Origin of the sequence: Pseudomonas sp. PDM27 (assembly GCF_019219205.1) — a bacterium.
In the GTDB taxonomy this organism is placed as follows: domain Bacteria; phylum Pseudomonadota; class Gammaproteobacteria; order Pseudomonadales; family Pseudomonadaceae; genus Aquipseudomonas; species Aquipseudomonas laurylsulfatiphila.
This window is the reverse complement of record NZ_JAHUWF010000009.1, coordinates 56,480-113,235: the sequence shown is the minus strand read 5'-3', so window position 1 is coordinate 113,235 and position 56,756 is coordinate 56,480. Positions and strand designations below refer to the sequence as shown.

The 56,756-nt window shown below is 59.4% G+C and carries 54 protein-coding genes (1 of these 54 cut by a window edge); 33 read left to right on the top strand and 21 right to left on the bottom strand.

What is annotated here, in order from left to right; genetic code table 11:
* Positions 1–416 precede the first annotated feature (416 nt).
* The 3 genes from KW838_RS19080 to KW838_RS19070 all read left to right on the top strand — a co-directional run bounded on the left by KW838_RS19080 (position 417) and on the right by KW838_RS19070 (position 3,105).
* A complete protein-coding gene (locus tag KW838_RS19080; RefSeq protein ID WP_007975777.1) occupies positions 417–1,853 on the top strand; it encodes a cytochrome ubiquinol oxidase subunit I in 1,437 nt (478 codons plus the stop codon).
* A 3-nt stretch (positions 1,854–1,856) separates the two neighbouring features.
* Entirely contained in the window at positions 1,857–2,864 is a 1,008-nt protein-coding gene (gene cydB, locus KW838_RS19075) for a cytochrome d ubiquinol oxidase subunit II (protein ID WP_056728750.1), read from the top strand.
* 73 nt (positions 2,865–2,937) lie between these two features.
* Positions 2,938–3,105 carry a DUF2474 domain-containing protein gene (locus tag KW838_RS19070; RefSeq protein WP_007975773.1) on the top strand — a complete coding sequence of 56 codons (168 nt, stop codon included), beginning with the start codon at positions 2,938–2,940 and terminating at the stop codon, positions 3,103–3,105.
* 64 nt (positions 3,106–3,169) lie between these two features.
* Here the strand turns inward: KW838_RS19070 and KW838_RS19065 are convergent, their stop codons facing one another.
* The gene (locus KW838_RS19065; RefSeq protein WP_218502507.1) at positions 3,170–4,294 is read right to left on the bottom strand and encodes a methyltransferase; all 1,125 of its coding nucleotides are present in this window, start codon (positions 4,292–4,294) and stop codon (positions 3,170–3,172) included.
* Between the two features lie 175 nt (positions 4,295–4,469).
* Entirely contained in the window at positions 4,470–5,183 is a 714-nt protein-coding gene (locus KW838_RS19060; RefSeq protein ID WP_102702065.1) for a LuxR C-terminal-related transcriptional regulator, read from the bottom strand.
* 307 nt (positions 5,184–5,490) lie between these two features.
* Between KW838_RS19060 and KW838_RS19055 the strand changes: the two genes are divergently transcribed.
* A complete protein-coding gene (locus KW838_RS19055) occupies positions 5,491–6,267 on the top strand; it encodes a ferredoxin--NADP reductase (protein ID WP_102702064.1) in 777 nt (258 codons plus the stop codon).
* A gap of 42 nt (positions 6,268–6,309) precedes the next feature.
* On the opposite strand, the gene mscL is transcribed toward KW838_RS19055, so the two are convergent.
* Positions 6,310–6,723, bottom strand: coding sequence for a large-conductance mechanosensitive channel protein MscL (gene mscL / locus KW838_RS19050; RefSeq protein ID WP_102702063.1), 414 nt, complete (start codon positions 6,721–6,723; stop codon positions 6,310–6,312).
* Between the two features lie 606 nt (positions 6,724–7,329).
* On the opposite strand from mscL, the gene radA reads away from it, so the two are divergent.
* Entirely contained in the window at positions 7,330–8,697 is a 1,368-nt protein-coding gene (radA, locus tag KW838_RS19045; protein ID WP_007981045.1) for a DNA repair protein RadA, read from the top strand.
* Between the two features lie 128 nt (positions 8,698–8,825).
* On the opposite strand, the gene KW838_RS19040 is transcribed toward radA, so the two are convergent.
* Positions 8,826–9,194 carry a PilZ domain-containing protein gene (locus KW838_RS19040; RefSeq protein WP_218502505.1) on the bottom strand — a complete coding sequence of 123 codons (369 nt, stop codon included), beginning with the start codon at positions 9,192–9,194 and terminating at the stop codon, positions 8,826–8,828.
* A gap of 160 nt (positions 9,195–9,354) precedes the next feature.
* Here KW838_RS19040 and KW838_RS19035 point away from each other — a divergent pair, with 160 nt between their 5' ends.
* The 3 genes from KW838_RS19035 (at position 9,355) to yjiA (ending at position 12,767) form a co-directional block, all read left to right on the top strand.
* Positions 9,355–11,421, top strand: a complete 2,067-nt coding sequence (locus KW838_RS19035; RefSeq protein WP_218480286.1) for a carbon starvation CstA family protein — start codon at positions 9,355–9,357, stop codon at positions 11,419–11,421.
* 15 nt (positions 11,422–11,436) lie between these two features.
* On the top strand, positions 11,437–11,634 hold the full coding sequence (locus tag KW838_RS19030; protein ID WP_007895266.1) for a YbdD/YjiX family protein: 198 nt from the start codon (positions 11,437–11,439) through the stop codon (positions 11,632–11,634).
* A 161-nt stretch (positions 11,635–11,795) separates the two neighbouring features.
* On the top strand, positions 11,796–12,767 hold the full coding sequence (gene yjiA / locus KW838_RS19025; RefSeq protein WP_218502502.1) for a GTPase: 972 nt from the start codon (positions 11,796–11,798) through the stop codon (positions 12,765–12,767).
* A 104-nt stretch (positions 12,768–12,871) separates the two neighbouring features.
* On the opposite strand, the gene KW838_RS19020 is transcribed toward yjiA, so the two are convergent.
* From KW838_RS19020 to KW838_RS19000, 5 genes are all read right to left on the bottom strand, one after another.
* A complete protein-coding gene (locus tag KW838_RS19020; protein ID WP_218502500.1) occupies positions 12,872–13,561 on the bottom strand; it encodes a GntR family transcriptional regulator in 690 nt (229 codons plus the stop codon).
* 25 nt (positions 13,562–13,586) lie between these two features.
* Positions 13,587–14,291, bottom strand: a complete 705-nt coding sequence (locus tag KW838_RS19015; RefSeq protein WP_218502498.1) for a FadR/GntR family transcriptional regulator — start codon at positions 14,289–14,291, stop codon at positions 13,587–13,589.
* A 48-nt stretch (positions 14,292–14,339) separates the two neighbouring features.
* On the bottom strand, positions 14,340–15,653 hold the full coding sequence (locus tag KW838_RS19010) for a C4-dicarboxylate transporter DctA (protein ID WP_102702058.1): 1,314 nt from the start codon (positions 15,651–15,653) through the stop codon (positions 14,340–14,342).
* Between the two features lie 259 nt (positions 15,654–15,912).
* Positions 15,913–17,166 (bottom strand): serine hydroxymethyltransferase, encoded by a 1,254-nt coding sequence (gene glyA / locus KW838_RS19005; protein ID WP_102701738.1) that lies wholly within the window; start codon positions 17,164–17,166, stop codon positions 15,913–15,915.
* 249 nt (positions 17,167–17,415) lie between these two features.
* Positions 17,416–21,264 carry an EAL domain-containing protein gene (locus KW838_RS19000; RefSeq protein ID WP_102701737.1) on the bottom strand — a complete coding sequence of 1,283 codons (3,849 nt, stop codon included), beginning with the start codon at positions 21,262–21,264 and terminating at the stop codon, positions 17,416–17,418.
* A 289-nt stretch (positions 21,265–21,553) separates the two neighbouring features.
* On the opposite strand from KW838_RS19000, the gene ettA reads away from it, so the two are divergent.
* Together ettA and gdhA are read left to right on the top strand one after the other, a co-directional pair.
* The gene (ettA, locus tag KW838_RS18995) at positions 21,554–23,218 is read left to right on the top strand and encodes an energy-dependent translational throttle protein EttA (protein WP_007970893.1); all 1,665 of its coding nucleotides are present in this window, start codon (positions 21,554–21,556) and stop codon (positions 23,216–23,218) included.
* A 346-nt stretch (positions 23,219–23,564) separates the two neighbouring features.
* Positions 23,565–24,902, top strand: a complete 1,338-nt coding sequence (gene gdhA / locus KW838_RS18990; protein WP_102701736.1) for an NADP-specific glutamate dehydrogenase — start codon at positions 23,565–23,567, stop codon at positions 24,900–24,902.
* Here gdhA and KW838_RS18985 read toward each other — a convergent pair.
* The 3 genes from KW838_RS18985 to KW838_RS18975 all read right to left on the bottom strand — a co-directional run bounded on the left by KW838_RS18985 (position 24,899) and on the right by KW838_RS18975 (position 28,307).
* Positions 24,899–25,393 (bottom strand): GreA/GreB family elongation factor, encoded by a 495-nt coding sequence (locus tag KW838_RS18985; RefSeq protein WP_102701735.1) that lies wholly within the window; start codon positions 25,391–25,393, stop codon positions 24,899–24,901. The two genes, gdhA and KW838_RS18985, sit on opposite strands and share 4 nt — an antisense overlap.
* Positions 25,394–25,716: 323 nt before the next feature.
* Complete coding sequence (locus KW838_RS18980; protein ID WP_218502496.1) at positions 25,717–27,570, bottom strand: DUF4105 domain-containing protein; 1,854 nt, start codon at positions 27,568–27,570, stop codon at positions 25,717–25,719.
* A gap of 248 nt (positions 27,571–27,818) precedes the next feature.
* A complete protein-coding gene (locus tag KW838_RS18975) occupies positions 27,819–28,307 on the bottom strand; it encodes a DUF3015 domain-containing protein (RefSeq protein ID WP_007970900.1) in 489 nt (162 codons plus the stop codon).
* A 280-nt stretch (positions 28,308–28,587) separates the two neighbouring features.
* On the opposite strand from KW838_RS18975, the gene KW838_RS18970 reads away from it, so the two are divergent.
* Together KW838_RS18970 and KW838_RS18965 are read left to right on the top strand one after the other, a co-directional pair.
* Positions 28,588–31,026 (top strand): Lon protease family protein, encoded by a 2,439-nt coding sequence (locus KW838_RS18970; RefSeq protein WP_007970901.1) that lies wholly within the window; start codon positions 28,588–28,590, stop codon positions 31,024–31,026.
* 324 nt (positions 31,027–31,350) lie between these two features.
* Positions 31,351–31,692 (top strand): hypothetical protein, encoded by a 342-nt coding sequence (locus tag KW838_RS18965; RefSeq protein WP_007970902.1) that lies wholly within the window; start codon positions 31,351–31,353, stop codon positions 31,690–31,692.
* A 6-nt stretch (positions 31,693–31,698) separates the two neighbouring features.
* On the opposite strand, the gene KW838_RS18960 is transcribed toward KW838_RS18965, so the two are convergent.
* A complete protein-coding gene (locus tag KW838_RS18960) occupies positions 31,699–33,528 on the bottom strand; it encodes a hypothetical protein (protein WP_218502494.1) in 1,830 nt (609 codons plus the stop codon).
* Positions 33,529–33,698: 170 nt separating this feature from the next.
* Between KW838_RS18960 and KW838_RS18955 the strand changes: the two genes are divergently transcribed.
* From KW838_RS18955 to KW838_RS18945, 3 genes are all read left to right on the top strand, one after another.
* The gene (locus tag KW838_RS18955) at positions 33,699–34,187 is read left to right on the top strand and encodes a TIGR00645 family protein (protein WP_007970904.1); all 489 of its coding nucleotides are present in this window, start codon (positions 33,699–33,701) and stop codon (positions 34,185–34,187) included.
* A 203-nt stretch (positions 34,188–34,390) separates the two neighbouring features.
* Positions 34,391–34,681, top strand: coding sequence for a DUF6482 family protein (locus KW838_RS18950; protein WP_015096896.1), 291 nt, complete (start codon positions 34,391–34,393; stop codon positions 34,679–34,681).
* Positions 34,682–34,801: 120 nt separating this feature from the next.
* On the top strand, positions 34,802–35,419 hold the full coding sequence (locus KW838_RS18945) for an FKBP-type peptidyl-prolyl cis-trans isomerase (RefSeq protein WP_007970907.1): 618 nt from the start codon (positions 34,802–34,804) through the stop codon (positions 35,417–35,419).
* Between the two features lie 136 nt (positions 35,420–35,555).
* Here the strand turns inward: KW838_RS18945 and KW838_RS18940 are convergent, their stop codons facing one another.
* From KW838_RS18940 to KW838_RS18930, 3 genes are all read right to left on the bottom strand, one after another.
* Entirely contained in the window at positions 35,556–35,813 is a 258-nt protein-coding gene (locus KW838_RS18940) for a hypothetical protein (protein ID WP_095965651.1), read from the bottom strand.
* 199 nt (positions 35,814–36,012) lie between these two features.
* Positions 36,013–36,354, bottom strand: a complete 342-nt coding sequence (locus KW838_RS18935) for a zinc ribbon domain-containing protein YjdM (RefSeq protein WP_218502486.1) — start codon at positions 36,352–36,354, stop codon at positions 36,013–36,015.
* Between the two features lie 203 nt (positions 36,355–36,557).
* Positions 36,558–37,526: a polyprenyl synthetase family protein gene (locus tag KW838_RS18930; RefSeq protein ID WP_007970914.1), complete on the bottom strand. Its 969-nt coding sequence runs from the start codon at positions 37,524–37,526 to the stop codon at positions 36,558–36,560.
* 240 nt (positions 37,527–37,766) lie between these two features.
* Here KW838_RS18930 and rplU point away from each other — a divergent pair, with 240 nt between their 5' ends.
* From rplU to KW838_RS18905, 5 genes are all read left to right on the top strand, one after another.
* Positions 37,767–38,081, top strand: a complete 315-nt coding sequence (gene rplU, locus KW838_RS18925; RefSeq protein WP_003176051.1) for a 50S ribosomal protein L21 — start codon at positions 37,767–37,769, stop codon at positions 38,079–38,081.
* A 35-nt stretch (positions 38,082–38,116) separates the two neighbouring features.
* Positions 38,117–38,374, top strand: a complete 258-nt coding sequence (gene rpmA, locus KW838_RS18920; protein ID WP_003281574.1) for a 50S ribosomal protein L27 — start codon at positions 38,117–38,119, stop codon at positions 38,372–38,374.
* 195 nt (positions 38,375–38,569) lie between these two features.
* Positions 38,570–39,793, top strand: a complete 1,224-nt coding sequence (gene cgtA / locus KW838_RS18915; protein WP_008052064.1) for an Obg family GTPase CgtA — start codon at positions 38,570–38,572, stop codon at positions 39,791–39,793.
* A gap of 133 nt (positions 39,794–39,926) precedes the next feature.
* On the top strand, positions 39,927–41,045 hold the full coding sequence (gene proB / locus KW838_RS18910; RefSeq protein ID WP_033047437.1) for a glutamate 5-kinase: 1,119 nt from the start codon (positions 39,927–39,929) through the stop codon (positions 41,043–41,045).
* A gap of 12 nt (positions 41,046–41,057) precedes the next feature.
* Entirely contained in the window at positions 41,058–41,522 is a 465-nt protein-coding gene (locus KW838_RS18905; protein WP_015096894.1) for a CreA family protein, read from the top strand.
* A 182-nt stretch (positions 41,523–41,704) separates the two neighbouring features.
* Here the strand turns inward: KW838_RS18905 and rpsT are convergent, their stop codons facing one another.
* Complete coding sequence (gene rpsT / locus KW838_RS18900; RefSeq protein WP_007970922.1) at positions 41,705–41,983, bottom strand: 30S ribosomal protein S20; 279 nt, start codon at positions 41,981–41,983, stop codon at positions 41,705–41,707.
* 252 nt (positions 41,984–42,235) lie between these two features.
* Between rpsT and murJ the strand changes: the two genes are divergently transcribed.
* The 6 genes from murJ to ispH all read left to right on the top strand — a co-directional run bounded on the left by murJ (position 42,236) and on the right by ispH (position 49,736).
* A complete protein-coding gene (murJ, locus tag KW838_RS18895) occupies positions 42,236–43,774 on the top strand; it encodes a murein biosynthesis integral membrane protein MurJ (protein WP_218502483.1) in 1,539 nt (512 codons plus the stop codon).
* 129 nt (positions 43,775–43,903) lie between these two features.
* Complete coding sequence (gene ribF / locus KW838_RS18890; RefSeq protein ID WP_104451400.1) at positions 43,904–44,842, top strand: bifunctional riboflavin kinase/FAD synthetase; 939 nt, start codon at positions 43,904–43,906, stop codon at positions 44,840–44,842.
* A gap of 13 nt (positions 44,843–44,855) precedes the next feature.
* Positions 44,856–47,687, top strand: a complete 2,832-nt coding sequence (ileS, locus tag KW838_RS18885; protein WP_218502481.1) for an isoleucine--tRNA ligase — start codon at positions 44,856–44,858, stop codon at positions 47,685–47,687.
* Positions 47,680–48,192 (top strand): signal peptidase II, encoded by a 513-nt coding sequence (lspA, locus tag KW838_RS18880; RefSeq protein WP_007970932.1) that lies wholly within the window; start codon positions 47,680–47,682, stop codon positions 48,190–48,192. The genes ileS and lspA overlap by 8 nt, the downstream gene beginning before the upstream one ends.
* A 7-nt stretch (positions 48,193–48,199) precedes the next feature.
* The gene (fkpB, locus tag KW838_RS18875) at positions 48,200–48,637 is read left to right on the top strand and encodes an FKBP-type peptidyl-prolyl cis-trans isomerase (RefSeq protein ID WP_172435717.1); all 438 of its coding nucleotides are present in this window, start codon (positions 48,200–48,202) and stop codon (positions 48,635–48,637) included.
* A 151-nt stretch (positions 48,638–48,788) separates the two neighbouring features.
* On the top strand, positions 48,789–49,736 hold the full coding sequence (gene ispH / locus KW838_RS18870) for a 4-hydroxy-3-methylbut-2-enyl diphosphate reductase (protein ID WP_102701727.1): 948 nt from the start codon (positions 48,789–48,791) through the stop codon (positions 49,734–49,736).
* Here the strand turns inward: ispH and KW838_RS18865 are convergent.
* On the bottom strand, positions 49,705–50,244 hold the full coding sequence (locus KW838_RS18865; protein ID WP_218502464.1) for a GspH/FimT family protein: 540 nt from the start codon (positions 50,242–50,244) through the stop codon (positions 49,705–49,707). The two genes, ispH and KW838_RS18865, sit on opposite strands and share 32 nt — an antisense overlap.
* Before the next feature lie 124 nt (positions 50,245–50,368).
* Here KW838_RS18865 and KW838_RS18860 point away from each other — a divergent pair, with 124 nt between their 5' ends.
* From KW838_RS18860 to thiO, 7 genes are read left to right on the top strand one after another with little or no spacing between them, the layout of a single operon-like run.
* Complete coding sequence (locus tag KW838_RS18860) at positions 50,369–50,842, top strand: GspH/FimT family protein (RefSeq protein ID WP_218502462.1); 474 nt, start codon at positions 50,369–50,371, stop codon at positions 50,840–50,842.
* Complete coding sequence (pilV, locus tag KW838_RS18855) at positions 50,839–51,288, top strand: type IV pilus modification protein PilV (RefSeq protein WP_218502460.1); 450 nt, start codon at positions 50,839–50,841, stop codon at positions 51,286–51,288. Before KW838_RS18860 ends, pilV begins: the two co-directional genes overlap by 4 nt.
* Entirely contained in the window at positions 51,285–51,992 is a 708-nt protein-coding gene (locus tag KW838_RS18850) for a PilW family protein (RefSeq protein WP_218502442.1), read from the top strand. Before pilV ends, KW838_RS18850 begins: the two co-directional genes overlap by 4 nt.
* Before the next feature lie 25 nt (positions 51,993–52,017).
* Positions 52,018–52,482 (top strand): PilX N-terminal domain-containing pilus assembly protein, encoded by a 465-nt coding sequence (locus KW838_RS18845; RefSeq protein ID WP_371317864.1) that lies wholly within the window; start codon positions 52,018–52,020, stop codon positions 52,480–52,482.
* Positions 52,483–52,540: 58 nt separating this feature from the next.
* Positions 52,541–52,882, top strand: coding sequence for a hypothetical protein (locus tag KW838_RS18840; protein ID WP_256358903.1), 342 nt, complete (start codon positions 52,541–52,543; stop codon positions 52,880–52,882).
* Between the two features lie 14 nt (positions 52,883–52,896).
* Entirely contained in the window at positions 52,897–53,298 is a 402-nt protein-coding gene (locus KW838_RS18835) for a type IV pilin protein (RefSeq protein WP_218502428.1), read from the top strand.
* A gap of 56 nt (positions 53,299–53,354) precedes the next feature.
* A complete protein-coding gene (gene thiO / locus KW838_RS18830; RefSeq protein WP_218502427.1) occupies positions 53,355–54,455 on the top strand; it encodes a glycine oxidase ThiO in 1,101 nt (366 codons plus the stop codon).
* Between the two features lie 92 nt (positions 54,456–54,547).
* Here the strand turns inward: thiO and KW838_RS18825 are convergent, their stop codons facing one another.
* From KW838_RS18825 to KW838_RS18815, 3 genes are all read right to left on the bottom strand, one after another.
* Entirely contained in the window at positions 54,548–55,885 is a 1,338-nt protein-coding gene (locus KW838_RS18825; RefSeq protein ID WP_218502417.1) for a sigma-54 dependent transcriptional regulator, read from the bottom strand.
* Positions 55,886–56,229: 344 nt separating this feature from the next.
* A complete protein-coding gene (locus tag KW838_RS18820) occupies positions 56,230–56,463 on the bottom strand; it encodes a PP0621 family protein (protein WP_218502414.1) in 234 nt (77 codons plus the stop codon).
* A gap of 124 nt (positions 56,464–56,587) precedes the next feature.
* A protein-coding gene (locus KW838_RS18815) for an outer membrane protein assembly factor BamD (protein ID WP_015096879.1) crosses the window boundary here: on the bottom strand, positions 56,588–56,756 show its 3' end. 854 nt of this gene lie beyond the right edge of the window; only the last 169 of its 1,023 coding nucleotides appear in the window; the start codon falls outside the window, past its right edge — the gene reads right to left on this strand; it ends in the stop codon at positions 56,588–56,590.

The window sequence follows — 56,756 nt, the reverse complement described above, 5'->3', positions numbered from 1 at the left end:
AAAAAATTTAGTTAGCCAGACATCGATATCGAGAACACTGCCATTAACTGTGGGAGCGAGCCTGCTCGCGATAGCGGTGTGACATTCAGCGTTGATGTTGACTGACAGGTTGCTATCGCGAGCAGGCTCGCTCCCACAGGAAATGTATTGCAGCTCATGACAGAGCCCATGAGGCAACTTGTCACGCGGCAATAGACCACGCGGTTCATCCCCGAAATTGGGACTACTCTTTCAACGTTGATTGATCCAGATCAAAACCCACAAAAGGAATTGATCCGGCGGCCGCAAGGCCAGACTCCCTGCGTTGTGATGCGTGCAGAAAAAGAACAAACAGAGATTCGCCACACTCCATATCCGTGGGGGCCGTGGGTGCAGGCTTCCGGCCAGCAGCCGTACTACCTGACAGAGGAAGACTTATGTTCGGTTTAGAGGCACTTGATCTCGCCCGAATTCAGTTCGCGTTCACCATCTCGTTCCACATCCTGTTTCCGGCCATCACCATCGGCCTGGCGAGTTACCTGGCGGTACTCGAAGGCCTGTGGTTGAAAACCCATAACGACACCTACCGTGACCTCTACCATTTCTGGTCGAAGATCTTTGCCGTCAACTTCGGCATGGGCGTGGTGTCCGGCCTGGTCATGGCCTATCAGTTCGGCACCAACTGGAGCCGCTTCTCGGACTTCGCCGGATCGGTGACCGGGCCGTTGCTGACCTATGAAGTGCTCACGGCGTTCTTCCTCGAGGCGGGGTTCCTGGGGGTCATGCTGTTTGGCTGGAACAAGGTCGGGCGTGGCCTGCACTTCTTCGCCACCGTGATGGTCGCCATCGGTACGTTGATCTCGACCTTCTGGATTCTCGCGTCCAACAGCTGGATGCAGACCCCGCAGGGCTTCGAGATCGTCAACGGGCAGGTCATCCCCACCGACTGGTTGGCAGTGATCTTCAACCCGTCGTTCCCGTATCGCCTGATGCACATGGCCACGGCGGCGTTCGTGGCCACGGCCTTCTTCGTGGGGGCCTCTGCGGCCTGGCATTTGCTGCGCGGCAAGGACAACCCGGCGATCCGCAAAATGCTCTCGATGGCCATGTGGATGGCGTTGATCGTTGCGCCGATCCAGGCGGTCATCGGTGACTTCCACGGCCTCAATACACTTGAGCATCAGCCGGCGAAAATCGCCGCGATCGAGGGCCACTGGGAAAACAAGGGTAACGAAGCGACTCCGCTGATCCTGTTCGGCTGGCCGGACATGAAGGAGGAGAAAACCAAGTTCGCTGTCGAGATCCCGTACCTGGGCAGCCTGATCCTGACTCACTCACTGGACAAGCAAGTCCCGGCGCTCAAGGAGTTCCCGCCTGAAGACCGGCCAAATTCGACCATTGTGTTCTGGTCGTTCCGGATCATGGTGGGCCTGGGCATGCTGATGATCTTCACCGGTTTGTGGAGCCTGTGGCTGCGCAAGCGCGACACCCTCTACACCTCGCGGCCGTTCCTGTACCTGGCGTTGTGGATGGGGCCGTCAGGCCTGATCGCGATCCTCGCCGGCTGGTTCACCACCGAAATCGGCCGTCAGCCGTGGGTGGTCTACGGTCTGATGCGCACGGCGGATGCGTCGTCCAACCATAGCGTCATGCAGATGAGCATCACCCTGATCCTGTTCGTCGTGGTGTATTTCGCGCTGTTTGGCGCCGGTCTTGGCTACATGATGCGCCTGGTGCGCAAGGGGCCGAAGATCGACGAAGGCAAGGAAACCAACGACGGTGGCCCCGGGCAGAAACGCACACCGGCCCGTCCGCTGTCCGCCGCCGACGACGATCACGCCGATGCCGGCCACAGCCTGACCAAGGAGATTTGAATCATGGGTATTGATCTTCCGCTGATCTGGGCCGTGATCATCATCTTCGGCATCATGATGTACGTGGTCATGGACGGCTTCGACCTGGGCATCGGCATTCTCTTCCCGTTCATTCCGGGCAAGACCGATCGCGATGTGATGATGAACACCGTCGCCCCGGTCTGGGACGGCAACGAGACCTGGCTGGTGTTGGGGGGCGCGGCGTTGTTCGGCGCGTTTCCACTGGCCTATTCGGTGGTGCTCTCGGCGTTGTACCTGCCGCTGATCCTGATGTTGATCGGGCTGATCTTCCGCGGCGTAGCCTTCGAGTTCCGCTTCAAGGCCAGGGACGACAAGCGCCACCTGTGGGACAAGGCGTTCATCGGCGGCTCGGTCACCGCGACGTTCTTCCAGGGCGTTGCGCTCGGCGCCTTCATCGATGGGCTGCCGGTGGTCAACCGGCAGTTCGCCGGTGGTTCACTGGACTGGCTGACACCGTTCACGATGTTCTGTGGCGCGGCGCTGGTGGTGGCCTATGCGTTGCTCGGTTGCACCTGGCTGATCATGAAGACCGAAGGCAAGTTGCAGGAGCAGATGCATGACCTGGCACGGCCCTTGGCCTTCGTACTGCTGGCGGTGATCGGCATCGTCAGCATCTGGACCCCGTTGGCCCACACGGATATCGCCGCACGCTGGTTCACCATGCCGAATCTGTTCTGGTTCATGCCGGTGCCGATTCTGGTGCTGGTGACGATGTACGGCCTGATCCGCGCGGTGGCCCGCAACGCGCACTACACGCCGTTCCTGTTGACCCTGGTATTGATCTTCCTCGGTTACAGCGGTTTGGGCATCAGCCTGTGGCCGAACATCATCCCGCCGTCGATCTCGATCTGGGACGCCGCCGCGCCGCCGCAAAGCCAGGGTTTCATGCTGGTGGGCACGCTGTTCATCATCCCGTTCATCCTGGGCTACACCTTCTGGAGCTACTACGTGTTCCGCGGCAAGGTCACCCATGAAGACGGTTACCACTAGCCCTGTTGTGGGAGCGAGCTTGCTCGCGATGGCGTCGGATGCGACGCCATCAATCTTGAAGAGGATTGACGTTATGGCTGCCAAACATTCCCTGCACGACATTGAAGAAGCCGAAAAAAAACCGCTGTGGCAGCGGCTCGGCTGGTTGGCCCTGATCTGGGTCGGCAGCGTGGGCGCCTTGTTCATCGTCGCCAGCCTGATGCGCCTGTTCATGAACGCGGCCGGCCTGACGACCCACTGACATCTCCCCCGCAGCCTCAAGGCGCGGATTTACAACCCTCCGACCGGAGGGTTTTTTTTGCCTGTTACTTACGCGCCTTGAGGATCACGAATTTCGGATTGGCTGCCACTTGCTCGACGCCACGGAACAATCGCGCCAGCTTGCTGTGGTAACCCAGGTGACGATTGCCGACGATGTACAGCGCGCCGCCCACAACCAGCGCTTCGCGCGCTTGCTGGAACATCCGCCAGGCCAGGAAGTCGCCCACGACCTGTTGCTGGTGAAACGGCGGATTGCACAGCACCACGTCAAGCGATTGCGGTTCCTGGCCGGCCAGGCCATCGCCGGCACGTACGGTCACTTCCCGTTCACCCAACGCTGCGCGCCAGTTTTCGGCGGCCGATTGCACGGCCATGAACGATTCGTCCACCAGCGTGTAGTGGGCCTCGGGGTTTTGCAGGGCGCTGGCGATGGCCAGGACGCCGTTGCCGCAGCCGAGGTCGGCGACCCGCGCCGAGCCAAGGTTTTTCGGCAGGTGTGGCAAAAACGCCCGGGTGCCGATGTCCAGGCCTTCGCGGCAAAACACATTGGCGTGGTTGAGCAGTTCGATAGCGGGTTCGTCGAGCCTGTACCGCGTCGGGTAAGGCGACACGACCGGGGTTTTGTCTTCTGCCGTGGCAATCAATAACCGCGCCTTCTTCACCGCCAGCGAGGCTTGCACGGGGCCGATGTAACGCTCCAGCAAGTCGCCCGCCGCCCGGGGCAGGTGCTTGATCATGGCCGCGGCGACCACTTGGGCGCCGGGTGCCAGTTGGCCTTGCAGGCGGATCAGTTGCTCTTCCAGCAATGCCAGGGTTTTCGGTACGCGGATCAGCACGCAGTCGAATGGCCCGACGGGGGCCTCGCTGGCGGGGACGCTCGGTACCGCATCAAACGCCAGGCCGTTGCGCACCAGGTTCTTTTCCAGGCCCTGCAAGGCCAGGAACGAATCACCGCTGCTGACCACCCGCACCTTGCCCGCCAGGCTGGCCGCCAACGCGCCGAAACTGTCGTTGAGCACCAATACCCGGGTGTCGGCCGTCGGATGCTGTTCGGCCAGATGGTTAAGCAGGTATTCATCAGCCGCATCGAAAGCTTGCAACGGTTCATTCTGCTGTTCAGGCTGGCGGATCAGGTCGAGGCTGGCGAAGGGTGTTTCGAGCAAAGGCATGGGGCGGGGCTCTGGGTAATCAACGGATGTCCCGCTGCCCTAAGGCGTTGGTGCGGGCGGAGCCGTCCGAGTGTACTGCGTCGTGAAGGTCTACACGCCATCACTCAGGAGGGACCGCAAATGGTACGTTTTTTTTGTCTGGATTGCCCGCAGGTTTTCCCGCAGTCGGGCGCTTTCAGATGGATCCGGACCGGGCCAAGGCCATGACTGCCGCCATCTTGTTGTTGACGCCGAGCTTTTCGATAGCCCTGTGCACATGAAAGTTGACCGTGCGTTCACTCAAATTGAGGATCCTGGCAATTTCATAGGCCGTCTTGCCATCGGCCGACAGTTTCAGGACTTCGAGCTCCCGCCGTGACAAGGAGGTAGCCTGAAGGTGAGTCGGTTTTTTCGGTTGCATTCCGATCGCCAACGCGTGCAGATGGCGACTGATGAACACCGAGAATCCAAGATTCTCGTACAGCTCATAGGCTGAAATCGGGCAATGACTTCGGGCCAGGCTGAGAATGCTGCGCAGGCCGCTTTCTTCATCGTGGATTGCTTGCGACCAGCCATGCGCCAAGCCTTGCTGTTGCAGCAGTTGCCATAACCACGGAGTTGCACAGAAGAGCTCTTTGCTCCAGAGCACGGGTAGCATGGAGTGATTGCAATAGGCCGCTACTGGGTCAATCTCGCTGGCCTTGCTTAGTTCATACTGTGTGTTCCAGTCGTGTGGATAGTTGTTCAGGTTGATGGGGCAGCAATCAGCGCGACTGTTGGCTGAAATGGTTGAAAAGGCACAAAATTTATATCCAAGGTTCCTGACGAAGTTCAGTGATATTCGATAGGCCGTATTAATGTCCTGTGTTTGGGAAAGCAGTTGAAGCTGTGACTCCTTCCAGATTTCCATATACGGGGTCTCCAACAGTATGTTTCCGGAGGGTGCTGACTTTGGATCCGAGATCCGGCACGTGACGCAGTGTAGGACAAATCCGATAACTGTAGTTCGACGATTTTGCTCTTTTAACAGCTGAGAAAGTGTATGCCAGGTTCTTAAGCCGCGTGTGAAAGATTAGATGCCATATGGCATTTTAAGTGGGTTGGTGTTTCTCGCGTCGAATAATCAATAAGTTGCAAATTCAATAACACTACAAAATGTCTGTGGTTACGCTGCCGTCTTTGCGGGACACTGGGGTATCTTTTGATTGGAGCCTTCCATGTCCGTCAGCGAAGAAAAATTTACCCGTCAGACCTTGCTCGAGGTTCATCCGTTGACCCCGAACCTGTTTACCCTGCGTGCCACGCGGGATGCGGGGTTTCGTTTTCGGGCGGGGCAGTTTGCCCGGTTGGGCGTCACCAGGGCTGATGGCAGCACGGTATGGCGCGCCTACTCCATGGTGTCCTCGCCCTATGACGAGTTCCTCGAGTTCTTTTCCATTGTCGTGCCGGGCGGTGAGTTCACCAGCGAGCTCAGCCGGCTGGTCGTTGGCGACAAATTGCTGGTCGACCGCCAGGCCTTTGGCTACCTGACGCCGGACCGTTTTGTCGATGGGCGCGATCTATGGCTGTTATCCACCGGGACCGGCGTGGCGCCGTTCCTGTCGATACTGCAGGACTTCGAAGTCTGGGAGCGATTCGAGCGGATTATCCTGGTCTACAGCGTTCGTGAAGCCCGGGAACTGGCTTATCAGGAACTGATCGCGGGGCTGACGCAACGTGACTATCTGGCCGAGTATGCGCACAAACTGCAATTCATCACTACGGTCACTCGTGAACAGCATCCTGGCTCATTGAACGGGCGGATCACCACACTGATTGAAAGCGGCGAACTGGAGCGCACCTCAGGTGTTGCGCTGACGCCTGAGCACTCACGGGTCATGTTGTGCGGCAATCCGCAGATGATCGATGACACGCGCAAGCTGCTTAAACAGCGGGACATGCACTTGAGCCTCAGCCGGCGACCCGGTCAGGTGGCGGTGGAAAACTTCTGGTAAAAAAAACGGCGCCTCGAAGGCGCCGTTTTTATGCTAGTGCGGTCAAGGCCGGTTGTTCTGGACCTTGAGCAAGTCGCGGATCTCGCCCAGCAACTCCTCTTCCTTGGTTGGAACCGGTGGCAGGCTAGGGGCCACGGCCTCTTCGCGCTTCAGGCGGTTGATGGCCTTGACGCCCACGAAGATCGCGAGGGCGACGATGATGAAGTCGATGATGGTCTGGATGAATTTGCCGTAGGCCAGCACCACCGGCGGAGTAGCGCCCTCGGCTGCCTTGAGCGTAATGGCCAGATCACTGAAGTCCACGCCACCGATCAGCATACCGATTGGCGGCATGACCAGATCACCGACAAACGATGTGACGATCTTGCCGAAGGCCGCACCGATGATGATGCCGACGGCCATGTCGACCACGTTACCTTTGACCGCGAAGGCCTTGAACTCGTTTAGCACGCCCATAGGTTATTTCCTTGTTACAGATGAGGTTGATGAACGCAGTGTAAATCAGCCAATCGCATTCTGCTCGAATCAACGGCCTGCCGTGCTTGCCAGCAATCGATCCGGGTGGTCATGGAGAACTCGCCGATTGATCTCATTTGTGGGCCGGCCAGCCCTTCTGCGGCGGTTCGCTTTCGGCTTTTTTTCAGCGATATGACTTCACTGTGTGAGCGAACCAGGTTGAAGGGCCATCCTTGAGTTTGGATGTTGAAATTGTTCGAGTTGTTGTTAAACAAAAAGCCGGTATTGAAAATTGTTTGCGGCTGTAGTGCTGTTAACTGTTTCGTTAGTTTGGAATTGGCTATGTTTGAGTGTTTTTGACGTTATGCATCAGGTGTGTAAATGAATAAAGCTTGTATAAGTTTTTAAGGCGGTAGTCAGACGCGTATCAAAAGTTTGTTGAGTGTGTCGGGTTAAAACTTATACAAGGGTTTTGTATAGCGGTCGTATTTTAAAAAAGCACGAATGTAACAAGGCAATTTGACATCATTCAGGGGATTACAAAATATCTGGCCGCACTCGCGTGCCTCAGCTGAGCTATCATCGCGTTTTTTTCCGGGAGTTCCGATGGCCAAGGCCAAGCGCATGTACGGCTGCACCGAGTGCGGCTCAACCTTCCCAAAATGGGCTGGCCAGTGTGGTGAATGCGGGGCCTGGAACACGCTCACCGAAACCATGGTGGAAAGCGGCGGGGCAGCCGCTCCCAGCGGTCGTACCGGCTGGGCCGGCCAGCAGGCGCAGATCAAGACGCTGGCTGAAGTCAGTGTCGAAGAAGTTCCGCGCTTCTCCACCGCTTCCAGCGAGCTCGACAGGGTTCTGGGTGGTGGTTTGGTGGATGGCTCCGTGGTACTGATCGGTGGCGATCCGGGCATCGGCAAGTCGACCATTCTGTTGCAAACGTTGTGCAACCTCGCCAAGAGCATGCCGGCGCTGTACGTCACCGGTGAAGAATCCCAGCAGCAAGTGGCCATGCGTGCGCGCCGCCTGGGTTTGCCTCAGGATCAACTGCGGGTCATGACCGAAACCTGCATCGAAGCCATCATCGCCACGGCCCGTCAGGAAAAGCCCAGGGTGATGGTGATCGACTCGATCCAGACGATCTTTACCGAGCAACTGCAATCGGCACCGGGGGGTGTATCCCAGGTGCGTGAGAGTGCGGCGTTGCTGGTGCGCTATGCCAAACAAAGCGGTACGGCGATTTTCCTGGTGGGCCACGTCACCAAGGAAGGCGCGCTGGCGGGCCCTCGGGTTCTGGAGCACATGGTCGACACTGTGCTGTATTTCGAAGGCGAGTCCGACGGGCGCCTGCGTCTGTTGCGAGCGGTGAAGAACCGTTTCGGTGCAGTCAATGAACTGGGCGTGTTCGGCATGACCGACAAGGGCCTGAAAGAAGTCTCCAACCCTTCGGCGATTTTTCTGACCCGCGCCCAGGAAGAAGTCCCGGGCAGTGTGGTCATGGCGACGTGGGAAGGTACGAGGCCGATGTTGGTTGAGGTACAGGCACTGGTGGACGACAGTCATTTGGCCAACCCGCGGCGGGTCACGCTGGGGCTGGATCAAAACCGGCTGGCGATGTTGCTGGCGGTGCTGCACCGTCATGGTGGCATTCCGACCCACGATCAGGACGTGTTTCTCAACGTGGTCGGCGGGGTCAAGGTGCTCGAAACGGCGTCCGATCTGGCGTTGATGGCAGCGGTGATGTCCAGTTTGCGCAATCGGCCGCTGCCTCACGATCTGCTGGTGTTCGGTGAAGTGGGGCTTTCCGGTGAGGTGCGACCGGTGCCGAGCGGTCAGGAGCGTTTGAAAGAGGCCGCCAAGCACGGCTTCAAGCGGGCCATCGTGCCCAAGGGCAATGCGCCAAAGGAGGCGCCACCAGGGTTGCAGATTATTGCAGTAACCCGTCTGGAGCAGGCCCTCGACGCCCTGTTCGAGTGACTTGCAGGTGGAACACAAACCTGTGGGAGCGAGCTTGCTCGCGAAAGCATTGGTTCAGACAATCTCTTTATTGACTGAACAGCCGCCATCGCGAGCAAGCTCGCTCCCACAATGATTTTCGCTGATGGCTAGATCTCGATCAGCGCCCCCAATTCTCGTTCCAGCTCCTGTGGATCAGCGAGGTTGAGTTCGATCAGCCGTCGCAGCCGTTCGATGGACTCCAGACTGATGTGCAGGCAGACAAAGCCGAGTTGGCCATGGTCATCGTGGGCCAGTTGCGCATCCATGGTGATATCGGCGTCTTCACTCAGATGAATGTCGACCAGAAAATCCTGCTGCGGATTGCCCAACCACGGATCGGGCCGCTCAATGAGCAACCCCTTGAGCGACAGATCAATCAACTTCACCGGCCAGGTGGACTCGCCCTGGCTCAGCTCGGTTCGGGCATCGAACGCAATACGTTTGAAGCGGCGACGTTCGGCAGGGTGCTCGCTCATGGCACGATCCTCGTAGATGTACGCTGACTATAGACCTGCATTCTTCAAGGCTGCCAGCGCTGGCAAGTGTCCAGACCTATGTCGGGGTATGGCCTTTGTCGTCAGGAGCGCTAAACTCGGGGTGGCTGTCTTTCTTGTCCACTCTGGCTGGAATAATAAAATGAAAAATAATAATAGCCCGCTACGCCATCTGCCCTGGCTGGTGCTGGCAATCGTAGGTGCATGCGCCCTGGGTGTCGTGGCATTGCGCCGAGGGGAGGCAATCAATGCCTTGTGGATTGTGGTCGCTGCCGTGGCCATCTATCTGGTCGCCTACCGCTACTACAGTCTGTTCATCGCCAACAGCGTCATGCAACTCGATGCGCGACGGGCCACTCCCGCTGTGATCAACAATGACGGTCTGGATTACGTTCCGACCAATAAACACATTCTCTTCGGTCACCACTTCGCGGCCATCGCTGGCGCGGGGCCGTTGGTCGGTCCGGTGCTGGCGGCGCAGATGGGCTACCTGCCCGGCACCCTGTGGCTGATCGCCGGCGTGGTGCTGGCCGGTTCGGTGCAGGACTTCATGGTCCTGTTCATGTCCACCCGCCGAAACGGCCGCTCCCTGGGCGATATGGTCCGCGAGGAAATGGGCCGCATCCCCGGCACCATCGCGCTGTTCGGCTGCTTCCTGATCATGATCATCATCCTCGCGGTGCTGGCGCTGATCGTGGTGAAAGCTTTGGCCGAGAGCCCCTGGGGCATTTTCACGGTGATGGCGACCATCCCGATCGCGATGTTCATGGGCATCTACATGCGCTACATCCGCCCGGGCCGCATCGGCGAGATCTCGGTGATCGGCGTGCTGTTGCTGCTGGGCTCGATCTGGCTCGGCGGGCAGATTGCCGCGGATCCGGTGTGGGCCAAGGCGTTCAGCTTTACTGGCGTACAAATCACCTGGATGCTGATCGGTTACGGTTTTGTCGCGGCGGTGTTGCCGGTGTGGCTGATCCTGGCGCCGCGTGACTACCTGTCGACCTTCCTCAAAATCGGCACCATCGTCGCCCTGGCCATTGGCATCCTGGTGACCATGCCCGAGCTGAAAATGCCGGCCCTGACCCAATTCATCGACGGCACCGGCCCGGTCTGGAAGGGCGGTCTGTTCCCGTTCCTGTTCATCACCATCGCCTGTGGCGCGGTCTCGGGTTTCCACGCGCTGATCTCTTCCGGTACCACGCCGAAGCTGCTGGATAACGAAACCAATGCCCGCTACATCGGTTACGGCGGCATGCTGATGGAATCGTTCGTAGCCATCATGGCGATGGTCGCCGCCTCGGTAATCGAGCCTGGCGTGTATTTCGCCATGAACAGCCCGCCGGCCGTGGTCGGCGGTGATGTGGTGGCCGTTGCGACAGCCGTCAGTAACTGGGGCTTTGCGATCACGCCGGAAGCCCTGCAAGCAGTGGCCCATGACATTGGTGAAACCACCATCCTGGCCCGTGCCGGTGGTGCGCCGACCCTGGCGGTGGGGATCGCGCAGATCCTGCACAGTGTTCTGCCGGGCGAGAACACCATGGCATTCTGGTACCACTTCGCGATCCTGTTCGAAGCATTGTTCATCCTGACCGCAGTCGACGCCGGTACCCGTGCCGGGCGCTTCATGCTCCAGGACCTGCTCGGCTCGTTCGTGCCGGCCCTGCGCCGCACCGAGTCCTGGACCGCCAACCTGATCGCCACCGCCGGTTGCGTGGCCATGTGGGGTTATCTGCTGTACCAGGGCGTGATCGACCCACTGGGCGGCATCAACACCTTGTGGCCGCTGTTCGGTATCTCCAACCAGATGCTGGCCGGTATTGCGCTGATGCTCGGCACCGTGGTGCTGATCAAGATGAAACGCCAGCGCTACATTTGGGTGACCCTGGTGCCAGCCATGTGGTTGCTGGTTTGCACCACCACCGCCGGCTTCATCAAGCTGTTCGACGCCAACCCGGCGATCGGCTTCCTGTCCCTGGCGAAAAAATACAGCGATGCATTGGCTAACGGCCAGATCCTCGCCCCGGCCAAGGACATCACGCAGATGCAGCACGTGATCTTCAACGCCTATACCAACGCGACGCTGACCGCGCTGTTCCTGTGCGTGGTGTTCAGTATCCTGTTCTATGCGCTCAAGATCGGTATTTCCGCCTGGGGCAGCAAAGAGCGTACGGATAAAGAAGCACCATTCCAGGCTCTGCCGGAAGCGTGATCGAGGATTTGCATCATGTTCAATGACCTGAGTCGCCTCGGTAAATACCTCGGTCAGGCCGCTCGCCTGATGGTCGGCATGCCCGACTACGACAACTACGTCGAGCACATGCAGACCAAGCACCCGGACAAACCGGTGATGAGCTACGAGATGTTCTTCCGCGAACGTCAGGAAGCCCGTTACGGTGGCAAGGGCGGGCCGAAGTGCTGTTGATTCGGCTTTTGGATTAACGGCAATCCCTGTGGGAGCGGGCTTGCTCGCGAAAGCGGTGTGTCATTCAACATTCATGTCGACTGACACGACCCGTTCGCGAGCAAGCCCGCTCCCACATTTGTTCTGTGTTGTGTTTTCATCTTGTGAAAAGGAGATCCAGTTTGTCCTCCCCCATCCCGGTCACGATCCTCAGCGGCTTCCTCGGCGCCGGCAAGACCACCCTGTTGCGCCACCTGCTCAAGGCCGAGCACGGCCTGAAAATCGCCGTGATCGAGAACGAATTCAGCGACGCCGGTATCGATACCCAATTGTTGGGTGATGAACCGGTCCAGGTGATGACACTCTCCAACGGCTGCGTCTGCTGCACCATCCATACCGACCTGACCAAAGCGCTTTATCTGCTGCTCGAACGTCTGGACCAGGGCGACATTGCCTTCGACCGCCTGGTAATCGAATGCACCGGACTGGCCGATCCTGCACCCGTGGCGCAAACCTTCTTCATCGATGAAGAACTGCGTGAGCGCTACATCCTCGACGGCATCATCACGCTGGTCGACGCGGCACATGCCGACTCGCACCTGACCCAGACCATCGCCCAGGCGCAGATCGGTTTCGCCGACCGCTTGCTGGTGAGCAAGCGCGATCTGGTAGACGAGCCGACCTTCAGCGCGTTGAGCGAGCGCCTGACCCGCATCAACCGTCGTGCCCCGATCCGCGTGGTCGACCACGGCAAGATCGACCTGGCCGAATTGCTGGATGTGCGCGGTTTCAATCTCAACGCCGACCTCGGTGGCGGTGTGAGTTTGCGACCGGTCAGCCAGGCACCGTCCATCGATCGCATTTCCAGCCTGGTCCTGCGCACTGAAAAGCCGCTGGATATCGACAAGCTCAGCGAGTTCATGAACGAACTGCTGGAGGCGCATGGCAAGCAGTTACTGCGCTACAAAGGCGTATTGAGCATCCTCGGTGAACCACGGCGCATGGTGTTTCAGGGAGTGCTGAAGCTTTATGGTTTCGACTGGGATACCGAGTGGGCTGAAGACGAAGTGCGCGAGAGCGTGATCGTGTTCATTGCCGATGATTTGCCGGAGGAAAAGATTCGTGAGGGTTTTGCGCGTGTGGCGGCGCAGTAAAGTCAGAAATTGCAGCGAGCCTTGAGCCGCCATCGCGAGCAGGCTCGCTCCCACATTTAGAGTGCAGTGGCCTGTGGGGGAGTGAGCCTGTTCGCGAACGCGATCTAGCCTGCGGCACAGTTTTGACCCAGTGCCGATGCAGGACTCAGCAACAAATCTTCCAGATAATCCAGATGCCGGTTGAGCGCGATTTGCGCCGTCGCAGCATCTCCTCGCTCCAGCGCATCCAGAATCTCGAGGTGCGCTTGCCCTGCGCAATAATCCTTCTGCTGCAGGTCAAAATGAGCAATCGCCAACGAAGTCAGTGGCACAAGGCTCTCAAGAAAATGCGCTAGCGGTGCATTTCCCGCCATTTGTGCCAACTGCAAATGAAACTCGCCCGACAAACGAATCGCCCGGCCACGCTCGGTGCATTGACGCTCGTTTCCGACCAGCGTCCGCAGGCGCTTCAAGTCTTGCGCGCACGCTCGCTGAGCCGCCAGGCGCAATAGCATGATTTCGGCCAGTCGCCGGGCATGCAGTGTCTGCCGGGTCTGCTCGGCATCGGGCTCGGTGACGCGGGGACGATGGTTGGCGCGAAGGAGGATGATGTGCTGATGGGACAGTCGCATCAGCACCTCACGCATGTCGCTGCGCCTTGCACCGAACATCTGTGCAAGGCTTTCTTCCGTAAAGCGACTGGCCGAATGGATGCGCTGTTCGAAAATGGCCTCGAGGACCCGCGAATACAGATCATCCACTGAAGGACGGACGGGCAGGGTGGCGAGTGTTTGTGGCGAGGCGAAGCTGTTCATGGCCGATCTCCAGTTCGAAGAGGTTTCAACTGCCGAGGTTGTCTTCCGGGATGTTCAGTTCGATACCCATGCGTTGGCCTTCGCGCAGAATGTGCCGGCGCATCTCGGCGCTGGCCTGGGCGCTGTTTTTGCTGCGGATGGCCCGCACCACGGCTTCGTTTTCTTCAAGTCGCTCGGCCAGATGTTCTGGGGAGTTGCGCAACACTTCGGCGCTTTGCTTGAGGGCATTGCTGGTTTGCTGCACCACGCTCTGGAAGATCGGGTTCGACGTCAGCGTGAACAGTTCTTCGTGGAACGCAATGTAGGCGTTTACGCCGGCTTCACTGTCATTGGCCTCCAGGGCTTCGCGCATGTCCATCAGGGTCAGGCGCAGTTGCCCGAGCTCCTTGCTGCTGATGGACTGCGCGACGAGGCCGACGATGAATGGCTCCAGGGTGTAGCGCAGTTGCAGCACGTCTTCCAGGCTCGCAGCGGCCACAGCGTTGTCATGGGCCTGGCTGTCGGCGAGATTGGCTTCGAGCACCACCACGCCTTTGCCCGGCATCGAGCGCACCAGTCCGAGGGTTTCCAGAACGATGACGGCTTCACGCAGGCTCGGACGGCTGATCCCCAGTTGTTCGGCCAGTTCACGTTGCCCAGGCAGCATTTCGCCGGAGCGCCACTGACCTCGGGCCAAAGCGGCCCGAAGTTTTTCTACCACTGAGTTGACGACGGTTGATGAGGTAATCACTTGTTCGCTCCATGAGCCGTGCCTGCGGTCGGCAGGCACGGCGATCATTCAGAATTCTTTGGCTGCCGCTTGAGCAACCGGTTTTCTCGGCTGAAAGGTGTACCCGGCCTGGCCGGAAAGTACCTTGTTCGCCCGCTGCACATCGATGTCCTTTTCCCACCGCGCGATGGCCACGGTCGCCACACAGTTGCCAATCAGGTTGGTCAGCGCCCGGCCGATGCCCATGAACCAGTCCACGGCCAGCACCAGCACCAGACCCACCACCGGAATTGCCGGAATGGCTGTCAGGGTGGCCGCCAGAATCACCAGCGCCGAGCCGGGAATACCGTGGGCGCCTTTGGATGTGATCAGCGACACCAGCAAAATGGTCAGCAGGTCAGTCATGGCCAGCGGCGTGCCGGTGGCGTTGGCGATGAACACGATGGCCAGGGTCAGGTAGATCGAGAAACCGTCGAGGTTGAACGAGTAACCCGTTGGAATCACCAACCCGACCGTCGAACTGCCGATGCCCAGGTGCTCAAGCTTGCGCATGATTTGTGGCAGCACCGCGTCGGACGAAGCGGTGCCCATGACGATCAGCAGTTCTTCGCGCAGGTACTTGAGCAACGGCCACATCTTCAAGCCGGAAAGGCGCATCACCAGGCCGAGAATCAGGGCCACGAAGGCAACACAGGTCAGGTAGAAGAGGCCGACCAGGCTACCCAGGTGCTGCAGCGAGTCCAGGCCATATTTGCTGGTGGTGAAGGCGATCGCACCGAATACACCGATCGGTGCCAGTCGCACGATCATGCCCATGATGCGGAAGATTACGTGGCTGAGTTCATTGATCAGCCGCGAAATACCCGATGCCGCCTCGCCTACCAGGTTCAGTGCACTGCCGAACAACACTGAAAACAGCAGGACCTGCAGGATATTGTTATCGGCAAAGGCACCGATCACTGAAGTCGGAATCAGGTCCATCAAGAACTGAGTAGTGGTATGCATGTGCTGACTGCGCTGGGCAATATCGCCCATGTCGGCTGCGGAAAGCTGCTCCAGGTGAATGTTCGCGCCGCTGCCGATACCGGTGCTGAAGGCGAACACCAGGCCAATCACCAGGGCGATGGTGGTCAGCACTTCGAAGTAGATCACCGATTTCAGACCGATGCGCCCGACCTTTTTCAGGTCGCCGGCACCGCTGATGCCGCTGACCACCACGCAGAACACGATCAGGCCGATGAGCATCTTGATCAGCTTGATGAAGCCGTCGCCGAGGGGTTTGAGTTGGGCGGAGTATTCGGGAAGGGTCAGCCCGCAGACGATGCCGAGCACCAGTCCGAGAACCACTTGGAGGAAGATTGAACGCGAGCACCATCTGAGCATGGGAGGAATCCTGGTCGGTGTCCTGGCTGCCGTGTGCGGGGCACATCAGATTCAGGACTTAATTATTGTGGTCTTACCGGTATGTCCAGTGCAGGCGCAGTCTAGGCGCTGTTTTTGGGTATTCGCAAGTAAAAATTAAAAAATTGGCATGACCGGTCTTACCAGTTGTGTTGGTTCTGTAGGCGATGTCAATTCGCGGGCGAAAAAAAACCGGCCAATCACTTGGCCGGTTTTTCATGCTGCGGATTTAACGTCGCAATTAAGCGCCGTACACCGGCAGCTTCTTGCAGATGGCCTTGACCTTCTCACGAACGGCGTCGATCACCGCTTCGTTGTTCAGGTCAGCCAGGATGTCGCAGATCCAGCCGGCCAGTTCCTTGCACTCTGCTTCCTTGAAGCCACGAGTGGTCACAGCCGGAGTGCCGAAGCGCAGGCCGGAGGTGACGAACGGGGAGCGTGGATCGTTTGGCACGGAGTTCTTGTTCACGGTGATGAACGCTTTGCCCAGAGCGGCGTCGGCGTCTTTACCGGAGATTTCCTGCTTGATCAGCGACAGCAGGAACAGGTGGTTTTCAGTACCGCCGGAAACCACGTCGAAACCGCGCTCGATGAATACGCCGGCCATGGCCTTGGCGTTTTTCACCACTTGTTGCTGGTAAGCCTTGAACTCAGGCTGCAGCGCTTCCTTGAAGCAGATCGCCTTGGCTGCGATCACGTGCTCCAGCGGGCCGCCCTGGGCACCCGGGAATACTGCGGAGTTCAGCTTCTTCTCGATGTCGGCGTTGGCGCGAGCCAGGATCAGGCCACCACGTGGACCGCGCAGGGTCTTGTGGGTGGTGGTGGTCACGACGTCAGCGAATGGAACCGGGTTCGGGTAGACGCCAGCGGCGACCAGACCGGCCACGTGGGCCATGTCGACGAACAGGTAAGCGCCAACCTTGTCGGCGATTGCACGGAAGCGCGGGAAGTCGAGGATCTGCGAGTAGGCAGAGAAACCGGCCACGATCATTTTCGGCTTGTGCTCAACGGCCAGGCGCTCGACTTCGTCGTAGTCGATCAGGCCGTTGGCGTCGATGCCGTACTGGATGGCGTTGTACAGCTTGCCCGAGGACGAGACGCTGGCACCGTGGGTCAGGTGACCGCCGTGGGCCAGGCTCATGCCCAGGATGGTATCGCCAGCCGACAGCAGGGCCAGGTAAACGGCGCTGTTGGCTTGCGAGCCGGCGTGCGGCTGAACGTTGGCGTAGTCGGCGCCGAACAGCTCTTTGGCGCGGTCGATAGCCAGTTGCTCGACGATGTCGACATACTCGCAGCCACCGTAGTAGCGCTTGCCCGGGTAGCCTTCGGCGTACTTGTTGGTCAGTACCGAGCCTTGAGCTTCCATCACAGCAGGGCTGGTGTAGTTTTCCGAAGCGATCAGCTCAATGTGCTCTTCCTGGCGCTGAGCTTCTTGCTCCATGGCGGCAAAGAGATCGGCGTCGTACTTGGCAATAGTCAAATCACGGCTGAACATGGCGGTCCTCAAGGATCGGGGGCGGAAAAGGGGGGCATTCTAACCCAATGGGTTTTAGATGGCATATGAAACGGCATCATGTCGCAGACAAGTGGGCTTCATGACGGGATCAGCGGTGATCGTGCCGGCCTCATCGCGAGCAAGCTCGCTCCCACAGTAGATCTTTGGTATTCACACATGGTGCGTACACCCCAAAAACCTGTGGGAGCGAGCTTGCTCGCGATGAGGCCAATTGCCGCGCCGCAAACCTCAGTCGAACATGAAGAGGGCATCATTGCTGAACTGCCCTTCGAACCGCCCCGCCGGCATCGGCCGGCCGAACAGGTAACCCTGCACCTCGTCGCAACCGTGTTCCCTCAGAAAATCAAGCTGCTCGTGGGTTTCCACACCCTCGGCGATCACCGCCAGGTTAAGACTGTGGGCCATGGCGATGATCGCCCGGGCGATCTGCGCATCCTGTTCGCCCGACGGCAATCCGTCGACGAAGGTACGGTCGATTTTCAGTACGTCGATCGGGAACTGCTTGAGGTAGTTGAGCGATGAGTAACCGGTACCGAAATCGTCGACCGCAATGCTCAGGCCGAGATTCTTCAGGCCGTCGAGGATCTGCATCGCCTCGCTGACTTCGCGCATCAGGATGCTTTCGGTGAGTTCCAGTTCCAGGCATGCCGGCGGCAGGCCGGTTTCCTTGAGGATGGTGGCGATTCGCGTACCGAGCTGGCCGTCGGAGAACTGCCGCGCCGAGATGTTCACCGACACCTTCGGCACCCGTACCCTGGCCTGATGCCAGGCCTTGAGTTGACGGCAGGCTTCGCTGATCACCCAGTCGCCGACATCCACCACCAGCCCGAGCTCTTCGAGCACCGGAATGAAATCCCCCGGCGGCACCAGCCCGCGGCGGGGATGACGCCAGCGCAGCAGCGCCTCGGCGCCGGTCAGGCGCTTGCCGTCGCCGCTGAACTGCGGCTGGTAGTACAGCACGAATTCGTTCTGTTCCAGGGCATGGCGCAAATCGCTTTCCAGTTCCAGTCGCTCCAGGGCGCTGGCGTTCATGTCCGCCTGATAGAACTGGAAGTTGTTCTTGCCACGCTCCTTGGCGTGGTACATCGCCGTGTCGGCGTTCTTCATCAGCTGGCTGAGCTCGTTGCCGTCCTGCGGGCTCAGGGCGATGCCGATACTGGCCGTGACGAAGAACTCGCGGCCCTCGAGCACAAAGGGTTTCACCAGGCTGGCGAGTATCTGTTCTGCCACATGAATGGCCCGGTTCAGGGCGATCTCACGGTTGGCGCGCGGTTGCAGGAGCAAGGTGAATTCGTCACCGCCCATGCGCGCCACCGTGTCGTCATCGTCGACGCAACCAAGCAGGCGCGTGGCCATCTCCTTGAGCATGCGGTCGCCGGCGGCGTGGCCCAGGGAGTCGTTGATCGGCTTGAAGCGATCGAGATCGAGGAACATCAGCACCACCCACGACTTCTGCCGTTCGGCCGATTGCAGTGCCGTGTGCAGGCGATCCTGGAACAGCGTGCGGTTGGGCAGGTGGGTCAGGGCGTCGTAGTAGGCGAGGCGATGAATCCGCTGCTCGCTGGCCTTGCGCTCGCTGATGTCGCTGAAGAAACACACATAACTGGCCAGGTCGCCTTCGTCGTCGAGTACGGCGGTAATCCCGACCCAGGCCGGGTAATGCTCGCCGTTACGGCGCTTGAGCCAGACTTCGCCTTCCCAGGTACTGTGCTGGCCCAATTGCTTGAGCACATAACGCAGATGCGCTTCCTGCTGCTCGTCGACGGTCAGCATGTTCGGCAGTTGGTCGAGCACCTGTTCCACGGCATAGCCGCTGACACGGCTGAAGGCTTCGTTGGCCTGGACGATGTAGCCGGCCGGGTCGGTGATCAGGATCGCCGAGGTCGAGTGCTCGAATACCGTGGCGGCCATGCGCAGGTCTTTTTCGGCCCGGCGTTGCTGGCTGATGTCGCGGCCGACGCCGAGCACGCCTTCGAACGTCCCGTGTTCGTCCCAGACCAACACCAGGCGCAGTTCGATCGGGATCTTGCGTCCGTCGGCCCGCAGGCAATCGAACAGGAACAGTTGGGTTTGTACCTGGCTGCGTAGCACCGCCAGTTGGTCCGGCTGATCCAGCGCCTTGCTGACCCGGTCCATCAGGTGGTAGATGCCGGTCAGTTGTTGCGGGTTGGCGATGGTCGATTGCCAGCCGTTCTGGAAAATCCACTCGGCGTCATAGCCCAGCACGGCTTGCACCGAAGGGCTGACATAATTGAGGTTAAGGCGGCTGTCAGTGGAGAAAATCACGTCGCTGATGCTTTCGGCGAGCATGCGGTAGCGCTGCTCGCTGTCGCGCAGGGATTCGCTGGCTTCGATCTGGTCGGTGATGTCCTTGGCCACGCCGATGATCCGCGTGACCTGGTCCTCGTTGTCCCGCGCCAGTGCCTGCTCGCGAATCTCGAAGCGTCGCCACTGGCCGTCCCGATGGCGGAAGCGCAACTGACACTGCATCAACTGGTGATAACCGGCCTGGCGCTGGACTTGGCGGGAGCGGTGGTAATAGTCGGCGTCTTCGGGGTGCAGGAGGATTTCCCAGAAGTATTCGCCCATCTGGTGCAGTTCGGTGCGGTTGTAACCCAGCGTCTGGCCCAGATGGTGGTTGCTGTAGATCATGCGCTGGCTGATCACATCCTGCACATACAGATGATCCGGTACGGTGCGCACCACGTCCGACCAAAACCCTTCGCGCTCCTGCAACGACAGTTCGATGAGCTTGCGGCTGGTGATGTCGGTGATGCTCAAAATCACCGATTTATAATCGTCCTGGGTTTGCGGCAGACGCAGTACCAGCCACAGGTGCTGGTCGCGACCGCCGGCATCCTGCAATTTGATTTCCAGCTCAAGCTGTTGCTGCTGATTGAGCACCGCGTCGAGTACCTGGTTGCCGATGGCGGTGCCGTCCAGCGGATGGCCGTCGATCAGCAGCTTCCAGGCTTTATTGGCGTTATCGACATTGAGCAACTGCAGTGCGACCTGGTTGACCTCGGTGATCCGCAGTTCCTGCAGCAGTTGTCGGCGTTTTTCCGGGATCGCCAACCACGCTTGCAGTTGTTCGCTGTCCTGCAGTTGTGCCTTGTCGAAAAAGCTCTTCAGCCCGGACATGTCGAGGACGCACAAGGCCACACCGGTGCCTTCGAAAATATCCTGATAACGCCGGCGGCCTTCATTCAATTGGCGTTGACGCCGGCGCATGTTCAGCAAAGCGATGAACGGCAGCATGGAAAACGCCAGGCCCAGCAGGCATTTGCCGATGAACGCCGGCAGCAGCTCTTCCAGTACGCGCTGACGGTCAAACAAGCCGCGCAATTGCCAATCGCTGCTACTCAGCGGAACCGTCAGCACACTGTTGGCGACATCGTCCTCGGTCAGTGTGCCCGGATTGACCGAGGGCAGCCCTTCGTCACGGCTGATGATCTGATGATTGATGCGATTTTCCACCAGCCACAGCGGACGGCTGCCCATCTCGCTTTGCTTGGTCAAAGTGGAAAAGAAGGTCGGTGTCAGGCGCAAGGCCCAGTAGCCCCGGGAACTGCCGCTGGCCTGATGCAACAATAAATGCACCACGGAACCATCGGTGGCGTTGCTGAAGTAGTGCGCCTGGGCATGGCTGCGGCGTACCAGTTCACCCAGGTAGTCGCTGTCTTCGCTGTCGGGAGCGCTGTCACTGATGACTTTTCCCGAGGGGCTGAGCAAGGCCAGGCTGCGCAGTTCCGGCAGCGACTGTTGCAGCTTGCGCAGCAGGGCCTGCAGCTCATTGGCATCCTGCGGTTGCTCGACGATGGGCAACAGGTTGAGGGCGATCTGCGCGTTGAGTGCCATGTTCAGGCTGACCTGCGCGGCCAGGTCGGCGGTGTAGTCGATGGTGTACTGACGCTGGTTTTTCTGGGTTTCGCGCAACTGATCGAGCAACTGCCAGAACAACAATGCCAGCAACAACAATGCAAGTGTCGCCAAGGTGCCCTTCAAGGTCCCGCGCAGGGGGGAGCCGGGCGCTATGGTCGGCGCACTGGAAGTCAGGGGCGGAGGGACATTGGACAAGCTGTAATCCTGCGGTTTGGCTGGACTGGCGCGACGTGCACTATAAGCCGGACGCCCGAAGGGCGGCTAGCATGCCTTGAGTTGTGGCGAAGTGCCAGCCCCAGCCCGTCGGCTGGACTGCCATCGGTCATTAAGGTAGCTTTGCCGGTTACGCGGGAGCGTTCCAGCTCCTAGACTCAGGCTTTTTCAGCGCGCCTATATTGAAAGCTCTCAATCGGGTGACGCGCACAGCCTGGCCAGGCTTCGCCTGTGCCCTAATCATTCATCAGTCACTGACCCTAGGTTCTCCATGGCTCAATACGTATTCACCATGCATCGGCTGGGCAAAGTTGTTCCGCCGAAGCGGGAAATCCTGAAAAACATTTCTCTGTCGTTCTTCCCCGGCGCCAAGATCGGTGTCCTCGGCCTCAACGGTTCGGGTAAGTCCACGCTGCTGAAAATCATGGCTGGCGTCGACACCGAATTCGAGGGCGAAGCCCGTCCGATGCCGGAGCTGAACATCGGCTACCTGCCGCAGGAACCACAACTGGATCCGACCAAGACCGTGCGTGAAGTGGTCGAGGAAGCGGTCAGCGTGATCAAGGACGCCCAGGCGCGCCTGGACGAGGTCTACGCGGCCTACGCCGATCCGGATGCCGACTTTGACAAGCTGGCCGCCGAACAGGCCAAGCTCGAAGCCATCCTGCAAGCCAGCGACGGCCACAACCTGGAGCGTCAGCTGGAAGTCGCTGCCGATGCGTTGCGTCTGCCGGCCTGGGATGCCAAGGTCGAACACCTGTCCGGTGGTGAAAAACGTCGTGTGGCCCTGTGCCGCCTGCTGCTGTCCGCCCCGGACATGCTGCTGCTCGACGAACCGACCAACCACCTGGATGCCGACTCCGTTGCATGGCTCGAGCATTTCCTGCACGACTTCCCGGGCACTGTGGTCGCGATCACGCACGACCGTTACTTCCTGGACAACGTTGCCGGCTGGATTCTGGAACTCGACCGCGGCGCTGGCATTCCGTACGAGGGCAACTATTCGGGTTGGCTGGAAGCCAAGTCCGATCGTCTGGCTGCCGAATCCAAGCAGCAGTCGGCTCATGAAAAGGCCATGAAGGAAGAACTGGAGTGGGTGCGCAAAGGCGCCAAGGCCCGCCAGTCGAAATCCAAGGCTCGTCTGCAACGCTTCGAAGAAATGCAATCGCAGGAATTCCAGAAGCGCAGCGAAACCAACGAGATCTACATCCCGGCCGGTCCGCGCCTGGGTGACAAGGTCATCGAATTCAAGAACGTCACCAAGGGCTACGGCGACCGCGTGCTGATCGACAACCTGTCGTTCTCCATGCCTAAAGGCGCCATCGTCGGCGTGATCGGCGGTAACGGTGCCGGTAAGTCGACCCTGTTCCGCATGCTGATGGGCAAGGAAACGCCGGATTCGGGCAGCATCGAAGTCGGCGAAACCGTGCAACTGGCTTGCGTGGATCAGAGCCGCGAAGACCTGGACGGCAGCAAGACGGTGTTCCAGCAGATTTCCGACGGTTCCGACCAGATCCGCATCGGCAACTACGAGATCCCGTCGCGCACCTACGTCGGTCGCTTCAACTTCAAGGGCGGCGATCAGCAGAAGTTCGTCAAGGACCTGTCCGGTGGTGAGCGTGGTCGCTTGCACCTGGCCCTGACCCTGAAAGAGGGCGGCAACGTCCTGCTGCTCGACGAACCGTCCAACGACCTCGACGTTGAAACCCTGCGTTCCCTGGAAGAAGCCCTGCTGGACTTCCCGGGCGCCGCCATTGTGATCTCCCACGACCGGTGGTTCCTTGACCGCGTCGCGACGCACATCCTGGCGTACGAAGACGACTCGCAAGCGGTGTTCTTCGAAGGCAACTACACCGAGTACGAAGCCGACCGTAAAAAGCGCCTCGGCGAAGCGGCTGCCCAGCCGCATCGTGTACGGCACAAGAAACTGGCCTGATTTCGGGTTGGTTGCATAAAGAGCGGAGCCTTCGGGCTCCGTTTTTTTGCCTGTGTTTTTTCAATGACACCGAGTCGCGCCATTCGCGAGCAGGCTCGCTCCCACATTTGAATGCGTTTCCCTGTGGGAGCGGGCTTGCTCGCGAAGGCGGTATTCCTGATGGTGCAGGAATTGAATGGTGAATCCCCATTCGGGTGCAATATCAGGCAGAAAAGCAGTCTGTTTTATATCCTGTGCACCATTTAATTTCATTAATGCGACATTTTGCTCTATTCCTGTGCGCGAATCGTTTGTTACAGTCCGGCTCAATCTCCTCCAACGACAATAAATTTGCCGAGACTTTTCCATGATCGAATCCGTCGAATCCTTCCTTGCGCGCCTGAAAAAACGCGACCCGGATCAACCCGAATTTCACCAGGCTGTCGAAGAAGTCCTGCGTACCCTGTGGCCCTTTCTTGAAGTCAATCCGCATTACCTGACCTCCGGCATCCTGGAGCGCATCTGCGAGCCGGAGCGGGCGGTGGTGTTTCGCGTGTCGTGGGTCGACGATCAGGGCAAGGTCCAGGTCAATCGCGGGTTCCGCATCCAGATGAACAGCGCGATCGGCCCGTACAAGGGGGGGCTGCGTTTTCACCCGTCGGTGAACATGGGCGTCCTGAAATTCCTCGCCTTCGAACAGACCTTCAAAAACTCCCTGACTTCATTGCCCATGGGCGGCGGCAAGGGTGGTTCTGACTTCGACCCCAAAGGCAAAAGCGACGCGGAAGTCATGCGCTTCTGCCAGGCCTTCATGAGCGAGCTGTACCGCCACATTGGCGCGGACGTTGACGTGCCGGCCGGGGATATCGGTGTCGGCGCGCGGGAAATCGGCTTCCTGTTCGGTCAGTACAAGCGCCTGAGCAACCAGTTCACCAGCGTGCTGACCGGCAAAGGCCCAAGCTACGGCGGCAGCCTGATTCGTCCGGAAGCCACCGGTTTCGGTTGCGTGTACTTCGCCGAGGAAATGCTCAAGCGCCGCGGCCTGGCCGTGGAAGGTAAACGCGTAGCGATCTCCGGCTCCGGCAACGTCGCGCAATACGCAGCGCGCAAGGTCATGGACCTGGGCGGCAAAGTGATTTCGCTTTCCGACTCCGAAGGCACCTTGTATTGCGAAAGCGGTTTGACCGAGGAGCAATGGCTGGCGGTGCTGGAACTGAAAAACGTACAGCGCGGGCGCATCCGTGAACTGGCCGGCCGTTTTGGCCTGGAGTTCCGCGCCGGTGAGCTTCCGTGGAGCCTGAGCTGCGATATCGCGCTGCCGTGCGCGACGCAGAACGAACTGGACGCCGAAGCCGCTCGCACCTTGCTGCGCAACGGCTGCATCTGTGTGGCCGAGGGCGCGAACATGCCGACCACCCTGGAGGCGGTGGACCTGTTCATCGAGGCCGACATCCTGTTCGCGCCGGGCAAGGCGTCCAATGCCGGTGGCGTGGCGGTGAGCGGGTTGGAGATGTCGCAGAACGCCATGCGCCTGGCGTGGACCGGTGGTGAAGTGGACAGCAAGCTGCACGCGATCATGCAGTCGATCCACCACGCCTGCGTGCATTACGGCGAAGAGAATGGTCGGGTCAACTACGTCAAGGGTGCGAACATCGCCGGCTTCGTCAAAGTTGCCGATGCCATGCTGGCCCAGGGCGTGGTCTAAGTCGGCTCGATACGGATCACTTCAATCAGTTGATCCCCGGCAGGGCGCTGCCACAGCACTTCATCGTTGAGTCGTGCACCGAGCAGTGCCCGACCCAGCGGTGAACCCCAATTGATCAGGCCGTGGGCGGCATCGGCCTGATCTTCGCCCACCAGTTGTACCCGACGTTCGGTGGCGTGCTCATCGGCGTAGGTTACCCAACTGCCGATCTGCACTTTTTCGGTTGAAGTCGCGGCGGGTACCACCTGAGCGCTACTCAGGCGCTGTTTGAAGTAACGCAGATCACGTTCGAGATCGGCCAGGCGCTGCTTGTCCGCCTGCTCGCCTTTTGCCGACTGTTCGGCGTGCAGGCTTTGCAGCTCAGCGACTTTACCCTGCAACAGGCTCAGGCCTTGCGGCGTGACGTAATTGGGCTGCGCGCTGACCTGGCGTTCGACTGGCTGATCGGCCTGCGCGGCGGCGTTATCTTCATTGACGAAGGCACGGCTCATGAAAATCTCCCGATATAGGATTTGGGCCATGGTCGCAGGCATTTGGTTTCACTGAATGTCTGAAAGCGACTTACGGCGAGTGATAGGCCCGGGCGGCGTTCTGATCCTTCTGCTGCCAGGCCGATACGCGGCTGATAAGGAAAGTCTAGAAGCGGATAAGTCGGGTGTTTGTGAAAGGTGTGTATGCATTTTGTCGAACGCCACATACCCCCTGTGGGAGCGGGCTTGCTCGCGAATGCGATCTGTCATTCAAAATTAATGCTGACTGACACACCGCTTTCGCGAGCAAGCCCGCTCCCACAGGGATGTGTGGTGCGTTCGGGTTAGTAGTGGTACCACTTCACCTCAAGCATCACTTCGTTCTCGGCCGACGCCAGATGGCTGAACTCCCGTTGTGCGCTCAAGCGCAGTCCGAGATTGCGGGAGATTTCCCATTGCTGATTCAGGCTCAGGCTGCGGCGCACTTCACCATTGGTGAAAAAGTCGCCCTTGGTTTCGAGGCTCAAATTGCCCAGCGGGTTTTTCCACAGCACCCCAGTGTTGAAACCGGCGGCCGGCGCGATGAATTCGGCGAAGTCGTTGTTGTGCTCGATACGCACAGTGCCCAGGACAAATCCGAGCATGTCCTCGCCCAGTTGCCAGGTTCCACCACCACCGCCGTTGACATGGCTGACCAGGGTTTGGTCATCGTGCTTGCCCGGCACCCGTTCCAGGCCCCCCGTGACTTGCCATGACAGTGGTTGCAGCAATTCGTTACGCGGGGTCAGGGAGCGAATGGTTGCCAGGTCCAGTTGCTGCACCTGCCAGTCGTTGCCTTCGTACTGGCGAAGTTTCAATTGCAGGATTTCGATCTGCGCGCCAAGGGGAAAGCTTTCGCTGTTGTCATTGAGGTCGTGATAGGCCATGCGCAAGCCGTACTCGCCAAAGGCCTTGTCTCCACGGGTGCCGAGACCGAGCTGCCAGGTGCGCGACTCGTGACCGTCTTCAGGCAGGCCGGGTTGCGGGATATTCAGCTCCGGCGCCGGGTTCTGGTTGATCGCCCGCAGCAGTTCGAAGCTGCGCTGGGCGCGCGCCGGATCGCGTTCCTGGCCGTTGGCGCGATAACGCTCCAGACGATAGGCAGCATCGATGATCAGCGCCTGGCGGTCGCGGGGTTGTGCCTTGAACGCCGGGTCGTGCATTTGTTTCTGGTCGGCACTGACTTTCAGCACCCATTGCTGTTCTTCAGGGTTCAACGGCTCGGCGCGACTGAGCAACTCGCGCTCCCGGGACGGACGATACTGGATCGATTCCACCAGCCCGGCCGCTTTCACGGCCTTGACGGTGTCGGTGGGGATGGCCGTGAGCGGGAATTGCTCGGTCAGGCGCAGGCTCGGGCGAGCCACTTGCAGCAGTTCCAGCAAGCGGTATGAGCAGTTTTCGTCGAAGAAGAAATAGTCGAATTTGACCTGCTTCAGCTCCCAGACGTGCTCGACCATGCGCGCGGTTTCCTGTGGGGTCAGGTTAAGGCGGTACTCCCACAGGTCGCGGTTTTCCAGGCTGCGGTATTCCGAGAGCTTTTCCTGGTAGGGCACCATCGCGAACAGGCCGGGATAACCGCCCATCAGGCCTTTCCAGGCATAGATGATGCTGTTGTCCGAGCCCTCGATGTAGGCGCCGAAGTTGATCGCGTAACTGAGCAGCGAAGTCTTGTCGCTCTTCACTTCGGCCTGGTCGATGCGCAGCAGGGTATGGCCGAACATCGAGGAAGGGCTGTTCAGGTAAGCCGCCGGGAAGATCATCACCGCGCTGTCGGGCGAGACGTCCTTGAACCATTGCTTGAACGCTGCGCAGTCCGGCGTTGGCAGACCGGTCAGGCCGAGTTGTTCCTTCAGCCAGCGGGTGCGGGCCGGGTAGACGCATTGCGCGTGTTGTTCACCGGCACTGGCCGGGGCGTACAAGGCTTGTACAGTCGCCGCCAGTTCATGGTCCGGATGTTCATTGCCATCGGCGGCGAGGAAGAATTTCCGGTCGCTGACATAGCTGCGCCAGCCGCCGAGCTTGGCGGTTTCGTAATGGCCCAGGGATATCCAGAAAGGGTCGTTGGCCAGTTGCTGCAAACGTTGTGGATCGATGTGGGGCGCGGCGGACAGCGGGGCGCAGACACACAGCGCCAGCCAGGCAAGGCGTTTGAACATAAATGGCAACTTAATCGATAGAAACTGAGCCCCGACCAGGATAGTGCCAGTCAGTCAAACCCATTCCATGTGGGAGCGGGCTTGCTCGCGAAAGCGGTGGGTCAGTCAACATCATCGTCAATTGATACACCGCATACGCGAGCAAGCCCGCTCCCACAGGTTTTGCGCGTTGACTTACCGACGCTCCCAAAGAGGGGCAGGTCCAAAAAACAAAACCCGCTTCCCGAAAGAAGCGGGGCGGGTCGAGCTTAAGCTTGAGTGGCGTACTTGGCCAGACGAGGGTCGGCCTTGAGCACGGCCAGGGTGTTGGTATGCACATCTTCGGCCGTCACGTCAGCCTTGCTGAAGATCTGCTGGAAGTGCTCGTGAGTGACGGCGGCGAAGTGCGCACGGTCTTCCGGCGCTACGCCCAGTACCACGGCATAGGTGGTCAGCGCTTCGCCCTGACCCTTGGCCATGTCTTCGGACAGCTCGTTCATCATGCCGTTCATGGCAAACCAGGATTTGCCGCCATAGGTCAGCGACGCATTGGTTGCGCAACCGTTGGTGCCGGATGTCATGCCGAAGGTTGCGTTGCCGGAAGTGCCGTTGGTGGTGGATGCCAGGAAGTGAGCCGGAGTACCACGCTGGCCTTCGAACAGCATGTTGCCCCAACCGCAATCCGGGCCGCCTGGCGCCTGAGCCATGGCGTTGATGGATACAGCGGTGAAGAGAGTACCAAGAAGAATCCGTTTCATAGCTTTGTTCTCTTTATGTGCATACCAATTTGACAGGGGGTTCTGGCCCGTCTGGTGCCAGTGGGCCGGTCATTAGTCCAGCCGCGCAGTTTGGAGTTTAGGCACGATCGCGGGGTTCCGTGATTTTTTGTAAAAACAATCGTCGCAAACAGTGATTTGGCGCGGCTCTACGACGGGGTTTGTGCTTGTCTATGCTTTGGCCTGCGGCGCTCCTTGCCAGTCGGGCATGGGCAGCGCCAGAATGCTGCCATCTGCCCCGCCTGATTGTTAAGGAAGCCCGATGCCTGATCCTGTTGCTGCCAGCTTGCGTCTAGCGCCCGAAGCGCTGACCCGTCCGTTTTCCGCTGAACAGTTCAGCTTCTCTACCACCAATGATCTGGAGCCCTTTCGCGGTGTGCTTGGCCAGGAACGTGCGGTCGAAGCCTTGCAGTTCGGTGTGGCCATGCCACGCCCCGGTTACAACGTATTTGTCATGGGCGAGCCGGGGACTGGCCGGTTCTCGTTCGTCAAACGCTACCTCAAGGCCGAAGGCAAGCGCCTGCAGACTCCGGCGGACTGGGTCTACGTCAACAATTTCGATGAGCCGCGGGAGCCGCGCGCGCTGGAACTGCCGTCGGGCACTGCCGGTGCCTTCATCGGTGACATCAACGGCTTGATCGACAACCTGCTGGCGACGTTTCCGGCTGTCTTCGAGCATCCGTCCTACCAACAGAAGAAAAGTGGCATCGACCGCGCCTTCAACCAGCGCTACGACAAGGCCCTGGACGTCATCGAGCGTCTGGCGCTGGAAAAGGACGTCGCACTCTACCGCGACGCCAGCAATATCGCCTTCACCCCGATGGGCGACGGCAAGGCGTTGGACGAAGCTGAATTCGCCCAGTTGCCGGAAGCCGAACGCGAGCGCTTTCACGAGGATATTTCGGCACTGGAAGAGCGCTTGAACGAAGAGCTCGCCAGCCTGCCGCAATGGAAGCGTGAGTCGAGCAACCAGTTGCGTCACTTGAACGAAGAAACCATCACCCTGGCCTTGCAGCCCTTGTTGTCGCCATTGTCGGAGAAGTACGCCGAGAACGCGGCGGTTTGCGGTTATCTGCAAGCCATGCAGGTGTATTTGCTCAAGACCGTGGTCGAGCAACTGGTGGACGACAGCAAGACCGACGCTGTCGCCCGCAAGTTGCTGGAAGAACAATACGCACCGAGCCTGGTGGTCGGTCACTCGGCCAGCGGCGGTGCGCCAGTGGTGTTCGAGCCGCACCCAACCTACGAAAATCTCTTCGGTCGTATCGAGTACAGCACCGACCAGGGCGCGCTGTACACCACCTACCGCCAATTGCGGCCGGGGGCCTTGCACCGGGCCAACGGTGGTTTCCTGATCCTTGAAGCGGACAAAATGCTCAGCGAGCCATTCGTGTGGGACGCACTGAAACGCGCCCTGCAATCGCGCAAGCTGAAAATGGAATCACCGCTGGGTGAACTGGGCCGTCTGGCCACTGTGACCCTGACACCGCAACACATTCCGCTGCAGGTCAAAGTCGTCATCATCGGTGCCCGTCAGCTGTATTACACGCTGCAAGACCTCGATCCGGATTTCCAGGAGATGTTCCGCGTCCTGGTGGATTTCGACGAGGACATCCCGATGGTCGACGAGAGCCTGGAGCAGTTCGCCCAGTTGCTCAAAACCCGTACTTCCGAAGAAGGCATGGCACCGCTGACCGCCGATGCGGTGGCGCGTCTGGCGACTTACAGCGCCCGCCTGGCCGAACATCAGGGGCGCTTGTCGGCGCGTATCGGTGACTTGTTCCAGCTGGTCAGCGAGGCCGATTTCATCCGCCACCTGGCCGGTGATGAAATGACCGACGCCGGGCACATCGAACGGGCACTCAAGGCCAAGGCCACGCGAACCGGGCGGGTTTCGGCGCGGATTCTCGACGACATGCTGGCCGGGATCATCCTGATCGACACCGACGGCGCAGCGGTCGGCAAGTGCAACGGCTTGACCGTGCTGGAGGTCGGCGACTCGGCTTTCGGTGTGCCGGCGCGGATTTCCGCCACGGTGTACCCGGGTGGCAGCGGTATTGTCGACATCGAGCGCGAGGTCAACCTCGGCCAGCCGATCCACTCCAAGGGCGTGATGATCCTCACGGGGTATCTGGGCAGTCGCTACGCCCAGGAATTCCCGCTGGCGATTTCCGCGAGCATCGCCCTGGAGCAATCCTACGGTTATGTCGATGGCGACAGTGCGTCCCTGGGCGAGGCCTGCACTCTGATCTCGGCCTTGTCGAAAACCCCGCTCAAACAGTGTTTTGCCATCACCGGTTCGATCAACCAGTTCGGCGAAGTGCAGGCGGTGGGCGGGGTCAACGAGAAGATCGAGGGCTTCTTCCGTCTGTGCGAAGCCCGCGGGTTGACTGGCGAGCAGGGGGCAATCATTCCGCACGCCAACGTCGCCACGCTGATGCTCGACGAGAAGGTGCTGGCGGCGGTGCGTGCGGGGCAGTTCCATGTCTACGCGGTCCGTCAGGCCGACGAAGCCTTGAGCTTGCTGGTTGGCGAGCCGGCCGGCGAACCGGACGAGAATGGCGAGTTCCCTGAAGGCAGCGTGAACGCGCGGGTAGTGGAGCGCTTACGGGTTATCGCGGAAATGATCAGCGAGGATGATCTGAAGGAAGCCGAGAAGGAGTTGGCGCAGGAGGCGTTGGCGGAAACCAAGCCGGCTTGATGCATCGTTGATCTGAAACTGTGTAATCCCTTGTGGGAGCGAGCTTGCTCGCGATAGCGGAATTTCATTCGACCGATATGTTGAATGTTCGACCGCTATCGCGAGCAAGCTCGCTCCCACAAGTTTTTTTGTGGTGGGCATCGAAAAGCGTCGTCGAAATGACGTCAATATTCACACTATGACCATTCGGCGCCTTTCGGTCTTGCCTCGGCCTGCAAGCCGGACTTTTCTTCTATTCTCTGCTCAGGGATATCGACAGTAATCACAGGATCGAAACAGCCTTCACATGGGGGCTGAATACCGGATCTACCGAGGGTCGCCGCCATGTCGCGCAACCTCTGCCTCACCCGTCAATGCCTGGGCCTTGTGACCCGTATCGAGTGTGCCATCCGTCCGTTGGCAGGAGACACGGGCATGTGGACTCTGTTGTTCGCCGCCGGAATGGCCGGTGAGCAACCTTCGGCCATCAAGGCCCAAGGCCCGTTTCATGGGCCAATCGCCGCTGAATCAATCCTCGACACCATCGTTGAAAGCCTGACCCTGCACGGCTACGAGTTGGCCGACGATCCGCAAATCTGGTGCCTGCACCTGCAAGCCCAATTGCGGGAAATCAACGGTGGTCGCTGCCGTAACCTGGGCGGCTTCGAGTTTCACCCCGAGCACTGAGTCGCACTATTGATCAAGGCGTGTCATGTCGGCCTTGTCGAGTTTGACCTCGAAACCATATTGCACGGTGGCGAGGTCAGTGCGCTGATAGGTTTCCAGGCGCGTAGGCTGCCCGTAGAAGTAATGCACGGCAAATTGCGCCCGACCTTGTGCGTTCGCGCCATGGCTGACCGATAGAATTTCCTTCAAGTAATTGCCGCTGTCGTCTTTGGCGAAAAAGCGCCAGTCCTGGGCGGGAAATGCCTTCAGATTCACCACCAGGGCATTGTCCTTGAGCTCAAGGCCTTTGGGCAGTTGACGGGTATCGACGGTTTTTTGCTCGATCGTGGCCAGGAACAGTGGCATCGAGCCCACTGCGTAGGCCGGCGTTTCCGGAAACAGATTCAGATCGTAGGTGATGGTGCCGCGCAGTGGATCGATCTGGTAAGCCTCGGGGGGCAGCTCGATCGGTTCGTCGCGCTTACCACGCGTGTCTTCGGTAAAGAAACTCACCGGGCTTTCACCGGGGTTGAGCGATGTGCCCAGCAGTTCATCGTTGAAGCTGCGCAAATGGGTGAATTCGATTCGAGCAGCGCTGGGGTCGTCGACCGACTGGCTGATGCTGACGTTCTTTTTCAGTTGCTCCTCGCTCAGCGTTGCCCCTTTTAGCCAGGTTGCCGCCTGGTCGTCATAGACCACCACGGGCAGGTTCAAGGGCTGAATGCCCTTGTCCGGGGTCTCGGCATCGAAGCGCCGGACCGGCAGGTCCAGGTCTTTGCGGGTGACCGTGGCGGCGGAAAAATCCAGCATGCTGACTTCGAGGGTTTCGATCGTCCCGTTGAAATACACCTTCGAATAGCGTCGGGCCTGCTGTTTCTCAAAGGTGCGTTGTTCTTCGTCGAGTTGCTTTTCCAGCGTCTCGCTCCAGCTCTTTTGTTGCTGCATCTTGGCCAGTTGCTGCCGATAGAAGGCAATTTGTGTCGCGGTTTCGTTGATCGAACCTGCGCGCGTGATGTATTGCCCGGTGCTGTCCCTGGCCTGGACGATCAAGGGGTTCAGTGGTGTTTCACTGACTTCAGGTGCCAGCGGCGCGCTGTTGTTGTATTCGATTTCCGCGTAGTTGTTCGTCAGTGTGAGCAAGGTGACGCTCAGGTTGTCATTGGTGCGGGTCTGGCCAATGTCCTTTTTCGTCAGGTCGAAACTGTAGAGCCGGCGGGGCGCGATGACTTCGACCTTACCCTGCAGGCTCACGGGCTGCGGCTGATTTTTTTTGTCGATGTCGAGGCCTTCGATGAAGGGGTAGGCCACTGTCAGGTCGTCGGGGTTGGTCAGGTTGGAACTCGATGGGCTGAGTTGAATGCCGGGGTCGGTTTCCGACCATTCCGGCTGGAAGGCAATCACCCGTTTATTGCTCAGGGTGACGGACTGCCATTCCAGGCCGTGGGGAAACAAAAACGCGGCAGGAACGCTGAACGTGAAGGGAAACACCGGTTGCAGATCGGTCAGGTAGTCGGAACTCGAATCCTTTTGCAGCACGAACAACCCGTTGATGTAGGTGTCGACCAGGGCCTGCGGGGTCGGGTAGTGCTTGAGCATGGCAAGGGCGTCTTCGCCGTATTCGGTTTCCACCGGTTTGCTGTCGAGCTTGAGTTGCGCGCGCTCGAGCAGCAGCAGTGAGCCGCCCAGCTCCGACACGGCATCCTTGAGCTTCGGATCCTGGATGGTGTCCAGCGACTTTTCGAACTGCGCGGTTTTTTCTTCGAGGCTGACCTGGCGTTTTTCATCGCTGGGTGAGCAGCCACTTAGCAGCAGCGCCAGGCAAATGCCGGCACTCGTCAAAGGCAATCGCACATCCATTTCCAGTCTTCCTGTCCAATATCACTGAGCGTTCAATGATTTGGACACTAGCAGAAAAACCTTGATACACAGGCGCAGGTGGCGGATTTTTCGACGTTTTCTGGCAGCTTCTGGATAGGGGCGGGCGACTGATATACTCGCCGCCATTTCCAGTCCACATGTGAGATTCAATGGAACGCTTTATCGAAAATGCAATGTACGCCTCGCGCTGGCTGCTGGCGCCGATCTATTTCGGCCTGTCCCTCGGGCTGTTGGCGCTGGCACTGAAATTCTTCCAGGAAGTCTTCCACGTCATCCCGAACGTGTTCTCGATGGCCGAATCGGACTTGATCCTGGTGCTGCTGTCGTTGATCGACATGGCGCTGGTGGGCGGTTTGCTGGTGATGGTGATGATTTCCGGATACGAGAACTTCGTCTCGCAACTGGACATCGACGACAGCAAGGAAAAGCTCAACTGGCTCGGCACCATGGACTCTTCGTCGCTGAAGATGAAGGTGGCCGCGTCGATCGTGGCAATCTCGTCCATTCACCTGCTGCGCATCTTCATGGACGCCAAGAACGTCGACCCCGAACATCTGCAGTGGTACGTGATCATCCACATGACCTTCGTGGTCTCGGCATTCGCCATGGGTTACCTGGATAAAGTCACCAAGCACTGATTTCAACTTCCATTGTGGGAGCGTGGCTTGCCCGCGATGGCATCACCTCGGTCTGTCGATGAACCGCAGTGATGCCATCGCGGGCAAGCCACGCTCCCACAGGGTTGCAAAACAGACGGGCGGCGACGTCTGTGGCTTGTGCTTTGATGCACCGAAGCCTATCCCTGTAAGTATGTTGGCTCGCCATTGCGTGAGGTGCGTACATGAACCTGCAAGAGTTGAATGCCTATGCCGTCGCCGGGAAGGTCGATGAGCTGAACCTGATCTCCATGGAAGGTGGCATCTACCTGCTTGAGGCGCGGATGCATGGCGCGGCGTATCCATTGAGCGATGCGCACGGGCACATGATGAGCCTGCGTTCGGTGGAGCATGCCCGCGATGTGCTGCGCTCCTTTCCCAAGCTGCACTTCAACCTTGTGCACACCGTCGTGCATGACGAGATGTGCGGGCTGGTTGCCGATGTGCAGGATACCCTGAAGGTGCCGATCGCCTGACGTCCCTCATCAATGGCATGTCATCTGTGCTAGTCTGCTGGCCCTTTTGGTTCCGGGCGCTCCGGGACGCGCTGTGCACGCACGGCAAGTTCCAGGCCGTCCGCACAGCGGAGCAGTGTCATGTCCGAAGTAAATCTGTCCACCGACGAAACCCGCGTCAGCTACGGCATTGGCCGTCAGCTGGGCGACCAACTGCGTGACAACCCGCCACCGGGTGTCAGCCTGGACGCGATCCTGGCGGGTCTGACCGACGCATTCGCCGGCAAGCCAAGCCGCGTGGGTCAGGAAGAAATGTCCGCCAGCTTCAAAGTCATTCGTGAAATCATGCAGGCCGAAGCTGCAGCCAAGGCTGAAGCGGCCGCTGGCGAAGGCCTGGCTTTCCTGGCTGAAAACGCCAAGCGTGAAGGCATCACCACTCTGGCTTCCGGCCTGCAGTTCGAAGTTCTGACTGCTGGCGAAGGCGCCAAGCCATCCCGTGAAGACACCGTGCGTACTCACTACCACGGCACCCTGATCGACGGCACTGTGTTCGACAGCTCCTACGAGCGCGGCCAGCCTGCAGAATTCCCGGTTGGCGGCGTGATCGCCGGCTGGACCGAAGCCCTGCAACTGATGAACGCCGGTAGCAAATGGCGTCTGTACGTGCCGAGCGAACTGGCTTACGGCGCTCAAGGCGTTGGCGGCATCCCGCCGCACAGCGTACTGGTGTTCGACGTCGAGCTGCTTGACGTTCTGTAAGACCTGGCCCGATATGGCGTCGGGCTAATAATGTGGGAGCGAGCTTGCTCGCGATGGCGTTTATTCAGTCGACAAACAGGTTGCCTGACACACCGCTTTCGCGAGCAAGCTCGCTCCCACAGTTTTTTACGGTGATTCATAGTTCGATCTTGTGGTGCAGTTCACTGTGCGGGCGCAATGCCCGGGCATAGCAGAACAGAAACAGATTGCGCACCAGTTCCTTGAGCACCACCGGCTCGCTTGAGCTCAGGCCGTTGACGTCCAGGTCACCCTGGTCCTGCAGCTCGTTCAAGGCTTCTTCTTCCAGTACGGCACAGACTTCCCCGGTTTCCCGATGCAGGATCCTGAGGTAAGGGTGTGGGCGGTCCAGCCAGGCATCGATCAAATAAGTCATGGTTCTCATCTCCACTGAGGGTTTGATGAGAATAATTCTTATTCATCAAATAGCAAGGGCCTATTGGCGGTTTGCGCTTTTTTCCGGGTAAAGATTGCGTCAGGTCAAAAGGACTGGCGTCTGGCTATTACGTGGATTTACCGGGTGAGGGGGGGAGGGAGTTCCATCCCGCGTCGGGCGCAGGATGGATGCAGCAGAATCAGACTTTTCTGACGAATTCGGACTTGAGTTTCATCGGGCCGATGCCGTCGATCTTGCAATCGATGTCGTGATCGCCATCGCACAGGCGGATGTTCTTGACCTTGGTGCCGACCTTGACCACCAGGGACGTACCCTTGACCTTGAGGTCCTTGATCACGGTGATGGTATCGCCGTCCTGCAGGACATTGCCGACCGAATCCTTTTTCACTGAGTCATCGGACGCCGCTTCGGCTTCACCGCTGGCGGACCATTCGTGGGCGCACTCGGGGCAGATCAGTTGGGAGCCGTCTTCGTAGGTGTATTCGGAATTGCATTTTGGGCAGGGTGGCAGCGTGCTCACTAAGGCTCCTTGGATTCAGGATCGCTAAAAAGCGCACATTATATAGGGTTTTAGGTGGGAGAGGGCACGGCGCAGGAAAACCTGTGGGGAACATACCTGTGGGAGCGAGCTTGCTCGCGATGGCGTCCTTTCAGTCAACAACAATGTTGAATGTAAGTGCCTAATCGCGAGCAAGCTCGCTCCCACAGGGTTTTGCAGTATTGTCAGTGCGTGCGGGCTACCGCGAACTCACTCAATTCAACCAGCGCATCGCGGTATTCGCTGGCGGGCAGCGCTTCGAGGCACTTGATCGCGCGGGCCACATAATCGCGGGCCAGTTGTGCGGTGTACTCCAGCGAACCCGAGGCTTCCACGGCTTCGCGGATGCTTTCCAGATCTTCGATTCCGCCTTTCTGGATCGCCTTGCGCACCAGGGCGGCCTGTTCCGGCGTACCTTCGCGCATGGTGTAGATCAGCGGCAGGGTCGGCTTGCCTTCGGCCAGATCGTCACCGACGTTCTTGCCCAGGGTCTCGGCGTCGCCTTTGTAGTCAAGCAGGTCGTCGACCAGCTGGAAGGCCACCCCCAGGTGATCCCCGAATGTACGCAGGGCTTCGGCCTGTTCCGGCGTGGCTTCGCACAGGGCGGCGGCACTGTGGGTCGAGGCTTCGAAGAGCATCGCGGTCTTGCCGCGGATGACTTCCATGTAGGTTTCTTCGGTGGTGCTGGCGTCCCGCACCTTCGACAGCTGCAACACTTCGCCTTCGGCGATGATGCGCGTGGCTTGCGAAAGGATCTTCATCACTGGCATGGAACCCAGTTCGACCATCATTTCGAAGGAACGCGAATACAGGAAGTCACCGACCAGCACGCTTGGCGCGTTGCCCCACATGGCGTTGGCGGTCGAGCGGCCACGACGCATGCCGGACATGTCGACCACGTCGTCATGCAGCAGGGTGGCGGTGTGCAGGAACTCGATGGTGGCGGCCAACAGGCGCAGTTCGTCGCCTTCACGGCCCAGGGCCTTGCCACACAGCAGCACTAATAAGGGGCGCAGGCGTTTACCGCCGGCCGAGGTGATGTAATCGCCGATTTTCGATACAAGCGGCACCCGCGAAGTCAGCTGCTTCTTGATGATGCCGTCGACGGCGCTAAAATCGTCCGCCACCGCGCGGTAGAAAGCTTGGGGTTGCATCAGCGACAGTCGCTCCAGAAGGGTTGCGCGGCATGCTAGGACCCACGCCAGCAGGTGTCAAGGCGCGATGGACGGCCCCTTGCAAGGCTGGCGTGGCTTGCGTACAATCGCGCACCCTGAACTTCCTGGGCAGCACCTGCCTTACGCAATTGCAAGCGGGCCTTCCAGCCCCATGCAGCCATGCCAGCCAATACCTCTTCTTATAAAGAGCTGGGTGAGCAGGATTATCGGAGAAATACCATGTCTTATGCAGTAATCGTTACTGGCGGCAAGCAGTACAAAGTCGCCCCAGGTGAATACCTGAAGATCGAAAAACTGGAAATCGCTACCGGCGAATCCGTTACCTTTGATCGCGTTCTGTTGGTTGCCAACGGTGACGACGTGAATATCGGCGCTCCAGTTGTTGCTGGCGCTACCGTTGTGGCTGAAGTGATCTCCCAAGGTCGTCACGATAAAGTCCGCATCATCAAGTTCCGTCGCCGTAAGCACCACATGAAGCGTATGGGCCACCGCCAGTGGTACACCGAGATCAAAATCACCGGTATTCAGGCTTAATTTCAGCCTAATTCCTCACTAGGAGAATTGAACTCATGGCACACAAAAAAGCTGGTGGTAGTACCCGTAACGGTCGCGACTCAGAAGCCAAACGCCTTGGCGTGAAGATGTATGGCGGCCAGGCTATCAAAGCAGGCAACATCATCGTGCGTCAGCGCGGTACCCAATTCCACGCTGGCTACGGCGTTGGCATGGGTAAAGATCACACCCTCTTCGCTAAAGTCGAAGGCGTGATCAAGTTCGAAGTAAAAGGCGCCTTCGGTCGTCGTTACGTGAGCGTAGTCGCAGCTTAATTGCGCGATCGCTGGAAAAGCCCTGTCTCGCGACGGGGCTTTTTCGTTTGTGGGGTGAGTCTCTTGCAAAGCTGTTTGTATGGGCTGTCGGCGTACGATGTAGGTGTCGTGGTTTGGGGTCGCTGCGCTCATTTTTGCAAGAGTCTTATGTCTTGATTGTTTTTCGGCTCGTCCGTATGGCGAGAGGCGTTTGTTATGAAGTTTGTTGATGAAGTATCGATTCGAGTAAAGGCCGGTGATGGCGGCAATGGCGCCATGAGTTTCCGTCGGGAAAAATTCATCGAAAACGGTGGTCCGAACGGTGGTGATGGTGGTGATGGCGGTTCCATCTACATGATGGCCGACGAAAACCTCAATACCCTGGTGGACTACCGTTACACCCGGCACTTCGATGCCGAGCGTGGCTCCAACGGCGGCAGCACCGACTGCACCGGCAAGAAGGGTGAAGACCTGATCCTGCGCGTTCCGGTCGGCACCACGGTGATCGACTCCGCAACTCAGGAGGTCATCGGCGACCTGACCAAGGCCGGTCAGAAATTGATGGTAGTGCAGGGCGGCTGGCATGGTCTGGGCAATACCCGTTTCAAATCCAGTACCAACCGTGCGCCGCGCCAGACCACTCCGGGCAAGCCGGGTGAGCAGCGCGACCTGAAGCTGGAAATGAAAGTACTGGCTGACGTCGGTCTGCTGGGTTTGCCGAACGCCGGTAAAAGTACCTTTATCCGCTCGGTTTCGGCTGCCAAGCCGAAAGTTGCCGACTATCCGTTCACCACGCTGGTGCCGAACCTGGGTGTGGTCAGCGTCGATCGCTGGAAGAGCTTCGTCATTGCCGATATTCCGGGTTTGATCGAAGGCGCTTCCGAAGGTGCTGGTTTGGGCATTCGCTTCCTCAAGCACTTGGCGCGTACGCGTCTGCTGCTGCACCTCGTGGACATGGCGCCGCTGGATGACGCCAGCGCACCGGATGCCGCTGAAGTGATCGTCAACGAGCTGATCAAGTTCAGCCCGTCCCTGGCGGAGCGTGATCGCTGGCTGGTCCTGAACAAGTGCGACCAGATCCTTGACGAGGAGCACGATGCTCGCGTCAAGGAGATCGTCGATCGCCTGGAGTGGACCGGTCCGGTCTACGTAATCTCGGCCATCTCCAAGCTCGGTACCGAGCGTCTGTGCCACGACATCATGCGTTACATGGAAGATCGTGCTGATCGCCTGGCCAATGACCCGGCCTACAAGGAAGAGCTGGCCGATCTCGATCAGCGCATCGAAGACGAAGCTCGCGCGCAGCTGCAGGCGCTGGATGACAAGCGTGCCCTGCGTCGCAGCGGCGTGAAGTCGGTCCACGACATCGGCGACGATGATTGGGACGAAGAAGATGTGGATGACGAAGACGGTCCGGAAATCATTTACGTGCGTGACTGATTCGTTGCGATAAACTTAAGCGCCGCTCAATCGAGCGGCGTTTTAGTATCTGTAAATCGTTGGTCGCGAATAGCCACGAATAACGTCACGGGCAGTGCCAGGTCGCGCTGTCCTCAAGCTAAGGTTGAAGATGATGCGGAGCAAGGTGACAGGTGCGCAGCGTTGGGTCGTGAAGATCGGCAGCGCTTTGCTGACGGCGGACGGCAAGGGCCTGGATCGCGCGGCAATGGGTGTCTGGGTTGAGCAGATGGTGGCCTTGCATGAGGCGGGTGTCGAACTGGTGCTGGTGTCCTCCGGGGCGGTGGCGGCCGGTATGAGCCGCTTGGGCTGGACTTCGCGACCCAGTGCGATGCACGAGCTTCAGGCTGCTGCTGCAATCGGCCAGATGGGGCTGGTGCAGGCCTGGGAGTCGAGCTTTGCCGAGCATGGTCGGCATACTGCGCAGATTCTCCTGACCCACGACGACCTGTCCGACCGCAAGCGCTACCTGAACGCCCGCAGCACCTTGCGCGCATTGGTCGAGCTCAAAGTCATTCCGGTCATCAACGAGAATGACACCGTGGTCACCGACGAAATCCGTTTCGGCGACAACGACACCCTGGCGGCGCTGGTGGCGAACCTGGTCGAGGCGGACTTGCTGGTGATCCTGACGGATCGCGATGGCATGTTCGATGCCGATCCGCGCAACAATCCGGATGCCCAACTGATTTACGAAGCGCGTGCCGATGATCCGGCGCTCGATGCGGTAGCGGGCGGTACGGGTGGGGCGCTGGGGCGTGGCGGTATGCAGACCAAGCTGCGCGCGGCGCGTCTGGCGGCCCGTTCCGGTGCTCACACCATCATCGTCGGTGGGCGGCTTGAGCGTGTGCTGGATCGCCTCAAGGCGGGCGAGCGCATTGGCACCCTGCTGTCGCCGGAGCGCGGCATGCTGGCGGCACGCAAGCAGTGGCTGGCCGGTCATCTGCAAACCCGTGGCACCCTGGTGCTGGATGCCGGCGCGGTGACCGCGTTGTCCCAGGGCAACAAGAGCTTGCTGCCGGTCGGGGTCAAATTGGTGCAGGGCAGCTTCCGTCGCGGCGAGATGGTGGTCTGCGTGGCGCCGGACGGTCGTGAGATTGCCCGCGGCCTGGCCAACTACAGTGCGCTGGAAGCGCAAAAAATCATCGGTCAGTCGTCCGAGGCGATTGTCGGTCTGCTGGGTTACATGGCGGAGCCGGAACTGGTTCACCGCGATAACCTGATCCTGGTCTGAAGGAATACCTGAATGCGCGTGGCAAAAGGATTGTTGGGATTGCTGTTGGCGATGCCGCTGCTGGCTTCGGCCGAGGAAATCGGTCAGGTGTCGACGGTGTTCAAGTTCGTCGGGCCAAATGACCGGATCGTGGTCGAGGCCTTTGATGATCCCAAGGTCGAGGGTGTGACCTGCTACCTGTCGCGCGCCAAGACGGGCGGGGTCAAGGGTGGTCTTGGGTTGGCCGAAGACCGTGCCGAGGCGTCTATCGCCTGCCGGCAGGTCGGGCCGATCAGCTTCAAGGGTGAGCTCAAGGATGGCGACGAGGTGTTCAAGGAGCGCACGTCCCTGGTGTTCAAGACCATGCAGGTGGTGCGCTTCCTCGACAAGAAGCGCAATACGCTGGTGTACCTGGTGTACAGCGATCGCTTGATCGAGGGCAGTCCGCAGAATGCGGTGACGGCGATTCCGATCTTGCCGTGGGCGCACGCCCAGTAATTTCACGCAAATCAAACTGTGGGAGCGAGCCTGCTCGCGAAGGCGGCGTGACAGTCGGTGATGATGCTGAATGTGATGGCCTCTTCGCGAGCAAGCCCGCTCCCACATTTTTTTGCGGTGCCTGCTAAATCGCAGGCAATAAAAAACCGACCCTGAGGTCGGTTTTTTAATGAGCGTGTCGCTTAGGCAGCAGCGGCAACGTTCAGGGCCTTCACGTGGCCATTCAGGCGGCTCTTATGACGAGCGGCCTTGTTCTTGTGGATGATGCCTTTATCGGCCATACGGTCGATAACTGGCACAGCCAGAACGTAAGCGGCTTGAGCTTTGGCAGCGTCTTTTGCGTCGATGGCCTTAACTACATTCTTGATGTAGGTACGAACCATGGAACGCAGGCTGGCGTTGTGGCTGCGACGCTTCTCAGCCTGTTTTGCACGTTTTTTGGCGGAAGGTGAGTTGGCCACCGTCGAGCTCCTCGAAAGACTTTTTAGGAAATAGCAAACAAAATAGGCCGCGAATCATGCCGATGAGTTGAAGTCTTGTCAAGGGCGCTTGAAACGTTCCGCTAAGTGGTAGGCGTGGTGCGACGGGATATTTCTTTCCGGCGTGTGACCTGTAAACTCGCGAGCTTTGGCTCTGTGCTGTTGCGGCGCGGAGTATCGCACAAGTAGGCGCGTAGTTCGCCTGCTGTTTATCGACAGGCACAAACTCTTTCCATGAATCTGCTCAAATCGTTGGCCGCCGTTAGCTCTATCACGATGCTTTCCCGGATTCTGGGGTTTGTCCGAGACACCCTCATCGCGCGTACATTTGGCGCAGGAATGGCGACTGACGCCTTCTTTATCGCCTTCAAATTGCCCAATCTGCTGCGGCGAATCTTTGCCGAGGGGGCGTTTTCCCAGGCGTTCGTGCCGATTCTTGCCGAATATAAAAGCCAGCAGGGTGAAGAGGCGACGCGTACCTTCATCGCTTACGTCTCGGGCCTGCTGACGCTGGTACTGGCGCTGGTCACGGCGTTGGGCATGATCGCCGCGCCGTGGGTCATCTGGGTCACCGCGCCGGGTTTCACCGACACGCCGGAAAAATTCGAACTGACCTCCAGTCTGTTGCGGGTGACCTTTCCCTACATCCTGCTGATTTCCCTGTCGTCGTTGGCCGGCGCGATCCTCAATACCTGGAACCGCTTTTCGGTGCCGGCCTTCGTGCCGACCCTGCTGAACGTCAGCATGATCATCTTTTCGGTGTTTTTGACGCCGTACTTCGATCCGCCCGTCATGGCGCTCGGCTGGGCGGTACTGGTCGGCGGCCTGGCGCAGTTGCTCTATCAGCTACCGCACCTGAAAAAGATCGGCATGCTCGTACTGCCGCGCCTGAACCTGCGTGACAGCGGTGTGTGGCGCGTCATGAAGCAAATGTTGCCGGCCATTCTCGGTGTCTCGGTGAGCCAGATTTCGCTGATCATCAACACCATCTTCGCGTCTTTCCTGGTGGCCGGTTCCGTGTCGTGGATGTATTACGCCGACCGTTTGATGGAGCTGCCGTCCGGGGTGTTGGGCGTGGCGCTGGGGACGATTCTGCTGCCGACCCTGGCCAAGACCTACGCCAGCAAGGATCGCCACGAATACTCGCGCATCCTCGACTGGGGCCTGCGACTGTGCTTCGTGCTGGTATTGCCTTGCGCCCTGGCGCTGGGGATTCTGGCCGAACCGCTGACGGTTTCCCTGTTCCAGTATGGTCAGTTCGATGCCCATGATGCGGCCATGACCCAGCGTGCGTTGATCGCCTATTCCGTGGGGTTGCTCGGGATTATCGTGATTAAAGTGCTGGCGCCGGGCTTTTATGCGCAACAAAACATCCGCACGCCGGTGAAAATCGCAATTTTCACGCTGGTCGTCACTCAGTTGTTTAACCTGTTGCTGATTGGTCCTTTGGCTCACGCGGGCCTGGCGCTTGCCATCAGCGCTGGCGCCTGTCTCAATGCGGGGTTGCTCTTCTATCAGCTGCGTAAACAGCAGATGTACCAGCCGCAACCGGGCTGGGCAAAGTTCGGCTTCAAGCTGGTGATTGCGGTGTCGGTGATGTCTGGCGTGTTGCTGGCAGGGATGCATTTCATGCCGGCCTGGGGTGAGGGGCAGATGCTTGAGCGTTTCCTGCGTCTGGGTGCCTTGGTCGTTGCCGGTGTGGTGGCCTATTTCGGCATGTTAGTGTTGATGGGCTTCCGTTTGCGCGACTTCAATCGCAAGACGCTGGGCTGAGGTTCCGGCCTCGATAAACACGGGCGGGCCGGCGGTTTTGTCGGCTCGATCACTTTGGGTTACGGTGTTGCCTGTCGTCGGCCGCCGGGTGTGGTTATAATCGACCACTTTATGAGCAAGAAGCGCGTTATGCAGCTGGTTCGAGGCCTCCACAATCTGCGCCCCCAGCATCGGGGCTGTGTCGCCACTATTGGCAACTTTGACGGTGTACACCGTGGCCACCAGGCTATCCTGGCGCGGCTGCGTGAGCGTGCGCTCGAGTTGGGCGTGCCCAGTTGCGTGGTGATTTTCGAGCCGCAACCGCGCGAGTTCTTCGCTCCGGAGACCGCACCGGCCCGTCTGGCCCGTCTGCGGGACAAGCTGCAATTGTTGGCCGCTGAAGGCGTCGATCGCGTTTTGTGCCTGGCTTTCAACCAGCGCCTGAGCAAACTCAGCGCCAGCGAGTTCGTCGATACCATTCTGGTCGATGGCCTGGGTGTCCAGCACCTGGAGGTCGGTGATGACTTCCGTTTCGGTTGTGACCGCGCGGGAGATTTCGATTTCCTGCAACAGGCCGGCATCCTTCAGGGATTTACCGTCGAAGCGGCGCAAACCGTCGAGCTGGATGGCATCCGGGTCAGCAGCACGCAGGTCCGCAATGCCCTGGCCGCCGCGGATTTCGCCCTGGCCGAACGCCTCCTCGGGCGGCCGTACCGGATCGCCGGTCGCGTATTGCATGGCCAGAAGCTTGCTCGGCAGTTGGGTACGCCCACGGCCAACATACAACTCAAGCGCCGTCGCGTACCGTTCACCGGGGTTTACCTGGTGGACGTCGAGATCGATGGCAAGACCTGGCCCGGCGTCGCCAATATCGGCGTGCGGCCCACGGTTCAAGGTGATGGCAAAGCCCACCTGGAAGTGCATCTTTTAGATTTTGCCGGCGATCTGTATGACCGGCGTTTAACGGTGGTATTCCACCACAAGCTGCGTGAAGAGCAGCGTTTCGCCTCTCTGGAGGCACTGAAAACGGCGATCAGCGCGGATGTCGCCGCCGCCCGTGCACTAGCCGCACCTAGCGCCCATCGCTAATGAAGAGCCTTAAATGACCGACTATAAAGCCACGCTAAACCTTCCGGACACCGCCTTCCCAATGAAGGCCGGCCTGCCACAGCGCGAACCGCAGATCCTGCAGCGCTGGGACAGTATTGGCCTGTACGGAAAGTTGCGCGAAATTGGCAAGGATCGTCCGAAGTTCGTTTTGCACGACGGCCCTCCGTACGCCAACGGCACGATTCACATCGGTCATGCGCTGAACAAGATTCTCAAGGACATGATCATCCGCTCGAAGACCCTGTCGGGCTTCGACGCGCCTTATGTCCCGGGCTGGGACTGCCACGGCCTGCCGATCGAGCACAAGGTCGAAGTGACCCACGGCAAGAACCTGGGCGCGGACAAGACCCGCGAACTGTGCCGCGCCTATGCCACCGAACAGATCGAAGGGCAGAAATCCGAGTTCATCCGTCTGGGCGTGCTGGGCGACTTCGCCAACCCGTACAAGACCATGGACTTCAAGAACGAGGCCGGGGAAATCCGTGCCCTGGCTGAAATCGTCAAGGGCGGTTTCGTGTTCAAGGGCTTGAAGCCCGTGAACTGGTGCTTCGACTGCGGTTCGGCCCTGGCTGAAGCGGAAGTCGAGTACGAGAACAAAAAGTCCTCGACCATCGACGTGGCCTTCCCGATTGCCGACGAAGCCAAACTGGCTGCCGCCTTCGGTCTGCCTGCCCTGGGCAAACCGGCCTCGATCGTGATCTGGACCACCACCCCGTGGACCATCCCGGCCAACCAGGCGTTGAACGTCCACCCGGAATTCAACTACGCCCTGGTCGACGTCGGCGATAAGCTGCTGGTGCTGGCTGAAGAGCTGGTCGAGTCGTGCCTGGCGCGCTACTCGCTGGAAGGTTCGGTGATCGCTACCGCTGCTGGTTCGGCGCTGGAACTGATCAACTTCCGCCACCCGTTCTACGACCGCCTGTCACCGGTATACCTGGCCGACTACGTCGAGCTGGGCGCCGGTACTGGCGTGGTTCACTCCGCACCAGCTTATGGCGTGGACGACTTCGTGACCTGCAAGAAGTACGGCATGGTCAACGACGACATCCTCAACCCGGTACAAAGCAACGGCGTGTACGTGCCTTCGCTGGAGTTCTTCGGCGGCCAGTTCATCTGGAAGGCCAACCCGGCCATCGTCGACAAATTGACCGAAGTCGGTGCGCTGCTGCATACCACCATCATCGAACACAGCTACATGCACTGCTGGCGCCACAAGACCCCGCTGATCTACCGCGCCACCGCGCAGTGGTTCATCGGCATGGACAAGCAGCCGACCACCGGCGACACCCTGCGCCAGCGCTCGCTCAAGGCCATTGAAGACACCCAGTTCGTCCCGGCATGGGGCCAGGCACGCCTGCACTCGATGATCGCCAACCGTCCGGACTGGTGCATCTCCCGTCAGCGCAACTGGGGCGTGCCGATCCCGTTCTTCCTGAACAAGGAAAGCGGCGAGCTGCACCCACGTACCGTCGAACTGATGGAAGAAGTTGCCAAGCGCGTCGAAGTCGAAGGCATCGAAGCCTGGTTCAAGCTGGACGCCGCCGAGCTGCTGGGCGCCGAAGCGCCGCAGTACGACAAGATCAGCGACACCCTGGACGTCTGGTTCGATTCGGGCACCACGCACTGGCACGTCCTGCGCGGTTCCCACCCAATGGGCCACGAAACCGGCCCGCGCGCCGACCTGTACCTGGAAGGTTCGGACCAACACCGCGGCTGGTTCCACTCGTCGCTGCTGACCGGTTGCGCCATCGACAACCACGCGCCGTACCGCGAACTGCTGACCCACGGTTTCACCGTCGACGAGTCCGGCCGCAAGATGTCCAAGTCCCTGGGCAACGTGATCGCGCCGCAGAAAGTCAACGACACCCTGGGCGCCGACATCATGCGCCTGTGGGTCGCATCTACCGACTACTCCGGCGAAATGGCCGTTTCCGAGCAGATCCTGCAACGCAGTGCGGACGCCTACCGGCGTATCCGTAACACCGCGCGCTTCCTGCTGTCGAACCTGACTGGTTTCAACCCGGCCACCGACCTGCTGCCGGCCGAAGAAATGCTGGCGCTGGACCGTTGGGCCGTGGATCGCACCCTGCTGCTGCAGCGTGAGCTGCAAGAGCACTACAGTGAATACCGCTTCTGGAACGTGTACTCGAAGATCCACAACTTCTGCGTGCAGGAGCTGGGTGGCTTCTATCTCGACATCATCAAGGATCGCCAGTACACCACTGGCGCCGACAGCAAGGCCCGCCGTTCGTGCCAGACCGCGCTGTTCCACATCTCCGAGGCGCTGGTGCGCTGGATCGCGCCGATCCTGGCGTTCACCGCCGACGAACTGTGGCAGTACCTGCCGGGCGAGCGTAACGAGTCCGTCATGCTCAACACCTGGTACGAAGGCCTGAGCGAGCTGCCGGAAGGCTTCGAGCTGGGTCGCGCCTACTGGGACCGCATCATGGAAGTGAAGGTCGCGGTCAACAAAGAAATGGAAATCCAGCGTGCAGCCAAGGCTGTCGGTGGCAACCTGCAAGCCGAAGTGACGTTGTTCGCCGAAGACGCGCTGACTGCCGACCTGGCCAAGCTGAGCAACGAACTGCGTTTCGTGCTGATCACCTCGACTGCCAGCGTTGCCCCGTTTGTGAAGGCACCCGAGGACGCGGTCGTTACTGAAGTCAGCGGCCTGAAGCTGAAGATCGTCAAGTCGGCCCACGCCAAATGCGCCCGTTGCTGGCACTGCCGCGAAGACGTCGGCGTGAACCCGGAACATCCGGAAATCTGCGGTCGTTGCGTGGATAACATCAGCGGCGCTGGCGAGGTCCGTCACTATGCCTAATGCCGTTGGCCGTTTCGGACGGCTGAGCTGGCTCTGGTTGAGTTTGCTGGTCCTGGTCATCGACCAGGCCAGCAAGTTCTACTTCGAAGGCAAGCTCCAGATGTACCAGCAGATCGTGATCATCCCCGATTACTTCAGCTGGACCCTGGCCTACAACACTGGCGCGGCGTTCAGCTTCCTGGCTGACAGCTCCGGCTGGCAGCGCTGGCTGTTCGCCTTGATCGCGGTGGTGGTCAGTGCGGTGCTGGTGGTGTGGCTCAAGCGTCTGGGGCGCAACGAGACCTGGCTGGCGGTCGCGCTGGCGCTGGTGCTCGGCGGCGCGCTGGGCAATCTGTATGACCGCATTGCCTTGGGCCATGTGATCGATTTCATTCTGGTGCATTGGCAGAACCGCTGGTATTTCCCGGCGTTCAACTTTGCCGACAGCGCAATTACCGTTGGTGCGGTGATGCTGGCACTGGATATGTTCAAAAGTAAAAAGACCGGAGAAACCGTTCATGACTGAACAGGTATTGGCTGAGCAACGCATCGGCCAGAACACGGAAGTCACCTTGCATTTCGCATTGCGCCTGGAGAATGGCGACACGGTGGACAGCACCTTCGACAAAGCCCCGGCGACCTTCAAGGTCGGTGACGGCAACCTGTTGCCAGGTTTCGAAGCAGCCCTGTTCGGTTTCAAGGCCGGTGACAAGCGTACACTGAGCATCGAGCCGGAAAATGCGTTCGGCCAGCCGAACCCGCAAAACGTGCAGATCATTCCGCGCTCGCAGTTTGCAGACATGGAACTGTCGCCGGGTTTGCTGGTGATCTTCAACGATGCGGCCAATACTGAACTGCCGGGCGTGGTGAAAGAGTTCGACGACGCGCAAGTGACCATCGACTTCAACCACCCGCTGGCGGGCAAGACGCTGACCTTTGACGTGGAAATCATTTCCGTCAAAGCGCTGTAACTGACCGGACAGGGTCAAAGTGTGGGAGCGAGCCTGCTCGCGAAGGCTGACTGACATTCAATATTGATGTCGTCTGACACACCGCTTTCGCGAGCAGGCTCGCTCCCACAGTGTTTTTCATTGTTTTCGCGCGCAAGACACGAGGCACAGCATGCAAATCAAACTCGCCAACCCCCGTGGCTTCTGCGCCGGTGTGGACCGGGCGATCGAAATCGTCAACCGCGCCCTGGAAGTTTTCGGGCCGCCGATCTATGTGCGCCACGAAGTGGTCCACAACAAATTTGTCGTCGAAGACCTGCGCTCCCGTGGCGCGATCTTCGTTGAAGAGCTGGATCAGGTGCCGGACGACGTCATTGTGATCTTCAGTGCGCACGGCGTTTCCCAGGCCGTGCGCAGCGAAGCGGCTGGCCGCGGGCTGAAAGTGTTCGATGCAACGTGCCCGCTGGTGACCAAAGTCCACATCGAAGTGGCGCGTTACAGCCGTGACGGCCGAGAGTGCATTCTCATCGGCCACGCCGGTCACCCGGAAGTCGAAGGCACCATGGGCCAGTACGATGGCAGCAATGGTGGCGCGATCTACCTGGTCGAAGACGAGAAAGATGTCGCGGCGTTGCAAGTGAACAACCCTGAAAAGCTCGCCTTCGTGACCCAGACCACCTTGTCGATGGACGATACCAGTCGCGTTATCGATGCCCTGCGTTCGCGCTTCCCGGCCATCGGCGGACCGCGCAAGGACGACATTTGCTACGCCACGCAAAACCGTCAGGACGCGGTCAAGCAACTGGCCGACGAGTGCGACGTGGTGCTGGTGGTCGGCAGCCCGAACAGTTCCAACTCCAATCGCTTGCGCGAGCTGGCAGAGCGCATGTCCACTCCGGCCTACCTGATCGATGGTGCCGAAGACCTGCAAAAGAGCTGGTTCGACGGCGTCGAGCGTATCGGCATCACCGCTGGCGCATCCGCCCCGGAAGTCCTGGTGCGCGGCGTGATCCAGCAGTTGCAGGCCTGGGGTGCCACCGGTGCCGATGAGCTGGCCGGTCGCGAGGAGAACATCACGTTCTCGATGCCTAAAGAACTGCGTGTTCGCTCGTTGCTCTGAATCCAGTCCTTTTCTCGCATAACGCCTGCTCAACCTTGTCGTTGCGCAGGCTGACGCGGCCGGTCCGTGCCAACACCACTTGATGTCGGCTTACCGGCTCGCGAGCGGCGCAAATGTGTAACGTTCCTCCAATCAGTGCTTCGCCCTGACCTTTGAATCGTATTGAGCTTTCAACCGAACCGTTCCCCGCAATCGACACGCGTTTGCCGCTCTGGCGTTCGGCCAACAGTGGATTGTCGCTGTCCATCTCCCCCTTGCCGCTGATATCCAGGATCATCCGCCAGCCTTGGCTCCAGTCGCCATTGATGCCGTGAATCACCACAGCCTGGTTGCGGACGATGGCTTCGCTGCGGGCGGTGCGAATGCCACTGAAAAGAGCCTGCGCCGCTTGCTGTCTTTGGTTCGACTCGATCAGCGTTGCGAACGCCGGAGTCACCAGAAGCAGAACAATTCCTGTAATTGCCAGTCCCATGAGCAGTTCGATCAGGCTGAAGCCGTGTTGTCGCATGATATTTCCCTCCGTGGCGTGCTGTGGCTCGCGCAATCCGTGCGCGAGAAATGGCAACGCACAGCATCGTTCGAACGTTGTGCTGCGCAACAGCAGGTATAGCCGAAGGAAACAGAAGGGCCCGATGGAGCATCGTACAAAAGGTTTCACGCTGATCGAGTTGCTGATCGCGCTGGCGATTCTTCTGATCCTGATGACTATGGCCGTCCCGGCGTTTACCCGCTCGACGCAAACAACCAGGGCTGATACCGAAATCGCGGACCTGCAGCGAGCGTTGAATGTTGCCCGGCTCGAAGCCATCGAACGGGGCACTACCACACGGGTACGGCCGACAGCCGGCGGGGATGTCTGGAGTGGGGAGCTGGCGATTTACGACGGTACTGGCGCTTTGGCCAATGTATTGCGGGTTGTTCCGGCGATGAGCAACGGCGCAACTCTGGCGCTAACCTCTGGCGTCACTGCCATCGATTTCAACAGTCTGGGCGGATTGTCATCACCGTCCTCGGAGGTGGTGATCAGCTATGGGCGGGGAGTACAAAGCAGGACGCTGACAGTGTGTTTGAACGGACGAATTCTATTGGGTGGACGTTGCGGATGAGGGCAGGGATGCAAGGCTCGCAGGAGGGCATGACGCTGGTCGAAGTCTTGGTGGCGTTAGTCATTCTGGGAGTGGGGTTGCTGGGCGCAGCGGCGTTTCAGCTCAATGCGCTGAAGTACACGGACAGCGCGCGCATGACCAGTCAGGCCAGTTTTATCGCCTACGACATGCTGGACCGCATTCGCGCCAATGCCGCTGCGGACTACACCATTGCGCCTCCGGCTTCGGGCAATCCGGACGTTGCCCGGGATCAGGACCTGTTTGACTTCAACGCCAACATTGTCAGCTCACTCGGCGCCACCGCGACCGGCAGGGTCACCGTCAACCAGCAGCTGTACACCATCACGATCAACTGGGACGACTCACGGGCCGCGAATACTGCCGACTCGCGGCGCAGCTTCGTCCTGACCAGCCGCACAGCCGTCGATCCGGGGGCGACCCCATGACTCGTTGCAGCAAAGGCTTCGGCCTGGTCGAGTTGCTGATCGCCCTGGCATTGAGCCTGATCGTGGTGCTCGGCGTGGTGCAGGTTTTCATCGCGGCCAAGAACACCTATCTCAGTCAGAATGCGGCCGCGAACATGCAGGAGGATGCACGTTTTGTGTTGAGCAAAATGATTAAGGAAATCCGCATGGTCGGGATGTTCGGTTGTCTGGAAACGATCACTGATTCAAGTAAGGAGGGTGATTTCCATTCCAGTCGTACAACGCCGATTCGTTGGGACAACGGCGGCCGCCAGTTGACGCTGGTGATGTCGGATGTCGGCAGCAATGGCGACAAGCCGGACTGGACTGTGCTTTCCGATTGTAAAACCCATTCGACGGCCTACAGTGAAGGCCGGACGCCAGCGGCAGGGCAGCAGGCATTTCCGATCCGGCGGCTGACTTACAGGTTCAGTAACAACCAATTGCTCATGAAGGGCGGGGCCGCTGCAGACCAGGTACTGGTGGACAATGTCGGCGCTTTCGACGTGAGCTTCGGCTTGGCCAGCACGGCCACTGATCTGGCTGCATCGCGCTACAGCAGCAACCCGCCGGACCCCGCGCTGATTCGTAGCGTTCGCCTGAGCCTGACCCTCACCGATCCGAGCCGCCGGGTGAGCGATCAAACCTTCAACGTGGTTGCCGCGCTGCGCAACCGCTTGCCATGAGGGGATGCCATTGAATCGTTCTCCCATGACATATTTCACCCAGCGCGGCATGGCGCTGCTGGTCAGTCTGGTGTTCTTGCTCTTGCTGACGCTGATTGGTCTCTCCTCGATGCAGAGCTCGACCCTGCAGGAAAAGATGGCCGGTAGCGTCGCCTTGCACAACCAGTCGTTTCAGAGCGCCGAGGCAGCATTGCGGGTGGGCGAGAGTGGCGTGCAACGGGACAGTTATGCGCTACCTGTTTGCAGCGGCATCGTTCAATGTGCACCACCGTCCGAGTCCTCGACTATTACCGCAGCCGGCTTCAACGCCACTTCCGGAGTGACCTGGATTGCATCGGGCAAGGGCTTTTACGGCGTGCAAAACATCGGTGTCAGCCAGGATGCGGTGAATGTGCCAATCAATACCCCGGCGACCTTGTATCGGGTAACGGCAGTCGGCATCGCGGGGCATTCGCGCAGTGTGGTGGAGAGTATCTATGCGAAGTACTGAGCGAGCTGTCAGGTTATGGTCACACCTGCTCGGCGTCGTGGTCGCGCTTGACCTGTCGATGTCGGCGCATGCAGCCACGCCAGCGGATTCGCCAGCGCTGAACCGGCCAACCTGTCTGGCGAATGGCAACTGGTACGGTTTCTATCATGGCAATCAGGGCTTGAAAGCCGTCTGCCTGAAGCTGCCAGAAGCGATCAGCGTTAAGATGCTCGACAGCAACACCGATGGAGTGGTCGACAACATCGACACGCTGTCCGAGGGTGTGATCTTCGTCGGAGAGCATTCGACCCAGGATACCGGTGACAATGGCGGGGCCGTAAACGATTCCACTGGCGACGATACGCCGGGGATGGAAAAATCCGGCGGCAGCCGTCGCATCATGTGGCGACAAATACAGTAAGTGAGAGTTGAGGCATGCGTAGTTCCAACCGCGGTTTTACCCTGATCGAAATCATGATCGTGATTGCGATCATCGGGATTGTCATGACCATTGCCGCCCCGAGTTTCACCGAGTACCTGAACAAGGGCCGTCGCGCGGAAGTGGCGGGTCTGCTTTCGGAGCAGGCGCAGCTCCTGGAGCGCTTCTACTCGCAGAAAAATGTCTACACCGATGCGACGGGCCTCAGCGCCGGCAATGACTACTACAGCATCACTCCAACCCTGACCGACCAGACCTTTCTGCTGACGGCGGTACGCAAGGCCGGCTCAAGCATGGCCACTGACAAATGCGGTGATCTGACTATCACCAACACCGGTGTGCTGGGAATGGTCAATGCGAAGTCCGACCTGACCAGCAAAGACTGCTGGGGGCGCTGAGTTTCCTTTTCGGGTGCTTTTTGCACCCTCTGTCTATTTAACGATTGGATCAGAACATGACCAGGCAACAGCAAGTGGTGATTGTCGGCGGTGGGGTGATTGGCTTGCTGACGGCCTTCAATCTCGCCTCCGAAGTGCAAAGCGTTGTGCTGCTGGATCGCTCGAACGTCGGTCAGGAGTCGTCCTGGGCCGGTGGCGGCATCGTTTCGCCGCTTTACCCGTGGCGCTACAGTCCGGCGGTCACCGCGTTGGCTCACTGGTCCCAGGATTTTTATCCACAACTGGGCGAGCGCTTGTTCGCCGCCACCGGTGTTGATCCTGAAGTGCATACCACCGGTCTGTATTGGCTGGATCTGGATGACGAGGCTGAAGCGCTGGCATGGGCCGCCCGGGAACATCGTCCATTGAGTGCCGTTGATATCTCGGCGGCACACGACGCGGTGCCAGTGCTGGGCAGCGGTTTTTCCCGGGCGATCTACATGGCCGACGTCGCCAACGTGCGTAACCCGCGTCTGGTGAAGTCGCTCAAGGCCGCGTTGCTGGCGCTGCCGAACGTGACGATCCATGAGCAGTGCGAAGTCAGCGGGTTTGTTCGTGACGGCAACAAAGTGGTCGGCGTGCAGACCGCCACAGGTGCTGTTCTCGGCGATCAAGTCGTCCTGACGGCGGGAGCCTGGAGCGGCGATTTGCTCAAGCTTCTTGATCTGACGCTGCCGGTCGAGCCGGTGAAAGGGCAGATGATTCTCTACAAGTGCGCGGCGGATTTCCTGCCAAGCATGGTCCTGGCCAAGGGCCGTTATGCGATTCCCCGGCGCGACGGACACATACTGATCGGCAGTACGCTGGAGCATGAAGGTTTTGACAAGACGCCGACCGGGGCGGCACTGGAAAGCCTGAAAGCGTCGGCGGTGGAATTGATCCCGGCACTGGCCGATGCCGAAGTGGTGGGGCACTGGGCCGGATTGCGCCCGGGATCACCCGAGGGCATTCCCTATATCGGCCCGGTGCCGGGGTTTGACGGGCTCTGGCTCAACTGTGGGCATTACCGTAACGGACTGGTGTTGGCGCCGGCGTCATGTCAGTTGTTTGCCGATGTGATGCTGGGTCGTACGCCGATTATCGATCCGGCGCCTTATGCGCCTGCTGGAAGAATTTGAGCAAAACACAAAAGATCGCAGCCTTCGGCAGCTCCTACATGGGGAGCGCACCTCCTGTAGGAGCTGCCGCAGGCTGCGATCTTTTTAAAGCCTCAATCCAGTCCCAATTTCTTGAGCCTGTAACGCATAGACCTGAATGACAGATTCAACCGCTGAGCCGCCGCCGTGCGGTTCCAGCGGGTTTCCTCCAGGGCCTGGAGCAGCAGTTGGCGTTCGACGTTTTCCAGATAGGTGTCCAGATTGTCTATCCGGGTCAGGTCCGGCATTCCACCTTCAGCTGTGCAATTGCCTTCAGCCAGACGCAGGTCACCGGCTTCGATCTGATTGTCCTCGCGCAAGGTGTGAGCCCGTTCGAGCATATTTTCCAGTTCCCGCACGTTGCCCGGGAAGCGATAGCTTTTCAGTGCATCGAGGGCCTGGGGGTGGAGTCTGGCTGCCGGTTGACCCGTATCGGCGGCCAGGCGCTTGAGTATGTGGCTGGCCAGCACCTCGATGTCATCACGACGCTCGCGCAGGGGCGGCACCCGGAGTTCTATCACATTCAAACGGTAGTAAAGATCATGCCGAAATCGCCCGGCGGCGACTTCGGCGCCAAGGTCCTTGTGTGTGGCGCAGAGAATGCGCACATCCACCGCCACTTCCTGCTGCCCGCCAACACTGCGTACGGCTTTCTCCTGAATGGCGCGTAGCAGTTTGACTTGCATTGTCAGCGGCAGGTCGGCCACTTCGTCGAGGAGCAGGGTGCCGCCGTGAGCTGTCTGGAACAGACCGGGTTTATCTTCGATGGCGCCGCTGAAGCTGCCTTTGCGATGGCCGAAAAACTCGCTCTCCAGCAGTTCCGAGGGAATCGCCGCGCAGTTGATCGCAATGAACGGCTGCTTGGCGCGAGGGCTTTGATCATGGATCAGGCGCGCGACCAATTCCTTGCCACTGCCGGATTCTCCGCTGATGTATACCGTCGCATGACTGTTGGCCAGTTTGGTGATGTGTTTACGCAGGTTGCGCATGGGCAAAGAGTCGCCCAGCAACCGGCGATCGATGTCGACCCCGCGGGCAGGAAGCAGCAGGGCGCTGGTGACCAGTTCACGCAGGCGCGTAAGGTCTACCGGCTTGGTGAGGAAGTCGAATGCTCCGGCCTTGAGCACATTGATTGCGGTTTCGAGACTGGCATAGGCGGTGATCATCGCCACCTGGACCTGAGGGTGACGTTGCTGGATGTGCTGCACCAGTTCCAGGCCGGTGCCATCGGGCAATTGCATGTCGGTCAGGCAAAGATCGAATGTTTCGCTTTTCAGCAGCGATTGCGCTTCGACGACATTACGGGCGTTGAACGTCTCCAGTTTCATCCTTCCCAGGGTGATTTCCAGGAGTTCGCGTATGTCTGGTTCGTCATCGACGATCAAGACTTTTTGTCGTGGTCTCGTGTTCAAACTAGGTTCCGTCCGTGAGCAAGGGTCATGCAAAAGCAGCCGCTTTCCTGGCGTGCCTTGAAGTCTAGGCGGGACGGAGTGCTTTCGCCCGGCTGGCCGGACAGATAAAGCCCCGGGCCCGTGATAGACGGGGCGGGGGCTTCGGGATGGAGTATTTCCAGTGATTTCAGGTCAAGCCATGGCGGCGACATTTGCGCGCGGCGCTGCAGGTACAGGACGTTTTCGATTACCCGGTTCATTCGCAGAGAGAGGTCTTGAATAATCTGCGTCAGACGTCACTCGATGCCTTTCAGTTCCTTGGGTGCCAGCGATAGTCCTCGATCGGCCGCCAATTCGGGGGAGTGTCAGCGGCCGCTGGCGTCCTTGTCCTGCTCGAGATGAGCCTGGCTGCAATACCACCGTTGGTCGAGGCTCAGCGCGCGGTCACGGGGCAGGTGAACGCCGCAATGGGCGCAGCGGACCATGGGCGCCGCTTCCCGTTCGGCAGGGGACCTGGGGGTGGATGCCTGCCCCTTGAATTTGCGCCAGAACCATACGGCAGCGGCAATCAGGGCAATCCAGAACAATAAACGAAGCATGGTGAGCTGCTTTTTGACTGATGATCCGGCAGTTTAGCCAAGGACCTGACAGGCGCACAGTGTAATAAAGCACTGAAATAAAAAAGGGAGACCCGAGAGTCTCCCTTTTGCACAGCCCGAGGTGTCAGTCGAACACGCCGAGGGTCATGTAGCTGAACCACGAGCGGTCGCTGTTATTGCCTTCCGCTTCGTGATTTTCTTCTTCGATCACGTCGCCATTGTCGTCTTTAGGCTTGAGCTCGGACGGAATCGCGTCCTTGGCGTCCTGGAACTGCTTCTGTACGTCCTGGTTG

Excerpts from the sequence above, each read along its gene's own strand:
- KW838_RS19080 (WP_007975777.1), top strand. The coding sequence starts at position 417 with ATGTTCGGTTTAGAGGCACTTGATCTCGCCCGAATTCAGTTCGCGTTC.
- cydB (WP_056728750.1), top strand. The coding sequence starts at position 1,857 with ATGGGTATTGATCTTCCGCTGATCTGGGCCGTGATCATCATCTTCGGC.
- KW838_RS19070 (WP_007975773.1), top strand. The coding sequence starts at position 2,938 with ATGGCTGCCAAACATTCCCTGCACGACATTGAAGAAGCCGAAAAAAAA.
- KW838_RS19065 (WP_218502507.1), bottom strand. The coding sequence starts at position 4,294 with ATGCCTTTGCTCGAAACACCCTTCGCCAGCCTCGACCTGATCCGCCAG.
- KW838_RS19060 (WP_102702065.1), bottom strand. The coding sequence starts at position 5,183 with ATGGAAATCTGGAAGGAGTCACAGCTTCAACTGCTTTCCCAAACACAG.
- KW838_RS19055 (WP_102702064.1), top strand. The coding sequence starts at position 5,491 with ATGTCCGTCAGCGAAGAAAAATTTACCCGTCAGACCTTGCTCGAGGTT.
- mscL (WP_102702063.1), bottom strand. The coding sequence starts at position 6,723 with ATGGGCGTGCTAAACGAGTTCAAGGCCTTCGCGGTCAAAGGTAACGTG.
- radA (WP_007981045.1), top strand. The coding sequence starts at position 7,330 with ATGGCCAAGGCCAAGCGCATGTACGGCTGCACCGAGTGCGGCTCAACC.
- KW838_RS19040 (WP_218502505.1), bottom strand. The coding sequence starts at position 9,194 with ATGAGCGAGCACCCTGCCGAACGTCGCCGCTTCAAACGTATTGCGTTC.
- KW838_RS19035 (WP_218480286.1), top strand. The coding sequence starts at position 9,355 with ATGAAAAATAATAATAGCCCGCTACGCCATCTGCCCTGGCTGGTGCTG.
- KW838_RS19030 (WP_007895266.1), top strand. The coding sequence starts at position 11,437 with ATGTTCAATGACCTGAGTCGCCTCGGTAAATACCTCGGTCAGGCCGCT.
- KW838_RS19020 (WP_218502500.1), bottom strand. The coding sequence starts at position 13,561 with ATGAACAGCTTCGCCTCGCCACAAACACTCGCCACCCTGCCCGTCCGT.
- KW838_RS19010 (WP_102702058.1), bottom strand. The coding sequence starts at position 15,653 with ATGCTCAGATGGTGCTCGCGTTCAATCTTCCTCCAAGTGGTTCTCGGA.
- glyA (WP_102701738.1), bottom strand. The coding sequence starts at position 17,166 with ATGTTCAGCCGTGATTTGACTATTGCCAAGTACGACGCCGATCTCTTT.
- ettA (WP_007970893.1), top strand. The coding sequence starts at position 21,554 with ATGGCTCAATACGTATTCACCATGCATCGGCTGGGCAAAGTTGTTCCG.
- gdhA (WP_102701736.1), top strand. The coding sequence starts at position 23,565 with ATGATCGAATCCGTCGAATCCTTCCTTGCGCGCCTGAAAAAACGCGAC.
- KW838_RS18985 (WP_102701735.1), bottom strand. The coding sequence starts at position 25,393 with ATGAGCCGTGCCTTCGTCAATGAAGATAACGCCGCCGCGCAGGCCGAT.
- KW838_RS18980 (WP_218502496.1), bottom strand. The coding sequence starts at position 27,570 with ATGTTCAAACGCCTTGCCTGGCTGGCGCTGTGTGTCTGCGCCCCGCTG.
- KW838_RS18975 (WP_007970900.1), bottom strand. The coding sequence starts at position 28,307 with ATGAAACGGATTCTTCTTGGTACTCTCTTCACCGCTGTATCCATCAAC.
- KW838_RS18970 (WP_007970901.1), top strand. The coding sequence starts at position 28,588 with ATGCCTGATCCTGTTGCTGCCAGCTTGCGTCTAGCGCCCGAAGCGCTG.
- KW838_RS18965 (WP_007970902.1), top strand. The coding sequence starts at position 31,351 with ATGTCGCGCAACCTCTGCCTCACCCGTCAATGCCTGGGCCTTGTGACC.
- KW838_RS18960 (WP_218502494.1), bottom strand. The coding sequence starts at position 33,528 with ATGGATGTGCGATTGCCTTTGACGAGTGCCGGCATTTGCCTGGCGCTG.
- KW838_RS18955 (WP_007970904.1), top strand. The coding sequence starts at position 33,699 with ATGGAACGCTTTATCGAAAATGCAATGTACGCCTCGCGCTGGCTGCTG.
- KW838_RS18950 (WP_015096896.1), top strand. The coding sequence starts at position 34,391 with ATGAACCTGCAAGAGTTGAATGCCTATGCCGTCGCCGGGAAGGTCGAT.
- KW838_RS18945 (WP_007970907.1), top strand. The coding sequence starts at position 34,802 with ATGTCCGAAGTAAATCTGTCCACCGACGAAACCCGCGTCAGCTACGGC.
- KW838_RS18940 (WP_095965651.1), bottom strand. The coding sequence starts at position 35,813 with ATGACTTATTTGATCGATGCCTGGCTGGACCGCCCACACCCTTACCTC.
- KW838_RS18930 (WP_007970914.1), bottom strand. The coding sequence starts at position 37,526 with ATGCAACCCCAAGCTTTCTACCGCGCGGTGGCGGACGATTTTAGCGCC.
- rplU (WP_003176051.1), top strand. The coding sequence starts at position 37,767 with ATGTCTTATGCAGTAATCGTTACTGGCGGCAAGCAGTACAAAGTCGCC.
- rpmA (WP_003281574.1), top strand. The coding sequence starts at position 38,117 with ATGGCACACAAAAAAGCTGGTGGTAGTACCCGTAACGGTCGCGACTCA.
- cgtA (WP_008052064.1), top strand. The coding sequence starts at position 38,570 with ATGAAGTTTGTTGATGAAGTATCGATTCGAGTAAAGGCCGGTGATGGC.
- proB (WP_033047437.1), top strand. The coding sequence starts at position 39,927 with ATGCGGAGCAAGGTGACAGGTGCGCAGCGTTGGGTCGTGAAGATCGGC.
- KW838_RS18905 (WP_015096894.1), top strand. The coding sequence starts at position 41,058 with ATGCGCGTGGCAAAAGGATTGTTGGGATTGCTGTTGGCGATGCCGCTG.
- murJ (WP_218502483.1), top strand. The coding sequence starts at position 42,236 with ATGAATCTGCTCAAATCGTTGGCCGCCGTTAGCTCTATCACGATGCTT.
- ribF (WP_104451400.1), top strand. The coding sequence starts at position 43,904 with ATGCAGCTGGTTCGAGGCCTCCACAATCTGCGCCCCCAGCATCGGGGC.
- ileS (WP_218502481.1), top strand. The coding sequence starts at position 44,856 with ATGACCGACTATAAAGCCACGCTAAACCTTCCGGACACCGCCTTCCCA.
- lspA (WP_007970932.1), top strand. The coding sequence starts at position 47,680 with ATGCCTAATGCCGTTGGCCGTTTCGGACGGCTGAGCTGGCTCTGGTTG.
- ispH (WP_102701727.1), top strand. The coding sequence starts at position 48,789 with ATGCAAATCAAACTCGCCAACCCCCGTGGCTTCTGCGCCGGTGTGGAC.
- KW838_RS18865 (WP_218502464.1), bottom strand. The coding sequence starts at position 50,244 with ATGCGACAACACGGCTTCAGCCTGATCGAACTGCTCATGGGACTGGCA.
- KW838_RS18860 (WP_218502462.1), top strand. The coding sequence starts at position 50,369 with ATGGAGCATCGTACAAAAGGTTTCACGCTGATCGAGTTGCTGATCGCG.
- pilV (WP_218502460.1), top strand. The coding sequence starts at position 50,839 with ATGAGGGCAGGGATGCAAGGCTCGCAGGAGGGCATGACGCTGGTCGAA.
- KW838_RS18850 (WP_218502442.1), top strand. The coding sequence starts at position 51,285 with ATGACTCGTTGCAGCAAAGGCTTCGGCCTGGTCGAGTTGCTGATCGCC.
- KW838_RS18845 (WP_371317864.1), top strand. The coding sequence starts at position 52,018 with ATGACATATTTCACCCAGCGCGGCATGGCGCTGCTGGTCAGTCTGGTG.
- KW838_RS18840 (WP_256358903.1), top strand. The coding sequence starts at position 52,541 with ATGTCGGCGCATGCAGCCACGCCAGCGGATTCGCCAGCGCTGAACCGG.
- KW838_RS18835 (WP_218502428.1), top strand. The coding sequence starts at position 52,897 with ATGCGTAGTTCCAACCGCGGTTTTACCCTGATCGAAATCATGATCGTG.
- thiO (WP_218502427.1), top strand. The coding sequence starts at position 53,355 with ATGACCAGGCAACAGCAAGTGGTGATTGTCGGCGGTGGGGTGATTGGC.
- KW838_RS18820 (WP_218502414.1), bottom strand. The coding sequence starts at position 56,463 with ATGCTTCGTTTATTGTTCTGGATTGCCCTGATTGCCGCTGCCGTATGG.